The sequence below is a fragment of the Bartonella sp. HY406 genome (assembly GCF_025449315.1).
Classification (GTDB): domain Bacteria; phylum Pseudomonadota; class Alphaproteobacteria; order Rhizobiales; family Rhizobiaceae; genus HY038.
Genome location: NZ_CP104893.1, coordinates 173,015 through 230,685 on the forward strand (window position 1 = coordinate 173,015; position 57,671 = coordinate 230,685).

Here is a 57,671-nt window from a genome sequence, read left to right on the forward strand (position 1 = left end):
ATAACATGGCAATAGCCATCTTTACAAGCAGCCTCATTGTTAACAAGTATATTAAATATTAGTAATATGGCTAATATCCTTTGACATTGTAATTTTAGTAGTTTATTAGATTCTGAAATAAACCTTAAGAAGCAGTCCCGATTTTTTAAATCTGCTCTACTACAATTTTTGACCAAAAAATCAATATTTTGAGTCCAGTGGAACCAATATGACTTTTATTCGTTTGAATATAAGTAGCTTGGATGAGAAATCTTTTTGAAATACAAATTATTAAAGTCATAGTTATAAGCTTTTATTTTTTAATACTTATAATATAAATCGAATAATTATAGTTATATTTTTAATTATATTTTTGATTTACCTATTATTCTACATTTTATAATGTAAATTTTGTTTTCAATTTTAATTTATACTATTTTATAGGTTTGAGCTTCGTTATTATATTTGACTATATAATAATATTATTTGATTTGTTGGTGTTATCTCAATTTATTTCTAATTTGAGAGGCTATCGGCATGAGTGAATCATTTATGCGCGCAGAGCGTTAAGTGGGGTAAAGATAATGACTAGTAAATCCGTTTTGAATAACCATGTTGATACAAAAATCACCAGTAAGTCGGGCATTGTTAATGCGTCCAACGAAGCTGGCAATTTTTACATTGATGTAGCCAAGGGGGATATTGCAAATTACGCCCGTGAAGGTGGCGATCTGGTCATTGAGTTTAAAGATGGTGAAAAGCTTGTTATTAAGAATTTCTTTACCTATGGATTAGAATTCAATAACTTATTGCTAAGTGGCGGTGAAGTATTGTTGTTGGTGGACTTTACCAAGGCATTATCAGGTCAAGATGGTATTGAAGACCCTGACGTCATTTATCACGAATTAAATGATGGTATTGATGCAACGGCAGTATTGCTTGGATTGCTTGGCGCTGGTGCGCTTGCTGCTGGGATTTCAGGATCCTCAGGCTCCGATTCTGATCAATCGCCGCCACCAGTTGTTGATAATACTCCACCTGCTGTTCCTAGCCTTAGTAGTGTTTATGATAGCGTTGAAGCCATTATAGGTGATATTGCAAATGGCGATAGCACTAATGACGCACGTCCAACGTTTTCCGGTACCGCTGCTGCAGGTTCGACAATAAAGTTTTATGATAATGGCCAGTTTATTGGCTCTACCGTTGCTGATAGTAATGGAAATTGGAGCTGGCAGCCCGATACAGATTTGGTTGATGGTGCTCATTCTATTACCTATACTGCTTCAGATAATGCTGGCAATGAAAGCGCTCATAGCAATCCATTTGAATTTACCGTCGATACCCAAGCGCCAAATGCGCCATCAGCTCCAAATGCGACTGATAATGCAGAACCTTTTATTGGCACAATCGAAAGTGGTGGCAGCACCAATGATAATCAACCAGAATTTTCTGGAAAAGGTGAACCAGGTTCAACAATTACCGTCAAAGATGGCGATACGATCATTGGTGAAACAATTGTTGATAGCGATGGTAATTGGACATTTAAGCCAGAAACACCGCTTGGTGAGGGTAGCCACTCGATTACTGTGACCGAAACAGATAAGGCTGGTAATCAAAGCGATGCAAGTGCGCCGATTGAGTTTGAAGTTGATACAATTAAGCCATCAACTCCATCAACTCCAAATGCTGCCGACAATGCTCAACCATTTATTGGTACAATTGAAAGTGGCGGTAGCACTAATGATAATCAACCAGAATTTTCAGGGAAAGGTGAAGCTGGCGCAACGGTTACTATTAAGGATGGTGATACTATCATTGGTGAAACAACCGTTGATAGCGATGGTAATTGGACATTTAAGCCAGAAACACCGCTTGGTGATGGTAGCCACTCGATTACTGTGACCGAAACAGATAAGGCTGGCAATCAAAGCGATTCAAGCACACCGATTGAGTTTGAAGTTGATACAACGCCGCCTGCTGCCATTGATGAAACATTGATGGATCTTGTTGATGATTTTGGCCTCTATCAAGGCACTATTGCCCATGGCGGACCAACAGACGATCACATTCCAACCTATAGCGGTGGCGTAGGTTCAATTGATCCTAATGATGCATCTTCAATTAATATTTATAATAAAGACGCTGATGGCAATGTAACGCTTATTGGTTCGACGACAGTTAATGCTGATGGTTCTTGGAGCTTTGACCCTAACCCATCTTTGGATGCGGGTGATTATATTTTTACCGCTCGTCCTGTGGATAAGGTTGGCAATATTGGCCCTGAAACAAGTGGTTGGAACTTTACAGTTTTTGGTGATGCACCGCAAAACCCAGCCATTACAAACGTAACCGATAATGAAGGTGCTGTCGTTGGTGAGTTACAAAAAGATGGCGTAACAGATGATACCACGCCAGTGGTAACTGGAACAGGCGAAACTGGTTCAGTTATTACCATTTATGTGCAAAATCCTGATGGTACAAGCTTTATTGGCGGCACAACTGTTGTAGATGCCGATGGTGTTTGGAGCCTTGAAATTAGTCCAGCTTTTGCACAGGGCGATGGCACTTATACTATTTCGGCTCAAGCCCATGATGCGGCTGGACAGCTTAGTGCCATGACCGGCGGTTATCCGGTTATTCTTGATACACTTGCACCAAACGCACCGCAGCAACCGATTTTAACCGATAATGTCGGCGATGTAACAGGAGCCTTGTCGCCAAATGACACAACCGATGACAAGCAGCCGGTGCTTTCAGGTAATGTAGGCAGTGAAGAAGCTGGCGGCACAATTACCATCAAGGATGGCGATACTGTTATTGGCACAACCACGGTTGAGCCGGATGGATCTTGGAGTTTTACCCCTCCAGCTTTGTCTGAAGGTAACCATTCAATCACTGTCACTGTAACTGACATGGCAGGTAACGAAAGTAAACCAAGTCCAAGTTTTGACCTTACGGTTGACACCAGTAATGTTGAAGTAAGTTTTAGCCATTTTGTTGATAATGTTGGCTCTATTCAGGGTAATGTTGATATTAATGGGGTGAGCGATGATCGCACTCCCGTCATGGTAGGCAATGCTACAGCCAATACAACGATTACGATAAGCTATATTAATGGTGATGGTGAAAAAATTATTGTTGGCGTGACCACTGCTGATAGCAATGGCGCTTGGACTTTGACACCAACAACCGAATTTTCTGATGGCACTTATGGTTTTACAGCGGAAGCTGTTAATGCTGCTGGTACTAAAGATGATGCATATTTTAATATTGAAATTGATGCTACAGCACCAACCGCCCCAATTATTAATGAAGTTCTAGACGATGTAGGCTTCATTCAAGGTCCGATTAGTTCTGGTTCTTCAACCGATGATACAACGCCAAGCTTTAGCGGTACCGCAGAAGCTGGCACGACAATTACAATCAAGGATAGTGATGGTACTATTGTTGGTCAAACAACTGTTGATGATGATGGCAATTGGTCGCTAACTACTGATCCTTTAGCTGAAGGTTCCCATAATCTTAGCATCACCGCAACCGATACTGCTGGTAATGAAAGCACCGGCACTGGTTTTGATGTAACAATTGATACGCAAGGGCCAACGGCAACAGCTGAGCTTGGCTCGATTAGTGAAGATAGCGGTTTTGATTCAACCGATTTTGTTACAAATGATACAACGCTCATTTATACGATCCGCATAAATGGCGACGTCGAGGCAGGTGATACTGTTTGGATGCGTATTAAGCCCGATGGTGGCGCAAGTGGTGAGTGGATACAAGCGACACGCAATGATGATGGCACTTACAGTGTTAATCATAATGATGCTGCACATTCTTTAGCTGATGGCCGCTACACAATTGAGACTATTATTCGTGATGCGGCTGGTAATCCATCGGAAATTTCTTCGCAGGCTATTACAATTGACACGCAAGGCCCAACTGGAGCAATTGTTGCCATTAGCGCCTATTTTGATGATGTTGGCGCTATCACAGGCACAATTAGCCAATCAGGTACATCAAGCGACGATACAACACCCTTGTTAAAAGGTACTATTTCTGGTTTGCAAGATGGCGACCGTATCATCATCAAGGTTACTGACGCTGCTGGTGTGACCACCATTCTTGGTGAAGCAACCGTTAATAATGGTGTTTGGGAATATCAGGTAACTGATAGCCAAGCATTTGCAGAAGGTGATTATCATTTTGAAGCAGTTGTGACTGATAATGCTGGCAATGAGGGATCAACATCTAATAGTTTTGCTATAACAATTGATGTTACGCCACCAAGTGCCATCAACAATGATAGTCTTGATCTTATTGATGATTTTGGGCCGCTTCAAGGTTCAATTCAATCTGGTGATTCAACTGATGATCGCACACCCACCTATAGTGGTGCTGCGGGCTCAGTGGACGCTGATGATGTTGCAACAATCAATATCTACAATAAGGATGCCTTTGGTGATATTCATCTTATTGGCTCAACAGCAGTTAATGCGGACGGCTCATGGACTTTTGACCCAAATCCACCTTTAACACCAGGTGATTATATTTTTACCGCGCGTCCAGTTGATAAAGCGGGTAATGAAGGCCCGGCAACAACGGAGTGGAATTTTACTGTTGTTGGTGCGGCCCCTGCTGATCCTGCTATTACCAGTGTTGGCGATAATCAAGCACCCGTCACCGGTAATTTGCAGCAAAATGGCGTGACTGATGATACAACACCGGTTGTGCGCGGTACGGGTACTGCTGGTTCGACCATCACTATTTATGTCACTGGCCCTAATGGCGAAAGCTTTACTGGTGGTACAACTACCGTCGGAAGTAATGGTGTTTGGACATTGGAAATCAACCCAGCTTTCGATAAGGGGGATGGACAATATGTCATTCAAGCGCAAGCAAGTGATATAGCTGGTCAGCTTAGCAATATAACCGGCGGATATCCGATTGTTCTTGATACATCAGCTCCGGCAACGCCGTCTTTGCCAACAATCACAGATAATGTTGGAGATGTAATAGGTGCACTTGCTCCTGATGGCACAACAGACGATAGCCGTCCGGTTATTTCGGGTCAAGAAGATGCTAGCGAAGCTGGTGGTACAATCACTATTAAAGATGGTGATACTGTGCTTGGCACAACGACAATTAACCCAGATGGTTCATGGAGCTTCACACCGCCTGCGCTTAGCGAAGGCGATCATACCATCACAATTACAGTGACCGACCAAGCCGGTAATGAAAGTAAACCTAGTGATGGTTTTGATATTCATGTTGATACCAGTAATGTTGTTGTAAGTTTTGATCATTTTGTTGACAATGTTGATCCAATTACAGGTAATATTGACAATGGTGGTATCAGTAATGACCGCACACCACAAATGGTGGGTAAAGCAACTGCTAATGCCGTTGTGACGGTAAGCTATGTTGATAGTAATGGTACAAAAATTATTGTTGGCACAACAAGCGCTGACAGCACTGGTGCATGGAGCCTTACACCATCAACAGATCTTATTGATGGAAATTATGGGTTTATGGCTGAAGCGGTAAATGCTGCTGGTACTAAAGGCAACGCTTACTTCACCATTAATATTGATGGAACGGCGCCTGCAGCTCCTGTTATTAACGATGTGCTTGACGACGTTGGCTTCATTCAAGGTGCTATTACATCTGGCTCATCGACTGATGATACAACACCAACCTTTACAGGTAGCGGTGAAGTTGGCGCAACCATTACAATCAAGGATGAAGATGGCAATGTTGTTGGTCAAACAACTGTTGCCGGTGATGGGACATGGTCTATCACAACCAACCCACTTGCAGAAGGTAATCATAGCCTTACAGTTACTGCTACTGATCAAGCAGGCAATGAAAGTAGTGGTGTTGGATTTGATGTAACAATTGATACAACTGCACCAACATCGACAGCAATTTTGCAATCAATCAGCGATGATTCTGGCTTTAATAACGCCGATTTTGTAACCAATGATCCTACGCTTATCTATACCATAAGCATTAATGGCACTTTGGAAACAGGCGATACTGTTTGGATGCGAATTAGGTCTGAAGATGGTAGTGTTGGCGAATGGATAAAGGCCGTTGATAATGGTGATGGTACCTATAGCATAGACCATAATGATGCAGCACATTCTTTAGCTGATGGCAATTATGTTATTGAAACCATTGTACGTGATGCAGCAGGTAATAGTTCTGCAATTTCAAGCCAAATTATCATTATTGATACAACTGCACCTAATGATGCAACTGTAACTATTAGTGGCTATTTTGACAATGTTGGCGCAATTACCGGTAATATTACGCAATCTGGCAGCTCGTCAGATGATAAAACTCCGTTACTCAAGGGAACCATTGCTGGTCTTGAAACGGGAGATCGTGTCATTATTAAAGTGACAGGATCGGATGGTATTACCAAAATATTGGGCGAAGCGACAGTCAGCGCCGGAACATGGCAATACCAGGTAAGTAATGCACAAGCATTTTTGGATGGTGATTATACATTTGAAGCGGTTGTCACAGATAATGCTGGCAATGAAGGTTCAAAATCAAATAGTTTCGAACTTAATATTGATACAGTGGCACCATCAGCTATTGATACAACAAAACTGGATCTTGTCGATGATTATGGGCCAGTTCAGGGTACAATTAATCGCGGCGATTCAACTGATGACCACACCCCAACCTATAAGGGTGCTGCGGGTTCCGTTGATCCTGCTGATGCATCAAAAATTAATATTTATAACAAGGGCTCTGATGGTACGTTAACTCTCATTGGCTCAACAACAGTCAATGCTGATGGTTCGTGGAGTTTTGATCCTCAGACTGCCCTTACCGCCGGAGACTATATTTTTGTTGCCCGACCAGTTGATAAAGCGGGTAATGAAGGTGATGCCACACCGGATTGGAACTTTACAGTTGTTGGCGCAGCACCTTCCATTCCAGTCATTTCGCGCATTGTTGATAATGTTGGTGATGTCACCGGTGATTTGCAACGTAATGAAGTCACCGATGATACAACACCAACTCTTCATGGTACTGGTAGCGTTGGTTCAACCATTACTATCCATGTAACTGCACCTGATGGTTCAACCTTTATTGGTGGAACAACAGTTGTTGCAGCTGATGGTAGTTGGACATTAGAAATTAATCCAGCATTTGCCAAAGGCGATGGTACTTATACTATTGCTGCACAAGCAAGTGATGCAGCAGGCCAATTAAGTGGAATGACAACTGGTTATCCTATTGAGCTTGACACTACTGCACCATCAACTCCATCAATACCAACCATTACTGATAATGTTGGTGAAACAACAGGTGTGCTTGCACCAAATGATACAACTGATGATAAGCGTCCGGTTATTTCAGGTAATGCAGGTGTTGGTGAAGCAGGCGGTATTGTCACCATTAAGGATGGCGATACTGTTCTTGGTACAACCACAATAAATGCCGATGGTTCTTGGAGTTATACACCACCTGCGCTGAGCGAAGGCAGCCATTCTATATCTGTAACAATTACCGATAATGCTGGTAATACCAGTAATGCAAGTGATAGTTTCGATCTCATTGTTGACACGACCGAAGTTGTTGTAAGCTTTGATCATTTTGTTGATAGCGTTGGCTCAATCACCGGTAACGTCGCAACAGGTGGTATAACCGATGATCAAAAGCCAGTATTTAATGGTAATGCAACGCCTAATGCAACTGTAACCGTAAGCTATGTAAATAGTGATGGGCAAACAGTGATTGTTGGCACAACAACCGCTAATAGTGACGGCACATGGACACTAACACCAACTGAAAATCTTGCCGATGGGTCTTATAGTTTTACTGCTGAAGCTAAAAATGCAGCTGGTAATACTATTACAACCACCTTTACGCTTGAGGTTGATGCAACAGCACCACAAACACCAGCATTGCCAGTAGCAACTGATAATGCTGAGCCAAATATTGGTGTGATTACATCTGGTAGCGATACCAATGATAAACGTCCACAATTTTCAGGCACAGGTGAGGTTGGCTCAACTATTACCATTAAAGATGGCGATACAGTTCTTGGCACAACTACAGTTGATAGTGACGGAAATTGGTCGTTCATGCCTGATACACCGCTAAGTGAGGGCAGTCATTCGATAACAGTAACAGAAACAGACACCGCTGGTAATGCGAGTAACCCAAGCCCATCGCTTGATTTTAATGTTGATACTACGGCACCTGCAACACCAGCTGTTCCAACTGCCAACGATAATACCGAGCCTAAGACAGGTGTCATTACTGCTGGAAGTAGTACAAATGAAACAAAACCTGTATTTACTGGCACAGGTGAAGTAGGTTCAACAATTACAATTAAGGATGGCGATAGCGTTATTGGTACAACAACCGTTGATAGTGATGGTAATTGGTCTTTAACCCCTTCAACCGCGTTAAGCGAGGGTAATCATTCTATCACTGTTACTGAGACCGATAAGGCTGGTAATGCCAGTGAAGAAAGTGCAGCGCTTGACTTTACCGTTGATACGACTGCGCCTGCAACTCCTGCTGTCCCCACCGCAACCGATAATACTGAGCCTAATACAGGTGTAATAACCGCTGGTAGCAGCACCAACGAGACCCAACCAGAATTTTCTGGTACGGGCGAAATAGGCTCGATTATTACGATCAAAGATGGCGATACAATTATTGGTGAAACAACTGTTGATAGTGATGGTAACTGGTCGTTAACGCCAAATACTCCACTTAGCGAAGGCGATCACTCGATTACAGTGACAGCAACGGATGCTGCGGGTAATGCAAGTGATTCAAGTGCCTCGTTGGATTTCAATATTGATACGACGGCACCAAATGCGATTGATGAAAGCAAGTTGGATCTTGTTGATGATTTTGGCACGATCCAAGGTACAATCAATCGTGGTGATCCAACCGATGATCGCACACCAACTTATGATGGTGCGGCAGGCTCGGTTGATCCAGATGATGCTTCAACCATCAATATTTATAATAAGGACGCCGAAGGTAATGTAACGCTTATCGGTACAACAACAGTTAATGCTGATGGATCTTGGAGCTTTGACCCAAGCCCACAATTAATTCCTGGCGATTATATTTTATCTGCTCGTCCAGTTGATAAGGCTGGGAATATTGGTCCAGCAACGACTGATTGGAACTTCACCGTTGTGGGTGCAGCACCATCTGATCCAGCTATCACCAGCGTTAGCGATAATGAAGGTGCAGTTACAGGTGGCTTGCAGCAAAATGGCGTGACTGATGATACAACGCCTGTTGTTGGCGGTACCGGTACAGCTGGTTCAACCATCACCATTCATGTTACCGCTCCAGATGGAACAAGCTTTATTGGTGGTACAACTGTTGTTGATAGCAATGGTAATTGGACCTTGGAAATCAGCCCAGCTTTTGCCAAAGGCGATGGTACTTATACAATTAAAGCGCAGGCAAATGATGCGGCAGGTCAGCTCAGTAATATGACGGGCGGCTATCCAATTGTGCTTGATACTACTGCGCCATCAACACCATCAATGCCAACCATCACCGATAATGTTGGTGATGTAACAGGTGCCTTGTCACCAAATGATACAACTGATGACAAGCAACCTGTGCTTTCTGGCAATGCGGGTGTTGGTGAAGCTGGCGGTGTTGTTACCATTAAGGATGGCGATACGGTTCTTGGTACAACAACAATTAATGCTGATGGCTCTTGGAGTTATTCTCCTTCAGCCTTAGCTGATGGTGATCATTCAATCAGCATCACCGTGACCGATCCTGCGGGTAATACAAGCGCTGCAAGTCCTAGCTTTGACTTTACAGTTGATAGCAGCAACGTCATTGTTGGTTTTGACCATTTTGTTGATGATTTTGGTTCAATCCAAGGTAATGTTGGCAATAATGGTGTTTCTGATGACCGCCGTCCGCAAATGGTTGGTAGCACAAGTGCTAATGCAACTGTAACCGTAAGCTATGTAAATAGTGATGGGCAAACGGTGGTTGTTGGTGTTACCACAGCTGATAGCAATGGTGTGTGGACATTAACACCAACAACAGATCTTGCTGATGGTGTTTATAGCTTCACCGCTAATGCTGAAAATGCAGCAGGCACCAAGGGTAGTGTCATATTCGGCATTGAAATTGATGGCACAGCGCCAGCAGCGCCAGTGATTGATGAAGTGCGCGATGATGTTGGCTTTATCCAAGGGGCGATTACATCTGGTTCATCAACCGATGATACAACACCGACCTTTAGTGGTTCTGGCGAAGTTGGTGCAACCATCACGATCAAAGATAGCGATGGTAATGTGGTTGGAACAACAACAGTTGGCAGTGATGGCAAGTGGTCTGTTACCACAGATCCTTTGACTGAAGGTGATCATAGTCTTACTGTAACTGCAACCGATGCGGCAGGCAATGAAAGTACAGGTACAGGTTTTGATGTAACAATTGATACTCAAGGCCCAACTACAACTGCTGCCTTGCAATCAATTAGCGAGGATACCGGCACAAGTGCTTCAGATTTTATTACAAATGATCCAAGCTTAATTTATACCATTGCTATCAATGGCACTTTGCAAGCTGGTGACACCGTTTGGATAAGAATTAAACCAGAAGGTGGAACCGTAGGTCAATGGATTGAAGCAACACGCAATGATGATGGCACTTATAGTGTTAATCATAATGACGCTTCTCATGCGTTAAGCGATGGCAATTATATTATTGAAACCATTGTTCGTGATGCTGCTGGTAATCCATCAACCTCATCAACACAAAATATCACTATTGATACACAAGGCCCAACATCGGCCGTTGTTACCATTAGTGGCTATTATGATGATGTTGGTTCAATTACGGGTGAAATTTCTCAAACCTCAACTTCAACCGATGACACAAAACCACTTCTCAAAGGAACCATAACAGGCCTTGAAGATGGTGATAGAGTTATTATCAAGGTCACTGGTGCCGATGGTATTACTAAAGTACTTGGCGTTGCAACTTTAACTAATGGTACTTGGCAGTATCAGGTGACAGATGCGCAAGCACTTGCAGAAGGTGACTATAGCTTTGAAGCCGTTGTTACTGATAATGCAGGCAATGAAGGCTCGAAATCAGCTAGTTTTGATCTTAATATTGATACGACGGCACCAAATGCGATTGATGAAAGCAAGTTGGATCTTGTTGATGATTTTGGCACGATCCAAGGTACAATCAATCGTGGTGATCCAACCGATGATCGCACACCAACTTATGATGGTGCGGCAGGCTCGGTTGATCCAGATGATGCTTCAACCATCAATATTTATAATAAGGACGCCGAAGGTAATGTAACGCTTATCGGTACAACAACAGTTAATGCTGATGGATCTTGGAGCTTTGACCCAAGCCCACAATTAATTCCTGGCGATTATATTTTATCTGCTCGTCCAGTTGATAAGGCTGGGAATATTGGTCCAGCAACGACTGATTGGAACTTCACCGTTGTGGGTGCAGCACCATCTGATCCAGCTATCACCAGCGTTAGCGATAATGAAGGTGCAGTTACAGGTGGCTTGCAGCAAAATGGCGTGACTGATGATACAACGCCTGTTGTTGGCGGTACCGGTACAGCTGGTTCAACCATCACCATTCATGTTACCGCTCCAGATGGAACAAGCTTTATTGGTGGTACAACTGTTGTTGATAGCAATGGTAATTGGACCTTGGAAATCAGCCCAGCTTTTGCCAAAGGCGATGGTACTTATACAATTAAAGCGCAGGCAAATGATGCGGCAGGTCAGCTCAGTAATATGACGGGCGGCTATCCAATTGTGCTTGATACTACTGCGCCATCAACACCATCAATGCCAACCATCACCGATAATGTTGGTGATGTAACAGGTGCCTTGTCACCAAATGATACAACTGATGACAAGCAACCTGTGCTTTCTGGCAATGCGGGTGTTGGTGAAGCTGGCGGTGTTGTTACCATTAAGGATGGCGATACGGTTCTTGGTACAACAACAATTAATGCTGATGGCTCTTGGAGTTATTCTCCTTCAGCCTTAGCTGATGGTGATCATTCAATCAGCATCACCGTGACCGATCCTGCGGGTAATACAAGCGCTGCAAGTCCTAGCTTTGACTTTACAGTTGATAGCAGCAACGTCATTGTTGGTTTTGACCATTTTGTTGATGATTTTGGTTCAATCCAAGGTAATGTTGGCAATAATGGTGTTTCTGATGACCGCCGTCCGCAAATGGTTGGTAGCACAAGTGCTAATGCAACTGTAACCGTAAGCTATGTAAATAGTGATGGGCAAACGGTGGTTGTTGGTGTTACCACAGCTGATAGCAATGGTGTGTGGACATTAACACCAACAACAGATCTTGCTGATGGTGTTTATAGCTTCACCGCTAATGCTGAAAATGCAGCAGGCACCAAGGGTAGTGTCATATTCGGCATTGAAATTGATGGCACAGCGCCAGCAGCGCCAGTGATTGATGAAGTGCGCGATGATGTTGGCTTTATCCAAGGGGCGATTACATCTGGTTCATCAACCGATGATACAACACCGACCTTTAGTGGTTCTGGCGAAGTTGGTGCAACCATCACGATCAAAGATAGCGATGGTAATGTGGTTGGAACAACAACAGTTGGCAGTGATGGCAAGTGGTCTGTTACCACAGATCCTTTGACTGAAGGTGATCATAGTCTTACTGTAACTGCAACCGATGCGGCAGGCAATGAAAGCACAGGTACAGGTTTTGATGTAACAATTGATACTCAAGGCCCAACTACAACTGCTACCTTGCAATCAATTAGCGAGGATACTGGCACAAGTGCTTCAGATTTTATTACAAATGATCCAAGCTTAATTTATACCATTGCTATCAATGGCAGTTTGGAAGCCGGGGACACCGTTTGGTTACGGATTAAACCTGCAAGTGGCTCGGCTGGCGATTGGATACAAGCAACACGCAATGATGATGGCACTTATAGTGTTAATCATAATGACGCTTCTCATGCGCTAAGCGATGGTCGTTATATTATTGAAACTATCGTTCGTGATGCTGCTGGTAATCCATCAACTTCAACCTCCCATGATATAACGATTGATACACAAGGCCCAACATCTGCAACGATATCTATCACTGGTTTTGCTGATGATGTTGGTTTGATCCAAGGTGATATGACCACATCTGGTACATCAACCGATGATACAACACCATTGTTGAAGGGTACTTTAACAGGTCTCGAAGATGGTGATCGCATTGTTATTAAGGTAACTGGCGCTGATGGTGTAAAGACGGTGCTTGGTTATGCAACCGTGACCGATGGTACTTGGGAGTATCAGGTGACAGATGCGCAAGCACTTGCAGAAGGTGATTATAGCTTTGAAGCCGTTGTTACTGATAATGCAGGTAATGAAGGAACTATATCAGCAAGTTTTGATATTAATCTTAACTTAACTGGGCCGTCTGCTTCTTCATCTATAACCAGCATTAGTGATGATACCGGCACAAGCGCAACTGACTTCATCACCAATGATGATACGCTTATTATAAATGGAACTGTTTCTGAAACCTTGGCAACAGGTGAAAAAGTACAGATTCAGATTGATAGTGGCACATGGGTTGATGCTGTCTATGATGCTGATACCAATACATGGACATATGACAATACTGGTAGTGTTTTATCGGAAGGCACTCATACGATTACTAGCCGTGTTATTGATGCTGCCGGTAATGTGACAGTTGGTAGCACTCAGAATGTTACTATTGATAAAACGGCGCCAATTGATGGATATGAAATTGCTATTAGCGGATTTACCGATAATGTTGGTTTGATCCAAGGTGAAATGACCGTTTCTGGTACATCGAGCGATGACACAACACCGCTTCTTAAAGGGACGGTTACTGGCATGCAGGATGGAGATCGTATTGCGGTCAAAGTTACTGGGCCAGATGGACAGAAAATCTTACTTGGCTATGCAACTGTTACCGGTAACACTTGGACCTATCAGGTTAGTGATGCCCAAGCTTTTACAACCGATGGACAATATAGATTTGAAGCCGTTGTTACCGATAGTGCTGGTAATGAAGGTAAAACTTCCACCGTCTTTGATATCAATCTTGATCTTACAGCACCAACTTCTGCCGCCAGTATTACCGGTATCACAACCGATACAGGCTTTAGCGACAGTGATTTTATCACCAGTGATACGACCTTGACCATCCATGGTAGTGTCTCACAGACCTTAGCATCAGATGAAAAAGTTCAAATCTCGATCGATGGTGGTAATTGGGTAGATGCTGTTTATAATTCTGCCGATAATAGCTGGAGCTATGATAACACTGGTAGTGCTTTATCTGAAGGCAGCCACTCAATTGCGACCCGCGTCATTGATGCTGCTGGTAATGTCACCAATGGCGGATCACAAACAGTCGTTATTGATACGACAGCACCAACAAGTGCTAGTGTTTCTATTACTGGTTTTTATGATGATATCGGCTTGAATACCGGTGATGTAACGACCAGCAACAGCTATACTGATGATACTAAACCTCTTCTTAAAGGTACAATTGCTGGCGTTGGCGATGGTGAAAGGGTTGTTATCAAAGTTACCGATGAAAATGGTGTAACAACTGTTTTGGGCGTTGCTACTATTTCTGGTGGTACATGGGAATATCAGGTTACTGATGCCCAAGCCTTTAGCGATGGTAAATTTAGCTTTGAGGCAGTTGTCACTGATACGGCTGGTAATGAAGGAACAAAGTCAAGTGCATTTGATATTAATGTCGATACTGCAGCACCAACTGCAACTTCAGACATAGTTTCAATTACCGAAGACACAGGTAATGTTGGTGATGACTTTATTACCCGTGATGGAACCTTGATTATTACGGCAAAGGTTACCGGAACTCTTGCAGCTAATGAACGCGTTCAAATTTCATTGGATAACGGTCAAACTTGGCAAGATGCAACCTATGCTGCTAGCAGTGATAGCTGGAGTTTGGATAATAGCGATACAGAGCTTGCCGATGGTACATATACCTTTAAAACACGTGTTATTGATGCTGCAGGTAATTTAGGTACTGAAAGCAGTAAAGAGGTGACCATTAATAATGGTGTACCAAGCACAACTGTAAGCATTACGCATTTTAGTGATGATTACGGCACGCAGCTTTATGACAGCCTGCCATCTGGTAGCTATACCGATGATACGACACCAACTTTACATGGCACTTTAAGTGAAGAGCTTGAAGCAGGCGCAACAGTTGCTGTTTATCGTGGTAGTGTTTTTGTCGGCTATGCCACAGTTAGCGGTACAAGCTGGAGCTTCACCGAACCAACTGAACTTAAAGATGGGACTTTTTATACCTATTATGCCGCTGTACAAAGTTTGTCCGGTGTAAATGGTAGCCTTTCTTCAGGTTTTGAAATTGCTATTGACACAACTGACAGTAATATGGCGCCAAATGTTGGTACCGGCGGTGCTTATGCGACCTATTCCATGTCCTTGCGACTTGGAAATAATGGCGGCTGGACAATGATGACCGATATGGCTGAATATTCAGCTGATGGTAATGATTTCCGCAACTTTGGTTCGCCTTCATTGCTCAATTGGGCAAATGTCGGTAACGCAGCTATTTCTGCCCAATATACGTGGGAAAAACTATTTAGCTCATATACTTATGGCGATTATAACCGCGATGGTTATATGGATATGTTCTTGACTGACAGAACTTACGATGCTGGCATTGCAGGTTCAGGAACAGGAACAATGTTTGTAGGAAAGGCTGATGGTACTTACGAAGCAACGCTCGTTCAAGTAAATTCGCTCACTCACTTTGGTAGTACTGTTTCCTTGGATATGGACGGTGACGGTTGGCTTGACGTTGTTTTAGGTGACTCAGGAAACGATAGCTCAACCTTCCTTCATAATAAGGGGCAGGCAGATCTTAATCTAGGCACCCAGCAGTGGGATACTTATGGTTATCCAACAGCCAATGCTTCGTTGCCTACGGCTCTTCGTAATTTTACAACAGATCACGAATTGTCAGTTGTTGACCTTAACAATAGTGGTGCGGTTGATTTAGTCGTTCATGGCAATTATACTTGGGAAACCACCTATAACTTAGTAACGCTGAAAAATAGTGGTGTAAGTTCGGCTACGGGACAAAATTGGTCATTCGGGCAAAGCTTTACCAATATCTTCAATACCAGTGGCGCATCTGGAGCAGCCAATTCGTCGGATAGTTTTGAACGAACCATTTCTTTGACTTGGGCAGATTTAAACGGCGATGGCTATATGGATCTATTTATTGGCCAATCCAAAAATGCTGGTGTGGGTGCAGCCGCAGATACTTTAGGCACCGATAGTATGATCTTTTATAATGATGGTGCCGGTAATCTTAAGGATCCGCAACGCATTGCTGATGGTATTATGGGTAAATCTACCCTTGCAATTGACTGGGATGGTGATGGTAAAATGGACCTTGTTGAGGTTCCTGAAGCCAAATATTCTATAGGTACATCGCTTTATTACCATAATACTGGTACAACCGATGATAGCGGCCAAGTTGTCTGGGATATTAAAAATATCAAGGATATGGGTGTTGCAACGGCTGGTGGTTCCATCATGACGTCAACAGCACTTGATGCTGCGGTTAATGGTGCAAGTGCTGCTGCAATGGATTATGATTGGGATGGTGATCAAGATTTGATCATATCACGTGCGAATACCAGTGAAGCATCGATTGTTATCACTAATCCAAATACGCCAGATTATGGCACTGCCATGCATTTGCGTATCATCCGTCCCGATGGTTCCAATACGTTTTATGGTAATACGGTTGAAATCTATAATTCAGCTGGTGTGCGTGTTGCAAGCCAGATTATCAACCCGCAATATGGTACGGGTTGGAATGATAGCTCGGCAATCGTCCATTTCTATGGTCTTGATCCAAATGAAACCTATACTGCAGTCATGCGATTTAGCCAAAATGGTGTTTCACAAGACTTTGGTGGTCAAGCTTTTGCTAGCAGCACCAATCCAGTTGAAAATGTAAATTCAAGCTGGACTAACCTTAAAGCAACAGAACCCTATAATGGTTATGTTTTAACAGCTGAAGCTGATGGTGCAACCGCCAATACGAATAGTTACAGCGCTGACGTTGGTATTGTTGGTACAGGTTACAATGATACCTTTTTCATTGGTGCTGGTACCCGTTACTATAATGGCGGCGGCGGCTGGGTTGTTGGCGATGGTGAACGCACTTGGGATGCAAATAGTGGTTTGGATATTGCTGATTTTGCAGCGGTTGGTTCTACTGGCATTAACGTAAGTCTTGCCATTACCGATGCTTTCCAAAATGTTGCAACTGGCTATACCATTAAGTTAACCAATATAGAGGCCATTTATGGTACCAGTGGTAATGATACTATTACCGATGGCAATGGAAATAATATTTTAAATGGTCGTGGTGGTGATGATAATTTCATCCTAAGCGGCACTGGACATACAACCTTACTTTATGAAGCAATTGCTGACGATGCAACGGGTGGCAATGGTCATGATACGGTAGATCAGTTTACCCTTGGCAATTATGCAACCAATGCTAATGCAGACCGAATTGACTTATCTGATATTTTGATTGGTTATGTTCGCGATGCTGACGGACCTGCACATTTTGACTCAAATGGCGTTGCTAAAATCGATGTTGGTGATAAGATTGGAGATTACCTCAAAGTAGAGCAAGAAGGTGGCAATACCGTGCTTTACGTTGATCGCGACGGTAGTGGTGGTTCTTATGAATCAACACCATTATTGACCATTAATGACGTAAACGTTGACCTTGCAACTCTACTTGCTAATGGCCAAATTGTTGTTTAAATTTTAAAAACCTACAATTCAAAAATGAAATAGAAAGTCCCCTGATTTGCATCAGGGGACTTTTTTTGTGAGAGTCTTATTATGATTACCAAAAAAATGAAATTCTTCCGCTCAAATATGCAAATTCAAATAATCTAAGAGTGCATTATCTGCGTTTAAAAATAATGTTACAATGCCTATTCTGCGTAGCTTTGAACAAAGAGATGCGTATTTTTGGCATAGTTTTGAGTAAAAAAACGCCGCCAACTTGAAAAGTTGGCGGCGTTTTATGCCTAAGATATTTTATGCGTATAGGATTGGGCGTTAACTACCCTTACGTACCAAGTCTGCCATCATGCCGGCTGCAACACTAAAGCGGGAAATATTAAGATCGCCCTCAATCAGTGTATTCATCCGATTAATGATAGCTTCAATGTGGCTGCCTTCGGCTTCAAGCCAGCTTTGGGCCGGATTTTCAGCGTCTTTAAAGTCACGCAAGGCTTTCATCACCATGCGGCGCAGCGCATCAATAATGGTATCATTGGCTTGTGCCAACGCCATGCCATCATAATAGTCAACCACGGGTATGGTGCGACTGGCATTTTCAATGCGGTTGATGCGGAATATTTCAGCAAGTTTGAAATAGGTTTGGGCGGCAACAATAAGGTCAGAATCTGTTTGATAGGCTACCAAAGCAATATCGGGTACAACCGATGCTGTTTCTAGCATTGCAAGGCGTTTAGCAAGAGCGCTTGGTGCGCCTTGTGCCTCAAACTCTGCTGCCACTTGTGCCATTTGTTCACGCATATAATCAGGAATTAGCGTTTCCAATTGCGGCTCAATAGCCATGCGGGCTTCTGTCATTGACTGGATATGCTCATTTAATGGCTTATCCAATTTAACATTTTGTAACAACCAGCTGGTCACTGCAAACATCATGCGCGAAATAGCTGCGTAGAAGCTATTTTGCACAAGACCAGGTATTTTATTGTCAAGCGCATCAATTTCAGCATAAAGAGAATTCAAGTCAAAACTATCACGCACCAAAACAAAGGCGCGAATAACCGATTCGGCTGAATGACCAGTTTTGTCTTGTAAGCGATTGACGAAAGTCGGTCCACCACGGTTTACTACATCATTGGCAAGCAATGTTGCAATAATATCGCGGCGTAATTGGTGGTTGCTGATTTCTTCGGCATATTTTTCGCGCATTGCGGGTGGGAAATAGTTAAACAATGCAGTTTCAAAATATGGATCTTCTGAAAGTGGATTGGTTGCAATTTCCGCTTGCAAAGTAATTTTGGCATAAGCCATGATAACCGACAATTCGGGACGGGTTAAGCCAATTCTCTTTGCTTGGCGATCAGCTAAGGCTTCATTATCTGGTAGGACTTCAACACGGCGATCAAGCAGTTTTACCCGTTCCAAATCATGCATGAAGCGGATTTGATAAGGCAAATCAACCACTGCGCGTTTTTCCGCCAGGGAAAGGGTTAGCGGTTGCAGATAATTATTGCGCAAAACAAGGTTTGACACGTCATCGGTCATGCTTTTTAGCAAAATATTGCGATCCGGACGGCTTAGTTTACCTTGACGCATGGCGCTTGCTAATGCGATTTTGATATTCACTTCAACGTCAGAACAATTAACGCCGGCAGAATTATCAATTGCATCGGTATTGCAACGGCCACCTTTCATTGAATATTCAATGCGGCCGCGCTGGGTCATGCCAAGATTAGCACCTTCACCAACTACTTTTGCTCGTATTTGCGAGCCGGTGATACGGATAGCATCATTGGCATGATCGCCAACTTGCGCATCATTTTCACCTGATCCACGAATATAAGTACCGATACCGCCAAACCATAAAAGATCAACAGGTGCTTGCAAAATAGCATTGATGATTTCAAATGGCGTGCCGCTCGTTTTGTTAAAGCCAATAGCCTTAGCAGCCTCGGGGGATAAGGTAATAGTTTTTAGCGAGCGAGAGTAAACACCGCCGCCATTTGAGATTTTTTGCTTATCATAATCCTGCCAGCTTGTACGTGGTAGGTTAAACAACCGCTCACGCTCAGCAAAGCTTGCGTCGGTATCAGGATTTGGGTCAATAAAAATATCGCGGTGGTCGAAAGCCGCAACAAGGCGCGTTTTGGTTGATAGCAACATGCCATTGCCAAATACGTCACCCGACATATCACCAACACCAACTGCACTAAATTCTTGGGTTTGAATATCGTGATCAAATTCACGGAAGTGGCGTTTTACAGCTTCCCATGCACCTTTTGCGGTAATGCCCATGGCTTTATGGTCATAGCCAGCAGAACCGCCTGAGGCAAAGGCATCATCAAGCCAGAAATCATTGGCTTCACTAATGGCATTAGCTGTATCTGAAAATGTTGCTGTACCCTTATCAGCGGCAACAACAAAATATGGATCATCACCATCATGGCGGATAATATCTTTTGCCGCAACGACTTTGCCATCAATAATATTATCGGTTATGGAAAGCATTGCGGTAATATAGATGATATAGGCTTGGCGAGCAGCTTCACCAATGGCAGCACGGTCATTGGTTATTGGTAAGTGATGGGGATAAAAACCACCCTTTGAGCCAACTGGAACAATCACCGCATTTTTTACTTGCTGGGCTTTGACAAGACCAAGAACCTCGGTGCGGTAGTCTTGCCGGCGATCGGACCAACGTAAACCACCACGCGCTACAGGGCCAAAGCGCAAATGCACACCTTCAACCGCTGGGCCATAAACAAAAATTTCGCGATATGGACGCGGATCAGGTAAAATATCAATCAAATGCGGATCAAGCTTAAAGGCAAGGGTTTTGCGTTCGCTACCATCAGCTTCGCGTTTATAGGCATTGGTGCGCAAGCTTGCGGTTATTAAAGTGCGGAATGAACGCAAGATACGATCATCATCAAGGGTTGGCACATCTTGCAATTCGAGCTCAATACGATCGCGCACTTCAGCTTCTTTTGCCTCACTACCATGATGAGGGCAAGTAGGATCAAAGCGCAGGCGGAAAAGGCTATAAAGATCGCGGGTAATATTGGGGAAGTTATTGAGTGCGCGTGCAAGGTTATCCTGCGAATAAGGAATACCAGCTTGCTGTAAATACCGTCCATAAGCACGCATGATAACTATTTCGCGCCAATCAAGTCCAGCTGATTGAATTAAGCCATTAAACGCATCATCATCAGCATCTTCTGCCCAAATGGCTTCAAAAGCTTCAGCTAGTTTTTTGCCAATTTTTGTAAGATCAACCTTGGTCTTATGGGCGTTTTCAAGCTCCATATCGTGAAGGAATACGGTTTCGCCAGCACCATTATGCAATTCCAAGGTTTGTTCGGCAATGACGCGGAAGCCCATATTTTCCAGCAAGGGTACGCGCAGTGATAGTTCGAGCGCATCGCCAAGATGGAATAATTTTAGTGAGACAAATTGCGGCTCTTCTTCTATGTGATGATAGAAATTAACCTCAAGCGGATTGTTTTTTGAAAGCTTGTGAATTTCAGCCGCGTCAAGCAAGGCGCTATCAGCACTAAAGCTGTTGCGATAGCTTTGTGGCAAATCCATCGCAAGGCGAACAGTATCCATATTAATGCGCTTTTTGCTAGCAGCAAGTTGCACACGATCTTCCCAATTGCGGATAAGTCCACCAACATCTTCTTCAATTTTGGCTTGTGAAAATTCAGGAACAGATCCACCCTTACGGTGAATGATATAATGGACGCGAGTTAGACCATTATTTAAAAATAGCGGATAAAATTCAAAAAAGTCGCCATCAAAAACCTTGATGAGATATTGGCCCAATTTTTCGCGCGCCTTGCTGTCATAGCGGTCGCGCGGCACAAAAACAAGCACTGACACAAAATGGCCAAATGGATCGGGGTCGGCAAGAACGCGGACGCGCGGACGCTCTCCAAGCTCAAGGATTTGTTCAACATTATTTGTTAGTGTATCAACATCAATACGGAACATTTCATCGCGCGGATAGCCTTCCAAAACATTGATGAGACTGCGGCCAGAATGGTCTTCCATATTAAAACCAAGACGGTTGATAACCGCCTCAGCTTTGGGCTTCAAATAAGGAATACGCAAAACAGAGCTTGTATAAGCAGGTGCGGTGAAAAGTCCAACAAGGCGTAATTCGCCGGCAATATCGCCTTGTTCATTGAATAATTTCACGCCAATGTAATCAAGCCAAACACGGCGATGAACGCGCGAACGGATACGCGCTTTGGTTACAATCATCAAGTCAGGGCTTTCCATAAAGGACAAGGCCTCACGGGTGATTTCTTCCATTGCATGTTCACGCAGAACACGAATGGACGCATCGGTCAAAATGCCAAGTTCGGTACTTGCTTCACCTAGATTAGCTTCATTTTTATTGGTCTTCTTGGTTTTATCGCTATCAAGGCGATATTCGCGCATGCCAAGCAGGGTAAAATTATCATTTTTTAGCCAATTTAAAAAATCAGCAACACGCTCGGCATCACCACTGCGACCGCGTGGGTGGTGGGCGCGGTAATGGCGGGCAACATCGTCAAGTGTGTCAAGCATTGGTTGCCAATCGCGCACCGCAGCTGCAACCTGCTCTAAAACATCGCTTAAGCCTTGCTTTAACGTGTCGCTTTGTTCTGGTAGCAATAATGGCACATGGATTTGCATCAAGCTCTTGCGTTGCTTGCCTCTTGGGGCAGGGCCGCTCGCTGTTTCACGGCTAACGCTTAAAGATTGATCATCATTTTGCGCAACATCAATAACAGGATGTGAAACAAGATAGATTGATGGGGTGTTTTCGCTGATTTCAGCCATGACAGAATCAAGCAAAAAGGGCTTGTTATCATTAACAAGGGTGATAATGCTAACTGGCTCACCAGAACGATTACACGCATCATTGTCTATGCGAATAAGCGAAGCGCCATTTTCATGGGCAAGAAGCGCCTTTTGGGCAATGATCGCCGCATTGGCTAGCTCTCCTGATGCATAGGCTGTAATATCTTCCTCTGGAACATGTTCAAACAACAAAGCTTCAAAAGCCGCATTAGCCTTATTGTCATCTGATAGCTTGATTTCTTTGTGCATTAATGGTGCTGCACCCGATGTCATGATCAATTCAATCTCCCAATGATCCTGTTTATTCGCATCATCTAACTTGAAATATGGCAGTCTTCATCAGCCATAAATTAGATTCTGTAAATGACTATAGTGATTGCATACATATAAGGCAATCTGATTAATTTTTCGCCAATATTTTTTTGCAGTAAATTATAATGGAATGTCGCAAAGATCTTGATTTAGGGCTTATGATTGGGGCTTTATCGTGGTGGCTTTTAAAAATTTGCTTTTATTTGTTAAAAAATCACGAAAAAATGACAGGTGATATATTAGGTGATTTTGCCTAAAAAATAATCAATTTGTTTAATTTGTCAAAAAATGATCGCCTCTTTTGCTATTTATTTTTCTGTCTTGGAAAACTACATGCTTTATTGCCAAAAACATCCCCATAAATTCAGTTGATCTTTAGAAACTTAAAATAGTCTATTGGGAATTGAAATTAAATCCATCTCATAGCTTTAGCATTGAGTATTATTAACTAATATAAATTTATGCAATTTGTGGCTTGGATGGCCTTTTATTTTCTTAATATAATATGCAAGGCATTTTTAGGGCCTTGGCAAGCAGCACAATGAAATTCAATGTTGAAATAGTTTAATTTCATGTTGAAAATTGTTTACCTTTTGCACTGCATGTCTAGGTCCTGAGCCTAGGAATAAAATATTCATTGTTTTTACTTTAGTAGAGGATGAATCACAATTTTATAAAACTCAATGCCAAAAGCGAATTGGTTCGAATGTTTAAGTAGAAAATGCCAATATTTCATTATATAAGTAATTTGTTATGTTATTAATTAAATAATCATATAATTTTAATTGAAATTTTGGAATTTTTTTCTATTTAGTCGCAAATTATTTTGAAATACCCAATTTCAGTGATAGACAAAGCTATCTTAATAGTTTCTTATAAGATTTAGCTGATATCATTGCAATCACTTATAGCGGAAGGGTTGCGTAAGCCCATTTGCCGATTATTTGTATATTTCGGGGGTGATAATACAACTATAGTGATATGATATTATGGCTGGGGTACCGTCTCCGATGGGTGAATTTTATATTCGCTCGTCGGAGATATATTGGTTTTAAAGTAATTTGATACCAAAAATTTGGAACCCTTTTTTATCGCTTTCTTTCTTAATTAGTCTAATAAGCATTTAATAAAGACATAAAGAGTTATCAATGTATGCAGATTGCTATTGATGACTTTACCTAAGATCTTATTCAAAATAATATTTATTCTAATTATAAGCCTAAATTGAAATGAAAAAGGCAGCATTAAACCGCCATTTTCAACAATTACAAATTTGTATTTTTAAAACTTTAGGCACTTAAAAGCACGTCATCAGTTTCTATCTTAGTAAAATGGCCACTTTCTTTATCAAGTACCCACAATTCACCATATAAAATATCAAACCAGGCAGCATGTAGTTGCAACAGCCCTGCTTTTTGGCGCTTTGCAATCCAAGGAAATGTGGAAAGATTGGCAAGTGAATAACGCAGTGAAATGCGCTCCAATGCGGTTTGCCGCTCAGCTGGTGACATTGACTTATCACCACTAACCGCCTCAGCAGACGGCTTTAACAACCCCATCCACCGGCCAATAAAATCGTCCGACGATAATGGTTTACTCTCCATATCAAGGGCAGCTCTTATTCCACCACAACGGCCATGCCCCATGACGACAATGTGCTTTACTTCGAGTGATTGTACTGCAAATTCAAGGGCGGCCGAGGTCGCGTGATATTCACCATCAGGCTGGAATGGTGGTACTTGGTTTGCAATATTGCGCATGACAAATACTTCGCCTGGATCCGTATCAAAAATTATTTCCGGTGCCGCGCGGGAATCGCAACAAGCAATCATCATAACTTCAGGCTTTTGCCCTTCAACCGCCAATTCCCTATAACGGTTTCGCTCACTGCTAAAGCGTGTTTGTACAAAATTTTTATAGCCATTTAGCAAATGTTCTGGAAACTCGTTCATTTCTGCCTCTATTTCTATTAAACTTGTGCGATTTTCTGTACCAAATCGCAAACATCTTTTTAACGTTAACGCCCCTATTATGGTTCCAGCATTTTTATTTGGTAGATAAAGCGCGCATGGTGATATGGGAGTGAGGGCGCATAAATAATGGATAGCTTTGTTCAAGCACCAATTCATTCGATTGTTTTTGTAACGTTGCACAAAGGCAATCAAAAACCGATGCAGTGGTAAATTGTAGGGCTGCCTTGGCACTCATTCCTGTAAGGTAATGACTTAAGAATAACGCCGACGTCAGATCGCCCAATCCATTAACAGGGTCTTTCACTATGCGGTGTTCGGCAAGCCAAATTTCACTGTCATGGACTAATAAATTGCCTGTTGCGTTTTTAAGCAGGGCTGCAGCCGATGTTATCAATACCATATCGCATTGGGTTGAGCGTGCGGCTTCAATAATATCTTCATTGCTATCAAGTTTTCGTCCCACCATCCATTCAAGTTCAGAACGATTAGGCTTAAGAATATTACAGAGCGGTACTAAATGATCTTTAATGGCTGTAGCTATATCCTCGCGCACATAAAGGCCACCCTCATCAGCCATGACAGGGTCGCATAAATAAGTTAGGTCTGGTCGCTTTTGCTTTAGCTTTTTTATGAGCTGGGCAGCAATTTCTACTTGCTTGGCAGAAGCAAAATAACCCGTCATGACCGCATCAATTTCAGTTGAATGAAGCGATGCTTCAATATCATCTGCAAAAGCAGAAAAATCTTCAATCGGGATATTTAAGCGATGCGCAACCCCGTGTCTTGGTTGCCAGGTCATAGTAACAGTCAACAAAGTCCAAACATGATGCCCTAATGTTTCAAGGGCAAAACCGGAAGAGCGCACACCAACCGTACCACGAATGACATGGCTCGAAATGAGCAAAATGGTTTTGCCCTGATCAATTGTTTCCATATTTGTGCACTCCTTAATCAAGTTAATTCGCATCCCAATATCTTTATGCGATTTTCATGCTTAAATATTTCATCGCTTAATTTAAGAGTATTAGGTGGCAAATTTTTTATCATATTAGTAGTGCCAGAATATGCGATGAGATAACAGCTATTTTTCTAGAATATTTTTAAAATTGTCTATTTTTAATCATAAGCAGCGATACGATAAGGTCTAAAATAGTATTTTAGCCTTTTGAAATATGATTTGTCTAATCAAATTGATTTTTAATTCTTATAGTTAAATCTGTCATTCTTTGCGCACAATAATTATAAATCGTTAGCCAAAGTACACGATGTTTGGTTATAATGAGACGGATTTTTAGTCTATGGGATGTGCATTTGATAAAGGCTTTTGAAAATGACGAATAAAAGTAAATTTTGGATTTTTTTTGTCGCCTTGTGGTTTGTTCCGGCATTTGCCTTGATAAGCACCATTTCAGCAGCCCATGCACAAGAACGAAAAACCTTATTTGATTTGCTTTTTGGTCCAAGGCAAGCTGCACCTAAAGCTATGCCTAGAAATAACAATCCCCCAACTCGCCGCAAACCAGTTAATAGGTCTCAACCTAAACCAAAGCCAGTCGCTACGCCGATAATTGTTACGCCCCAGATTGAAAAATTGACTGATGCTAAGAAGATTTTATTTCTGGGTGACTTTGTCGCAAGTGCAATGAGTGAGGGGCTTAATGAGATTTATGCAGATAATGCTAACTATCGGATTATAAAACGTACCGATGGTTCATCGGGCTTGGTGCGCGAAGATCATTATAATTGGCATGAGAATATAGCTAAGATTGTTAACGAGGAAGGGGCTGATATCATTATTTTTGTTATTGGTGCTAATGATCGTCAATCTCTTAAAATCAATCGGCAAACGATGGAGTTTGGTAGCCAAGATTGGGATAAAATTTATCAAGAGCGCGTTGCAGCTATTGTAAAAGATTTGGAAGCAACACAAAAGCCATGGCTTTGGGTTAGTCTGCCAAGTTTCGGTAAACCGCAATTACATAAAAGTTCAGGGCGGTTCAATGCATATTATAATGCGGCTATTGGTAATACAAATGGGCAATTTATCGATTTGTGGAGTGGCTTTGTTGATGATAAGGGCGCTTTTGCCTTATCTGGTTATGATATGAATGGGCAAACGGCACGCTTGCGTACAAATGATGGTATCAGCTTTACACCTGCTGGCCGGCAAAAGTTAGCTTTTTATGTGAAAGCGCCAATTGAAGCGATTTTTGGCAATCAACCAAGTCCTATTAAAACCGATAATGTGCTTGAAAATGAAGAGATTTCTCCAGTAAAACAACCAGCGAGTGCTCAGGCTCCGGCGATTAAAGTGGTCGCCCCCCAAAAGAAAATTACCCGTATTCCGCCGATGAGTTTAACTGACTTGCCACAAGATGGATCAGAATTAATTGGAAAAAATCCAAGTGGTAATAATCATATGCCGATTGGCCGAGCTATGGAACAAAGTGACCAAAAAGGGCGAGCAGATTATTTTGTAACGCCTTAGGTTAACTTTTATAAATTGCAGCCTCTGCTTAGTATGAAAGTGAAAGACTGCTATTTGCTATATTTTATCTACAGGTTAGTTTTTTCATTGGTAAGATGAGCATTATTGTTTTTGGCACACTCAATATTTGCTAGTTCTTGTACCAATTTGATTAAATCTTTTTGCCTTGAACCTTTGATGTGGTCAATATCATATTTATTAAGTGTTTTTGCACTATAATCATCAATTGTTTTTTCATCTAGATTATATTCAATAGATACATCAATATTTTGGTTAACCCAAAGACGATAATGTTCACAGCCTTGGTCTGGTATTGTATCCAATAAATAGACGCAATAAATATCATGATGCTGTTTTAAAAAATTCATAATCACATAGACAACTTCATTGCTATCATGATGATTAGCCATGAATATTAGATTACTTGCAATCAATTTTGCTCTTAATTCATGCTCGTTAAACTTCATAAACGTTAAATTTTCTTAGAAAATAAGTAAAGATTATATTTCATATAACGGAGTAATAATTAACTCATTGGAGCGGGTGAAGGGAATCGAACCCTCGTATTCAGCTTGGGAAGCTGCTGCTCTACCATTGAGCTACACCCGCATCGCGCTAGCAACTATTTCCAGTTGCGGTCATTGAAAAAACTCTCTATCATTTTTTTTAACCCCTGACAATCAAGCGATTTCTCTTTTCGCATCAAAATTTAAATAATTGCATGGACTGAGAATTTTTACATATGGGGATAAACTGGCCCTTCTCCCCCTTGTGGGCATGTCCAATTAATATTTTGATTGGGGTCTTTAATATCACATGTTTTGCAATGAAGGCAGTTCTGCGCATTAATAATGTAGTTTTCAATGCCATCTTTCTCAATCCATTCATAAACACCCGCAGGGCAATAGCGCATTGATGGCCCAGAAAAGATCTGCAATTCTGATGTTTTCTGTGTGTCTAATGATTGTACTTTTAAATGGCAAGGTTCATTTTCTTCATGATTGGTATTGGATAAAAAAACCGAGCTAAGTCGATCGAAAGTTAAAACATTATCTGGTTTTGGATAAGATATTGGTTGGTGTTTTTGCGCAGATTCCAAACATTGATAATCGGCTTTGCCATGGCTTAAAGTGCCAAAAAATGAAAAGCCCAATAAGCTTTGGCACCACATATCAAAACCGCCTAATTTAACACCAATCTTTGTTCCATATTTTGACCAAAGCGGTTTAACATTGCGCACCTTATATAAATCTTTACCAATATTACTATCGCGCCAAGTGGTCTCGATGTCCGTTACTTCATCATGGGCGCGCTTATCTTGAATTGCCTTTGCTATGAAATTGGCAGCATAAATTCCCGACAATACGGCATTGTGTGAGCCTTTGATACGCGGCACATTAACAAAGCCGGCGGAACAGCCGAGCAATGCGCCACCTGGAAAACTTAGCTTTGGAACCGATTGCCATCCGCCTTCGGTTATTGCTCGCGCACCATAGGCTATGCGCTTGGCGTTTTTAAAAGTTGGGGCAATAAGACTATGAGTTTTAAAACGTTGAAACTCATCAAAGGGTGATAAATACGGATTTTTATAATTTAAATGTACCACATAACCAACACTTACTTGATTATTTTCTAGGTGATATAAAAATGCGCCGCCACCGGTTTGATTGTCCAATGGCCAACCAGATGCGTGTTGTACAAGCCCCGGCCGATGTTGGGATGGATCAATTTCCCATAATTCCTTTATGCCAAGACCATATTTTTGCGGGTCGCAATCCTTGTCAAGTTTGAACCTATGTATAATCTGTTTGGCCAATGAACCACGAGCGCCTTCAGCAATAAGGGTGTATTTGCCAAGCAGCTCCATACCGCGCATATAATTGGCGCTAAGGCTACCGTCTTTTTCAACTCCCATATCACCAGTAGCAACACCAATCACAGCGCCGTCAGTATTATAAAGAACCTCAGTTGCGGCAAAGCCTGGATAAATATCAACACCCAAGGCTTCGGCTTGTACACTTAGCCATCGGCAAACATTGCCCAGCGATACGATATAATTCCCATGATTAGAAAGCATTTTTGGTATGATAAAAGCAGGTAATTTTTTGTAACTTTTTTCAGTTAACTCATAAAAATGATCGTCGGTAACCGGTGTTTTGAACGGATGACTTGTGTCATTGCGCCAGTCAGGTAACAAAGTGTCAATGCCAATCGGGTCCACAACTGCACCTGAAAGAATATGTGCGCCGACTTCAGCGCCTTTTTCCAAGACAACAACCGATAAATCGGCATTTAATTGTTTTAAGCGGATTGCTGCGGCAAGCCCTGCAGGTCCTGCGCCAACAATTACCACATCAAATTCCATGCTCTCACGGTCTGGAAGCGCATTTGTCATTGTCTATCTGTCCTTATTTCAAAGATGCGCGTTGGATATTAGCGCATTTTATTGGGCGCAGCTAAGGGAGAGCCGATAGGGAGTTAACCAAAACGGCTCATTGTAGCGAAATAGGTTTAACCTTAGTTTTTGAGAAAGCAGCTTAGCATTGATATTTCATCCAAATGGTTTTGAGACCGGTGAACTTATCAAGAGCATGGAGCGATAAATCTCGACCAAAACCAGATTGGCCAAAACCGCCAAAGGGAGTTTTTGCGCTTAATGCATCAACAGTATTGACGGAAACTGTGCCAGCCTTCAAATTGGCTGAAACGCGGTGTGCTCTTGAAAAATCATCCGTCCAAACTGAAGCTGCTAATCCGTAAATACTGTCATTGGCAATGGCAACGGCTTCGTCTTCATTTTCAAAGGCAATGATTGAGAGGACTGGCCCAAATATTTCTTCCTTGGCGATGACGCTGTCAGGCTTAACTTGATCAAAAATAGTTGGGGTGATGTAGCAACCCTTGTCATTTATCAAAATGCGATTTCCCCCGCTCACCAATCGCGCCTCGTTTTTACCCTTGGCTATATAATCCATTACTGTATTGGTTTGCCGCTCATCAACCATAGCTCCCATGCCAGAAGCAGGATCTAGTGGATCTCCCGGTTGCATTGTTTTTGATAAAGCAACAAGCCGTGCCACAAAATCATCATGAATGCTTTTTTCAACCAAAAGTCTTGAATTTGCTGAGCAGATTTCGCCTTGATTGAAAAATATTCCAAAAGCCGCCATTTCGGCAGCCTTATCAAGGTTTTTACAATCGGCAAAAATAAGGTTTGGACTTTTGCCACCCGTTTCGAGCCATACTTGCTTCATATTGGATTGACCAGAATATTGCATGAAGCGTTTGCCCGTAGCGGTTGATCCCGTAAAGGTTAAACAATCAACATCCTCATGTAAACCAAGAGCTTGTCCTGCAATAGCGCCCAATCCTGGCACTACATTTAATACACCTTCAGGTAAACCCGCTTCAATGGCAAGTTCGGCTAGCCGCAAGGCTGATAGGCTTGATTGTTCGGCAGGTTTTAACACAATAGAATTACCCGCCGCTAAGGCCGGCGCACATTTCCATGTTGCCATATCAAGCGGAAAATTCCATGGTACAACAGCACCAATAACGCCAAGCGGCACACGGCGCATCATGGCGAGATCACCCGCTTCAGTTGGTGCTATTTCATCATAAATCTTGTCGATAGCTTCACCATACCATTGAAAAATAGCTGCAGATCCTGGTACATCACCCATGTAGGCATCAACAACGCGCTTACCCATATCAAGGCAATCAAGCAAAGCCAATTCAACACTATTTTTGCGGATGAGGTCGGCAAGGCGTAAAAGTACCTCTTTACGCTTTTCTGGTGCCGCCTTGGACCAAATACCGCTTTCAAATGAGCGCCGTGCTGATTTAACCGCACGATCTATATCGCTAGCGCCGCCCGCGGCAATTTCTGCAATTTTTTCACCAGTAGCTGGATTGATACAATCAAAACGTTCGCCGTTTTTGGCTGCCACAAATTGACCATCGATGAAAATATCTTTGCGAAATGTTAGCTTCTTTGCGTCATTTTGCCATTGTTGATAGGTTCTATCGCCCATAATTGTTCTCCCTTTATTATTGTACTTGCTATGATTAGAGCGATTTTGTTAGTTCTGGAATAAGGTCAAAAAGATCGCCAACCAAGGCATAATCGGCAATCTGCATGATTGGTGCGTCTTCATCCTTGTTAATGGCAACAATAATTTTTGAATCTCCCATGCCGGCAAGATGTTGAATAGCACCAGAAATACCAACGGCAATATAAAGATCTGGCGCAACTATTTTACCCGTTTGTCCTACCTGCCAATCATTGGGGGCGTAACCCGCATCAACCGCCGCACGGCTTGCCCCAAGGGCTGCGTTAAACTTGTCGGCAAGGGGTAAAAGCAGTGATTGAAAGGCTTCTTTTGAACCAAGTCCACGTCCCCCTGATATAACCACTTTAGCCGAGTTAAGCTCGGGTCTATCACTTTTTGAGCCTTCATTTTTTAGGTGCTTAGTAAGGCAAGGATCATTTGCAGGTGCTACATGTTCTATCGGGGCAGAGCCACCATTTATAGCGGCAGTAAATGCAGATGTGCGCACGGTGATGACTTTTTTACTATCGGTTGATTGGACGGTTTCAACCGCATTGCCTGCGTAAATTGGTCGTTTAAAAGTGTCTGGCGACACAACGGCGATGATGTCCGATATTTGCATAACGTCAAGCTTTGCTGCAATCCGTGGTATAATATTTTTGCCCGTTGTCGTTGCCGCAGCCATGAATATATCATAGTGATCTGCTAAAGAAAGAATGGTGGCGGCAACCGGCTCTGCCATTTGATGGTCAAGATAATCTGCTTCACTCAAAATAACTTTGCGAATACCTAGCAATTGTGCTGCTTGCTCTGCTACTGTTTGAACATTGTTCCCGCAGATTAAAATGTCGATATCACCACCTATGGCTTGGGCGGCACTTAGCGCATTTGCGGTTTGCAACGATAGGTTTTGATTGTCATGTTCGGCCAATAAAAGAATTGTCATTTTGCTATCCTCCCTTAAAGCGCTGCATTTTTGGTTTTAATCTTGGCTACAAGTTCACTTATTGTTGCAACTTTAATTCCAGCTTTGCGCTTTGCTGGCTCTTCAACATTAAGGATTTTCAATCGCGGATTCAGCTCTATGCCAAAATCGCTCGCTTGCTTTTCTTCAATAGGTTTTTTCTTAGCTTTCATAATATTGGGAAGAGATGCAAATCGTGGTTCATTTAAACGCAAATCCACGCTGACAATCGCAGGAAGCTGTGCTTCAATAATCTCTAAGCCGCTATCAACTTCGCGCGTTACTTCAATCTTGTCGGCAAATACATCAAGTTTTGATGCAAAGGTAGCCTGTCCCCAATTTAGCAGCGCTGCTAGCATTTGCGCCGTCTGGTTGCAATCATCATCAATTGCTTGCTTGCCAAGTAAAACAAGATCAGGCTTTTCTTGTTCAATGATGGCTTTTAAAAGCTTAGCAATATTGAGTGGCTCTAAACGCTCATCACTTTTTATATGAATGGCCTTGTCCGCTCCCATGGCAAGGGCTGTGCGCAAGGTTTCTTGTGCGGCTTGCGGCCCAATAGACACCGCAGTAATCTCATCGGCTTTACCAGCTTCCTTTAACCGTACGGCTTCTTCAATTGCCACTTCATCAAAAGGATTGATCGACATTTTGACATTGGCAAGATCTACGCCACTACCATCACTTTTAACGCGTGGTTTGACATTATAGTCAATAACCCGCTTTACACCCACTAATATTTTCATTTTATTCCCTCAACTTATATTTATTATTTTAGACTTTCGATTTTATCAAAAGCATATCACTGCTTGCATAATGATAAAGTGCTTTCATGCTAAAAAAAATCAAACTAATGCATAGGAAAAATATTAATCTTAAGACAGCAAGCTGCATGCAGTGCCATTGAATTTTTAATATTGCTTATTTTTGCTTTTGATAGACTAAACGTCCGCCAACATAGGTAGCTAACACTTCTATATCAGCTAAATCATCAGGCGGAATTTCTAGTGGATTATGCGAAATAATGATAAGATCAGCTAATTTACCTTCACAAATTGACCCTTCATATTTTTCGCGGTGTCCTGCATAGGCAGCCCCTAATGTATAGGCATTTATAGCGTCCATTACGCTAATGCGCTGGTCTGGAACCCAACCATTTGCAGGTTCGCCATCACGGCTTTGTCTTAGCACTGCATTTCGAATACCAATAAAAGGATTAAGATCAACAATTGGCCAATCCGTACCAAAGGCAACAGCAGCGTCATGGTCAAGCAGCGATTTTATAGGAAAAGCGAGGGGTAAATTATCGGTGCCGGCGCGTGTTTCCCAAACGCCAACCATGCCTACCCATTGATCTTTGGGGTAGATCATTGCTGGTTGCATGGATGCAATGGCGTTTATGTGCTTGAAGCGACTTAAGTCTTGCGCCGCTGGAATTTCTACATGCTCAACCCTTGGCCGTTGTTGGCGTGATTGTTCAATGTCGCTTTCATAGCCATCAAGGGCAAAACTTATCGCTCCTCGCCCTATTGCATGCGACCAAATTTGCAAACCTGCTGCTTGTGCTTGATGAATGGCGGATTGATATGCCATGCTATCCCATAATAAATCACCATGTTCATTTATTTTATCATTATAGCCATCCGGCATATAAGCGGTGTGGGATTCTAAGACGCCATCAATGAAAAATTTCATTACTCTTGCATCAAGAAAATTATCCTTAAACCGCTTATGCCTTTCTAATGCAAGATTAAGTGTTTCTTTATCCAATACTGGCGGATTGCATAGGGTTGCTAGAGTAAAGCGCAAGGTCAATTCGTGATTGTTTCGCAATTTTTCTAAATGCGGCAACATTTCATCATCAAATCCGGCGCTTTGTACCCGTGTAATACCTAGTTTATTTGCTTCAATAATAGCAGTTTTTAGCATTGCTAATGTGTCATCATCACTGGCTTTTGGTATTTTAGCTTCAACGATTTTTGCGGCTTGTTCAATCAACCAACCTGTCGCGTTGCCGTCTTTATCACGGACAATTCTTCCGTTCTCTGGATCTTTAGTGTCTTTATCAATGCCGGCAAGTTGAAGGGCCTTGCTGTTTGCCCAAGCCGCATGGGCCATGCCAGAATAAAAGAAAACCGGCCGATCATTGACAATTTTATCAAGCATTGAGCGATGAAACTCTTTGCCCACCATGTCATCATAGCCATAGCTGAACTCCAAGCCGGTGATCCATTGGCGATGGGGATTATCCTTGGCATATTTTGCCAGTTTTTCTTCAACTTCAGCAAAGCTTTTTGCCTCGCGTAGCCCAATCATATCAAGATATTGCGATCCCCAAATAAAGTGCAAATGGGCATCAATAAAGCCCGGCATTAGGGTTTTGCCTTGCAAATCTATGATCTCTGCATCACTTTTGATCATGCTTGCAAGGTCGCTAAGGTCACCAACTTTTACTATAAGTCCTGCCTCGACCAAAACCGCTTCAGCCAAAACCGGTTCAAACTTGTTGCAAGTTTTCTCCATGGTTAAAATGACACCATTTTTAAAAAGCATTTGAGTCGCCATTTATATATCCACTTTTTTAGTTGAAGTTTAAAAGCACGATAGTGAATTGCGCCGCGTGCAATAATTAAAAGGATTAGCTGCACGCGGCAAAATTGAATAGCAATTGGTTTGCCTTTAACTTGCTAATGCGGTTACCTCGCGTCTAAAGGGTAAAGCATCACCAATATCTGGCTCGTCAAGTTCACGTGCAAAGCGGTGTCCTGCATAGGTTGCCCATGCAATCGGGCCTGGTGCTTCGGCATCGCCAAACACTTTAATTGTTTGGATGCCATGATCATTCCATTGATCGGGCATGGCTTTTAATGATTGCCAAAGCCCATCATTTTGTAAGCGTGATGTTACTAAAAGCACCTTATCAGCTGGAAGGGCAGATTGCTTGCCTGAATACACACATTCGCTAACCACCCCACCATTTTGAATTTGGGAGATTGAGCGATTTAAAATGATTTCAACGCCCATATCGACCAAACGACGATGAATGGTGGCTTGTTCTAGCGTGTTGCGTGTCCAATCAGAAACATAGGCGGATGGGGTAACCAGTGTTACTTGGCAACCTTGTTTGATTAAAAGCTCTGCCATAACGCCGCCCATATAATAATGGTCATCATCAAAAATAACCACATGGCCGGAAAGCTCCGCTCCTGCCATTAAATCATCAGGCGTATAAATTGGCATTGCCGCGTCAATCGGCATTGGCACCACATGGGCGCGTGCGACACCATCACGCCGCCAAGTCGAACCTGTTGCAATGGCAACATTATCAAAGCCAAATTCTAAAACATCATCTGCGGTAAGCTTACTATCAAAGTAAACTTCAACATTAGGCATTTGGCTAATTTGATATTCGCGGTAATCGCGCACACGCCCCCAAGCGGAAAGCCCCGGTAAACGACATTCTTTAGCAACGCGGCCACCAAGTTCAGTTCCAGCTTCGGCAAGCACGACTGTGTAACCACGAAGCCCAAGGGCTCTTGCTGCCTCCATGCCGGCGGGGCCTGCGCCAACTATCAACACGCTTTCGGTTGTGCCTTTTGCCTGCATACGCTCAGGGTGCCACCCCTTACGCCATTCTTCCATAAAGGTGGGGTTTTGTGTGCAGCGTGAAATTGACATGGTCATGTCGCCGGTTACGCAAATATTGCAGCCAATACATTCGCGAATATCCTCTATCCGCCCTTCCTCGATTTTTTTTGGCAAAAACGGATCAGCAATTGATGGGCGCGCACAACCAATAAAATCCAATACGCCAGACTTAATCATGCGCACCATAACATCAGGGGAAGTAAAGCGACCAACACCAACCACAGGCTTTTTGGTTAGATTGCGAATACCACTCACCAAATCTTCTTGGGCGGCTTCTTCTTTAAAGCGTGATGGGCCAGAGCAATCTTCCCATGCGCCATGGGCAAGATCCCACAAATCTGGAATATCGCCATTCATTTCAATCATGTCACGTACTTCAGCATTGGAAAAGCCAAGATCGCTAATCATTTCGTCTAATGAAATACGCAAAGTAAGGCCGCAAGTATCACCAATGGCATCACGTCCTTCCTCGATGAGTTCACGCATGAGGCGCGATCGATTTTCAAGACTGCCGCCATATTCATCTGTGCGTTGGTTGGTGGCCTTCGATAGGAAATGTTGGATAATACCAAAACCATGGGCACCATAAAGGCAAACAAGATCAAAGCCTGCTTGCTTGGCACGCAAAAAGGCATTTTTATGCCAGCGACGTAAATCCTTAATATCTTGCTTATCCATGGCGCGCGCTTGCACCGGATCATTAGTGAATGTGCGGATCGGCAAGGCGCTTGGGCCGCGTGGTACTTCCTTGGTATAAAGATTAGGGCCATTTATGCCAGAATAAGCTAATTGTATGCCAGCTAATGCGCCATGCTCATGCATAGCGTCAGCCATACGGGCGAGTGCTGGAATATCTGCGTCATCCCAAAGGCGAAGTTCAATAAAAGGGGTGATTTCCGATGTGTGATGCATTTCTGTTTGTTCAGTAAAAATAACGCCCCAACCGCCTTCTGATTTCATCCGGCGCATGGTTGCAGCAGCCGTTGGATCACGATAGCCACCACCATTACAATGGGGTACTTGGTAAAAGCGGTTTTTAGCCGTAACTGGGCCAATTTTCATTGGTTCAAACAAAATGTCATAACGTGGGTCACGCATCGATCCCCTCCTTCTTCCGTATTTAAAACGGTATTTTTGTTAAAGTTTTCTATTCTTAGTCCTTAGAGATCTTGCTGATTTTTTCATTGAATTTGGACAAAATCCCTATAAAATTGGCAGCTTATATTGTTCGATCCTTACATATAAAACGTGATGCTTTCTCCGCTATCATCATGGTTGGCGCACTTGTATTGCCGCTGATTAAAAATGGCATGATCGATGCGTCTGCAACTCTAAGATTGTCCATGCCATGAATTTTAAGGCTTAAAGGATCAACGACTGACGAGCGATCGGTTCCCATTTTGCAGGTGCCAACAGGATGATAAACGGTAAGGGCTTTTGCGCGTAAATAGGCAAGCAATTCGTCATCACTTTGAACATTTTTTCCAGGAAGCATCTCACTGCCGGTAAAAGGCGCAAAAGCACTATTTGCCAAGATTGAACGAGCGATTTTTATGCCATCAACCAAAATGGCTGCATCTTGCTTTGCACTCAAGAAATTGGGGTTAATATCAATTTTTAGCTCGGTATTATCGCGCCTTATTGTTATTTCGCCGCGGCTTTGGGGACGCAGCACACAAGTATGGATTGCATAACCATGACCATATTCCATAAGGCGACCGCGATGGCTGCGGTAGCCTGGGACAAAATGAAATTGAATATCAGCAAGATCAGTAAAATCGCCAAGATCACTTGCATAACGGGTTTTGGCAAAGCCACCAGCTTCAACATAGTTGGTGGTTAGCATTCCTTTTCGCTGCATAAAATATTGCAAAGGTGCAGCAAGCATTTTGGGTAAATTTTGCATCGATAGGCCTAAAGTTTTAGGGCTTTTCGAGCGCACAGTTATCATGGCGTCAATATGGTCTTGTAAGTTTTTGCCAACGCCTTGAATATCGGCTTTAACTTCTATACCTTGCTGGGTAAGCTCATTTGCTGGGCCAATGCCCGATGCAAGCAAAATTGCTGGCGAGGCAATGGAACCTGCAGTCAATATAGCTTCGCGCCGCACTTCAATGCTGGTTTCAATATTATTTTTTTTGATAACAACACTTGTTACTTTCTTATTGAGAATTTCTAATTTTTTAACATTGCATCCTGTCCAGATGGTAAGGTTTTTGCGCTCTAAGCACGGTTTTACATAGGCATCATAAGCACTAAAACGTTGACCGTTTTTTTGGGTTACATTATAAATACCTACGCCATCAAAACTATTGCCATTAAAATCTAGATTGGTTGGCAAATTCAATGCATTGCCAGCTTTGACAAAAATATGGGATAGCAGATTGGCATCGCGCGGATTATCCACTAAAAGCTCGCCATCAAAGCCATGATATTTTGGGTCTTGGTGAAGTAAATTATGTTCAAGATCCTTAAATATAGGCAAAACATCTTCATAAGACCAGCCAAGGCAATCATGGCGTGCCCAATGATCGTAATCAGCAGCGCAACCCCTAATATAAATCATCGAGTTGATGATGGTTGAACCGCCAAGCCCTTTACCACGATTCATGGGTATGCGGCGATTATTAAGGTGCTTTTGCGGGGTGGAGGCAAAGCGATAATCAAATTGTTCTCGGCCATACATGGCAAGGATGCCAGCAGGAATTGTGGTTCTCCAGCTCTTTTGCTCTTGCCCCATTTCAAGCAGTAAAACCTGATATTTAGGATCAGCGCTCAAACGGTTAGCAACAACGCAGCCCGCTGCGCCTGCACCTATGATGATATAATCAAATGCGTTGCCATTCATTTATAATCTCCGCCAATTATTAACGTAATTGGACATTTGATTGAAACAAAAGCGCATATTTTAATTTAAAAAAATGCGCTTTCACATTCATGAATTACTGCAATAATTGCGTCCAAACCTTGGTAACCAAGTCTTGTGCAGCAGGTGAGCAGGCTTGTTGCATTTTGATTTCAACCGTTGGAAATAGTTCTGGTGCAACATCCTTATTATTGACAGCTTTGCTTTCATCAATTTTGAGCGGTGATGAATGGCCATAATAATTAGTTTGGATGGTGGCATTTTCTTGCGTTGCCATAAATTCTATAAATTTGATGGCATTGTCTTTATGGGGGGCATTTTTAGGTATAACGAAAGAATCCATCCAACCAACAAGACCTTCTTTGGGCATGGCATATTCAATATTGACCTTGTCATTTCGGCGAACGCGCATTGAATTGCCATCCCACCAAAAATGCATGGCAACCTCACCACCACCAATGCGGTTTTCAATATTATCACTGGAATAAACAGCGACATAATCTTTCTGTGCCTTTAAAAGATCGAGAATTTTTTTCATTTCAGCGGGGTTTTCACTGCAATAGGGAATACCAAGATAATTTTGTGCGGCTGAAATAACTTCGTCAGGTTGGGCAAGGCTTGCAATTCTGCCGCGCAAATCTGCGCTTGGTTCAAAATAAACCTTCCAACTGTCAATTGGCCCTCTATATTGATCGCGGTTTACCGTAAAGCCAGCCGTTCCATAGGAAAATGGAAAGGAATATTCATTGGTTGGATCCCACCACTGATTAAACCATTTTTTATCCACTTGCTGAAATGCCGGCAGTGATTTCATGTCAACATTTTCAAGCAGATTGCTATCAATCATAATTTTTACAAAATGCTGTGATGGGGTGATCAAATCATAACCTGATGAACCCGCCTGCAATTTGGTTAAAACATCTTCATTAGATGTGAAGCCATCAACTGAGACTTTAATTCCAGTTTCCTTTTCAAATTTTTTGATGAGTTCTGGCGAAACGGAATCTGCCCAAACAAAAAGATTTAAATTCTTTGATTGGGCAAAGACGGCTTCACTCAAAGAAAAAACGCTGATTCCCGCTAGTATCAATGATGCGGTAAATTGCTTAAACTGTCTATGTTTCATATTGTTCCCCTTTTTGTGGCTTTATGCGTCTATTTACTCTTGCGTTGCAGGATGAAAGAAAAACTGGCAATAATCACCGATATGATCATAATCAAAGTGGATATGGCATTAAGTTCAGGTGTAACACCTTGTTTAATCAGCGAATAAATATAAATCGGTAAAGTTGTGCCACCGCCAGAATTTAATAGATTACTGGTGATGAAATCATCAAGTGAGATAACAAAGGCCAGCATTGCACCGGCAAAAACACCCGGTAATATTAAAGGCAGCGTCACACGGCGAAAGGTTGTCCATGAATTGGCATATAGATCATTTGATGCTTCACTTAGCTCTTTATCCATGCCTTGCATGCGCGCCCTTATCGGCAAAAAGGCAAAGGGGATACAAAAGGTGGTATGGGCGATAATTAATTTAAGTTTGCCATTCACAATGCCAAGTTCAGAAAACAAAATGAGTACTGCTACGGCGACGACAATTTCAGGCAAGAGCAAGGGTAAATTGACGATGGTTTCCGATATTCTGCGAAACCGCATTTGCTGACCGCGTGAAAGAACTAAAGCTGCCATTAGCGCAATAATAGTTGAAAACAATGTTGCACAAAAGGCAACCTCTAATGAGGTTTTAACCGCTTTTAGTAGATTGGTATTTTGTAAAGCCGATGCATACCAATCCAATGAGAACCCACCCCAATTGCTGGCAATACGGCTTTTATTAAATGAGAAAAACACCACCACAGCGATTGGCAAATAAAGATATAGAAAAAAGATTAAGGTAAAAACGCCAAAGCCCGGATAACGGCGAACATCTGTATTTTTCATGACAGTGCCCTTTTCTCGTGGTTTATCGAGCGCATGCCCTGAATAATCAGAACGATGACAACGCTCACCATCAACACAATGGCAAATGCCGAGCCAAGTGGCCAGTTGCGCCCTGCGCCAAATTGTAATTGAATAAGACTACCCATAGTCATATTCTTACCGCCGCCAAGGATCATTGGTTCTAATACTGCGCCAAGGCTTGGAACAAAAACGAGGATAGAGCCAGCAACAATGCCCGGTCTGCATAGCGGCAGAATAATTTTGCGAAGGCAGATTAACCTGCTGCCATAAAGATCATGCGAGGCTTCAATTAACGAGCGATCAAGCTTTTCAACACTGGTGAAAATCGGCAAGATCATGAGTGGAATGTAAGAATAAACCATGCCCACTAGCATTGCGCCATCATTGAATAAAAGCGTGCCATTTTCGTCAATAAGACCAAGCATATAAAAGGCTTTTTGGATAAAGCCGCCATTGCCCAAAAGAATTGTCCAAGCATAAACCCGAATAATCATCGAAACCCAAAAGGGTAGGGTTACCAACCATATGAGCAACATTTTACGTTTGGCATTTTGCAACGCAATGAAATAAGCCGCCGGAAAAGCTAGCAGCAAACAAATAAGCGTTGTTGCCATGGATAGTAGGATTGTGCGCCCTACAATGATAAGATATTGCGGATTAAACTCTAATTCATCTGTCCAGCCTATATTAAACAGCAAGGAACGATACGCTTCTGTGGTAAAAATATAATCAAAACCACCATAGGGGCCGCGCGTTGAAAATGACACCACGACCACAATAGCAATTGGAATAATCAGCGTTACTATCATCACAAGATAGGCAGGGGCTAAGCCAAAATAGGATTTATTGATAGGTTTCTTGATCATGAGCGTAATATCCTAACCGAGTTAGGACTAAAGCCGATACGCGTCGTTGAGCCAATTTGAAAAAGAGGATCACCGCTGACATTATTGCGTTTAGAAACACACAAAATGCTATCGCCAACACTAATTGAATATTGGGTATATGCACCCAAATAGTTAACGTCAATTATTGTGCCATCAACAGTAATATCCCCCTCATTGAGGATAAAATTGATTTTTTCAGGCCGCAGGGATGCACTGGTTTTTGAGCCTTGGCTTAAATTTTGCTGATTGACAAAAATAGGCGCACAAAAAGGTAGCTTAATTTCAGCCTTATCGTCTTTTACCGACGAAATAGTAACATCAAAAAAATTGGTAGCACCAATAAAATCAGCTACAAATTTATTTTCAGGAAACTCATAAATTTCACTTGGGGCGCCGATTTGCTGAATACGACCATTGCCAAGAACGCAAATGCGATCAGACATATCAAGCGCTTCTTCTTGATCATGGGTAACAAAAATAAATGTAATACCAGTCTTGCGTTGTAATTGCCGAAGTTCGTTGCGCATGGCTTGGCGCAATTTAAGATCAAGCGCAGATAAAGGCTCATCCAATAACAGCACTTCAGGCTCTGGTGCTAAAGCGCGTGCCAAGGCTATTCTTTGACGTTGACCGCCAGATAATTCTGCGGGATAACGCGCGGCATAATCGCCCATATGGACAAGATTTAGCATTTCTTCAACACGGGTCGCGGCCTTCTTTTGCTCCCATTTTAGATTTTGCAAACTATAGGCAATATTATCATAAAGGGTCATATGCGGAAAAAGTGCATAATTTTGGAAAACCGTATTAACCCGCCTCTTATGGGGAGGCTGATTAGCAATATCTTGACCGCGTAATAAAATACTGCCTTGGGTTGGCTGCTCAAATCCAGCAATCATCCGCAATAAAGTTGTTTTGCCGCAACCTGATGGACCAAGCAGCGTAAAAAATTCATTATCATTAATATGGAAATTAACCGGCGTTAACGCATGATATTTTCCATAAATCTTCGAAACATTTTTAATTTCGATAGCTTTTCCATTGCTCATTAGCTATTCCCCACATAGGTGAAATATTCTATCGTGTGAAAGAAGTGCATTTAGGCAAACTTCGTTTCACATCATGATGGACAGGCTCTGGCCTTTCACAAGACAAGAGAAATATTAAATAGAAGCAATGGGATAGTTTTGCTAAGCTGCAAAATATTTCATTGTTCCGCCTCATTTTTATTGTTCGCTTATAATTGCGATTGGTTTTAATATATTTCAGTTGGAAAATAAGGAAATTAGAAAAAAACTAAAGCATGTATAGTTTTTATCGTTTCTAAACTGCAGATGATTTGCAATAGATCTAATAGATAGAATAAGACACGGCAAAGTGTGCCTTCTTTTAGCTTTATAAAACCACTTTAAATTTTTGTTGGTTACAAGCTTTCAACCATATTGCGCATTTGCGTTTCATTCATTTCAAAAACAACAGGGCCATTGGTATAGATCAGCAAGCCCTTAAACTGCTTATTGGGATAAATTTCACCGAGTAATTTACGATAAAGCGCCATTTGTAAAATATATCCATCTGGCACTTCATTCATGCTTTCTGGTACTTGGCCAGTTTTAAAGTCAGCAAAAAGAACATGAGCGTCATCAACCACTAAACGGTCAATCTGGCCCGATACAGGACGTTGTTTACCGCGCACATCAACAACCCCCATTAAGGCAACTTCTGCTTGGCTTTGCTGTGAAAAAAGCTGCCTGAACTGGGGATTATCCAACACATCGAAAATCATTTTTTGCATTTGTTGCCGTGACTTTTCGTCAAAATGGCCTGCTTGTTTAGCAAGATAATTTTGCGTGAGTGCGCGCCTTTTATCCTCTGCAACATCAGGTAAATATTGCAATAATGTATGGATAAGTGTTCCACGCTCTAAGCTCGTTGGTACTTGGCTTTGCTCAGTTTTTTGAAAGATTGGTGAAATGCTCATGCCATGAGGGTCGATATTGGGAGCATCTTCAATCAAAATACTGGCTTTTGATGGTGACAATGGGCGCGGCAAGCCTTGTTCTGCTGGTGCGCGTTGCAAAAGATAATTGGGCATATCAAAATGCTGCATAACTTCCTCCACCACTTTTTCTTTATTATACATGCCAAGCTGCGGCGGCGTTATTTGATAGCGATAGGCGGTTATCCCGTCAACGGGCGAGGATATTTCTACCATTTCATTTTGCAAAGCATCTTTTACAAGATCAAGCCATGTGCCTGTGGTTGGGCGGTTACTTTTATAGCCACAAACAATCAGGCGGTCTTCAGCTCTTGTCATGCCAACATAAAGCAAACGGCGATATTCTTCCGCCGCCCGTTGTTTAAGTCCGTCAATTGCTTCGCCAATTAAAGCGGTTTTATAATCACTTGATGGCTGCCATAATAAAACCGTCTCGATTGTTTGCCCTTTGGCTGTGCTATCCACCTCGATCAATTTTGGCTCGTGCTGGCTGTTCCAAATACGGCTGCCAGAATCAACAAGGAAAACCACAGCCGCTTCTAAACCCTTGGCCGCATGTACCGTCATAATACGTACTTCATTGCGGCTTTGGTCCATCTCACGCTTAATTTCGGGCTGTGCCTCAGCTAAGGTTTCCAAAAATGCTTGTAAGCCGGGAAGTCCGGTTTTTTGCACCGCAAGCGTATAATCCATAAATGCATCCAGCACATCACTGGCTTCATTGCCAAGACGGGCTAAAATATCACGCCGCCCATGATGCTCACTTAAAATGCGGCTATAAAATTCATAAACTGGAGTAATGTCAGCAAGGCCGCGCAATTCTTCCAATAAATCATAGGCACGTTGATATTTGGGGTCATTACCCGCTTGCTGTTCTAATGCGCGATAGAGTAGGTCACTGCGTTCTGCTGCAATTTTTAAAAGATCATTTTCATTCAATCCAAAAATTGGACTTTTTAACACTGCCGCCAATGATAAATCATCATAGGGTTGTAAAACGAACCGCCCCAAGGCAACAAGATCACGAACGGCAATATGATCAGCAAGGCGCAAACGATCAGCCCCTGCAACGGCGATATGCAGGTTTTTAAGTTCACGTGAAAGGGCATGAACAAATTGGTCGCGTTTACGCACTAAGACCATAATATCACGCGGTGTAATCAAGCGATTTTTGCCAGCAATCACCTCGCCATTATCAAGCCAATGCTTGATGGTTAAAGCCATTTGCCGCGCTAATTTAATAGCGGGAGCCGCCAATTGATCGACCGGCTCGCGCCAATCTTCCGGCTCACTTACCTCATCAGGCGTTAAGGCTTCCCAAACATCAACCTCGCCCGGTTCATCTTTTCGCACTGGCTCATGAATGGTCTTTTCATTTTCAGCACTTAAGCCTTGATAATTTTGTGGATGCTCAAAAACATGATCAACCGCGTTTAAAACATCCGCAGTGGAGCGGAAAGAAAAATCGAGCCGCAATTTTTTAAAACCAAGCTTGGCAGCAAGGGCGCGCTTTTCAACTGCACGGCCATTTTGGGCAAAGTCCTCAGGTATTGCCCCTTGGAATGAATAGATGGATTGCTTCTCATCACCCACCGCAAACAAGGTGCGCCGTTCATTGCGGGCAGTTGTCCCAGAAAAAAACTCTTCTGATAATAGCCGAATAATTTGCCATTGTGCGGGACTCGTATCTTGCGCTTCATCAACCAGAATATGGTCAATACCACGGTCAAGCTTATATTGTACCCATTCGCCTGCGCCTTTGCGTTTAAGCATTGCTACGGTTTTATGGATAAGGTCATCAAAATCCAAAAAGCCACGGCGTTTTTTAAGGCGGTTATATAGGCTGTTTAATGCGTCCACTAGCACATAGGCCGCTTGATTAAGCCCCACCAGATCAACCGCGCAAATGGCATCGATCAGTTGCAAAACATGATCATGCTTTTCGCCAAATTCATCTATCGCGTCAGGTGCGACGGCTTGGACGGCTTTAGTAAAAATGGTTTTTGGGCTGCGAGCCTTACCTTGGCCAGTAAAATAAATATCATGAGCGAGATCTTTGAAATTTCGCCAATTGGCCTCTGTGGCCAAAGCCTCGATGCGATCACAAAATTTTTCCATATTGCTACCGCCAGCACTTAAAAACAAAGCAATGCGGTCGGGCGAATAAAGAGCTGCTTGTTTTAAAGCATAGCTTAAATTTTCAAGATTATCGCTGGCTTTAACTCCAAAAATTTGACGAAAAAACTCAATTCCTTGTTCGCGCCAGCGTAAAAGTGGTTCGCTTAAGGATTGGCGTTTATATATAGCTTCATTTAATAAACGATCTAGCCCAAACTCACCTACCGTTGATAGAATAAGATCAAAAGCTTGGCTTAATGCTTCATCATCACGCTTATAGGCAGTTTCAAGGATAAGGCGCTTTGCTTCGCCAATAAGGGCGATTTGGCGCATATCATCAATCATTTCAAAATGACCAGCAATATTGGCTTCAACGGGAAATTGATGCAAAAGTGCTTCACAAAAAGCGTGAATGGTTTGTATTTTTAAGCCGCCTGGTGTTTCAAGCGCATGGGCAAATAATTTGCGTGCGGCAGTGATGCGCAATGTATCTGGCTTTTTATGCTCTAATTTTTGTAGTGCTTCGCCAAGTTCCTCGTCGCTAATGCGCGTCCACTGCGATAGGCGCGAAAATATACGCGTTTGCATTACCGCCGCCGCCGCCTTAGTATAAGTAAGACATAATATGCGCGATGGCGGTGTTCCAGTAAGCAAGATACGAATGACACGCTCGGTCAAAACATGGGTTTTACCCGACCCAGCATTGGCCGACACCCAAACACTGGTATTGGGATCAGATGATTGCGCTTGGGCTTCCAAGGCTTTGGTGGGGATTTTGCCGGAAATTTTACTTGTTGCTTTCATGGCTTAACTCCCCAAATCATCGGTGTCTACGCTGCTATCGCCGCTTGCAGACCATTCCCAAATGCGGGCAAGATGATCATAGTCACCAACATAATTAACCAATGGTGGCATAGCCCGCGATAAATAGCCTTGGTTTTCATCCAAATAGAGCGAGACCAATTGATGCAATCGCTGCCATGCAAGCTCAGATAGTTCCATGGCTGTTTTATCACCATCTTTTAAAATAGTTTGCGCTTCCACTTCGCCTTTGCCGGTTAAGCGCACATAAATAAGATCAGTTGGTGCGCTGTCTTTTTCACATTCACTAAAAGCACCGCGCCGCAATAAAGCCCCTTCAAGGGCTAATTGCGGTGCCATAAGGGTTGCGGCTTGTTTGATTGACGGAGTGGAGCCTGTTTTAAAATCTAAGATTTCTGCGCCGCCATCATCTAGCATATCAATACGGTCGGCGCGTCCTGAAAGGCTAATGCCGCTTCCATTAATCTCAACCGCACGCGCTTTAATTTCCGGTAAGCGCTTGCGCGGTGATAAATTTTGTTCAAACGCAATAAGCTGCGGCATTAACATACGAAAACGCGGCCACCAAATCGCTTCAACATCAAGCGGTAATTGCATTTTATCAAATTCTTCGCGGGCAATATCACTCAGCATATTGATCATTAATTCACTATCAAGCACTGGTACATGTTCGCTAAAACTTGCAACAATGGCGTGATAAAGCGTACCGCGTTCTGCGACCGATGGGTCGCGAATAAGCGGATCAAGGGGTTTTAGCCGTAAAATTTTCTTGGCATAAATCGCATAAGGATCGCGGCGCAGCGTTTCCACTTCAGTCACTGAAAAATGCTTGGGCCGTAATTTTAATAAAGGTTTTGGATTAGGACGCTCAATAAACGGCACGTCATCGGCTTCATCAAGCTTTCTTGCCCAATAAAGATATTTGGCACCGCGCTCGCGCAGTTTAATCATATCGGCTTGGCCTATCACCGTTTCAAGCCGCTGCAACCAGCGTGATGGCACAGATGGTGCATTATCCAATTTGACTGAACGGGTCATAATTACCCGCTCGCTACCAAGGATCATTTGAAAATCATGGGCGGCAATACCAGTGCTGCGCTCTGGCGGATCAAGTGCAATAGTGGCTTTCATCGGCCGCGACATGAAAGGGTCATTACGGGTAGAACCCGGCCACACACCTTCATTAAGGCCACCAATCACCATTGTATCGACATTTTGCAAGCGCGATTCTAACGCACCCCAAATATAAAGCCGTGGGTGGCCACCTTGTAACATACGCACACTGATTGTTGCACCAATTGCCGCAAAAACTTCTGGCCACTCTGCTGCTTGAAATGTAAGACCCGAGCGGTCAGCCACCAATTCTTGCATAAAACTGATAAGACCCTGCCCAGGTTCGCGATCATATAGTTTTTCAATCGTACCATCTTCGTCACGGCCGAAATTTTCAAAACTGGCAATGGTTGCTTCCACTGCTTGTAAGATGGTGACTTCACCTTCCATCTTGGCAAAATCAGCAAGTGGTTTTGCAGCTTCCATCAAAAGACCAGCAAAGCTTTGCGCTTCTTCAATTAATAAGGGATCAATCCGATCAAAATTATGGCTATCAAGCTCGGTCATTTTAAGCAAGCGTTCGGCAATAAAAGCAGGGCAATTGGCTAAAGATATGCGTCCGGTGCCGCCACGCAGGGCAAAAAGCTCAAAACGCTCAACTAAGCGGCGTAATTGATGGCGTGGTTTACCTAGCCGCGTTAATGGATGCTTCAACAATGACAAAAATGCCACCGGATCACCGGGAGAAAAAACACAATCCAACAATAAACGAATGAGCGCGGCAGGTTCCGTTTCACTTAATGGCTTGCCGCCAGAATCATCAGCATAAATGCCAAAGCGTTTTAATTCTGCCGCAACACGGCGGGCAAGATTTCTGTCGCCAGTTACAAAGGCCGCAGTTTTATCGGGCTCATGGATGGCATCACGCAAAGCAACGGCAATGGTAACCGCTTCTTCACGCTCGCTTGCGGTTTCAACAAGTGAGAAATTAGCAAAAGCTTCTTCAACCAATTTTAAGTTGAGTTTTGACCACTGGTCGGTGGTCGCAGCAGGGCGAAAGGCTTGCGCAACAATAAATTCCCTTGCGCGTTTGTCGGGGCTTATATCACCAATATGCTCAACGCTGTCACGCAATGCGCCAATTTTTTGCAAAAGTAAATGCAAACCATATTGTGGATTACCAAAGATTGATGGATCGGAAATGGTATCACTTAAAGAATTCCAACTTTTGTCATCAAGGTCGCGATCAAGCCCCGGTAAAACCACCGCACCATTAGGCAAATGGGCAATGACTTTTAAAAGCTCTGCCGCGGCTGGAATAGAGCCCGTTGACCCTGCCGCTATAACCGGGCCTTTTGGTGGATTATTTTTAAGGCTTGAAGCATGTTCGCGGATCATTTGATTACGCCACCAAGCAGGATTGGACTGACCGCGTTCTTTCAAAATTTCAGGCCAGCTTGCGGTGACAATGCGTAAAAAATCAAGCGTTACTTGCCACCATTCGGCAACAAGGTCGGGACAAATATCTTTAAGGCCTGCCCAATCTGCTTCATCAGTTTCCACTTGATCCATCAATTTAGCAAGATCCCCAGCAAACCAGATGGCATCAGCAGTATTGGCTGGAATGGTAATATCTTCACGGCCGAATAATTGGCGTAAATGCTGGGGTAGATTTTCACGCCATGGACGAATAAGCCGCGCTAATAATAATTGCCGTTCAATGGTAGAAATAGGCGGCGCTTTTTCCAATATTTCTTCGCCTGATAAAAGCGATAAAGGTCCATCATCATCAACATCACCCAATGGGCGGATGATGGGCAAAAAACTGGCTGTAGTTTTATTTTTTTCGACAAAAGCTGCACGAAGCGCACGACCAGCACGGCGCGTTGGCACATAAATGGTAACATTGGCAAGGCTTAGCGGATCATCAATTTTATGGCCGTCAAGCAAAGTACCATTGGTCAAGGCATCAACCAAGGTTGGAAGAAATGGCACACCAGACGCAATCGAAAAAAGCCTCGGCTTTCGCATATCTTCACCTTTAAACTTTATAAAATAATGCATTTTTTTTGCATGAATATCCATGCAAAACAAGCAAACTATTGCCTATGGTATAATGGTGACATTTAATCTTGATGCCGGCTCTTCATCAAATTTTCAACCACATCAATCATATCCATCGTCCCAGCCGTATACCAATCGCCAAGAAGTGCTAGTCCATAAAGCCGATGATTGGCAATTGCCTTATCAAAATAATGATTTAATGAATGGGGTTCAAGATTACCTCTATCCAATATTTGCGGATTAAGAATAAAGCAACCGGGATAAATAACCGAATTATCAACAAAAGCAGGCGCGCGGCTAAGTCTACCATCATCATCGATTAAAAAATCGCCTCGCTCATTCCCTGGCGCGGTAAGGCGTGGCACAACCAACATCGCCATATCCATTTTGTCACTATCAAAAAAATCGGCTAGCCGCAAAAGATTTGATTGGTTATAATCAACCCAAAATGAATCCGAGTTCAGCACAAAAAATGGTTCATCGCCTAGTAATGGCAATGCTTTGATAATGCCCCCAGCTGAATCTAGCAATTGTTCGCGTTCATCGGAAATAATGATGTCCATATCATCAAATTTTTGCTGTGCGATATAATCAGCAATTTTCTCGCCAAGATAATGAATATTGACAACGACTTTTTTAATGCCAGCATTTTGCAATATCTGCAAATTTCGCAATAGCATCGGTTTGCCGTATATTTCCACCAAGGGTTTTGGTGTAGTAAGCGTCAATGGCCGCATACGTGTGCCAAGCCCCGCTGCCAATATCATTGCTGTTTCAATTTTCATGACACGTTCCGGTAAATTTTTAAGCGCATATATCTAATGAAAATTTTTGGTGTGAATTTTCAATTTTATTAAAGTGCTATTTCATTTTATTTTTTTGCATAGATTATTTTAAACCCTTGTTGCTCAAGGCGCTTTTCAACAACGCTAAATTTTTCACTGAGCAATTTTTCATAAGGTAATTGTTTATTGGCAACCAGCATTAACTGCCCTTTAGGCTTTAACGCATCAAAGGCGCGTGCAATAAAATTCTGCCCAATGCTACTATCGCTAGCCCGTCCTTCATGAAATGGCGGATTACTAATAATCCAATCATAAGAAATTTCAGGCTTTTCAGTTAATAAGTCATACCAATAATAATTGACATTGCGTGATTCAGCTTGTGCAACAATATTGCCTTTGGCAGCCTCCAAAGCATCCAAATCAGCTTCAAATAAATCAAGCTGTGAAATCTTTGGAAATTTTTCCAATAATTTAGCAGCAATGAAACCCCAACCTGCGCCAAAATCAGCCACATCACCTTTGACATCATTTTCTATGGTGTTTATTAGCAATTGTGAGCCAGGGTCAATGCGCCCATGGGAAAACATACCAGGCATTGTCATAAATTGGTCGTTAAAAGTAATGGATTGTATATGGGTTGTTTCGATCTTGTCCAATGATAGCGTATCGGGACGGGTAAACCAAAAACATTGACCATGATATTTGGCTAGATTTCCCTCAATATCATATAATTGGCTAACCCATTTGCGCATTGATTGCACGCCAAGATTTTTGTCGCCGCAAATGATGATTTTACCTTGCGGCTTAACGACTTGAAGCAATTGTAAAAAATACTGTTGGTTGCGCCCCTTATGCTTGGACAGCATTAAAAAGCCGCCATCATAAATTTTGCCATCTAGCAGCTCGCTTTGGCAGTTAAAACCGCTATGCTTTAATCTTAAATAGCTTGGACGCCATGTTTGAATATTATCTAAATGGCTCTGCCATTCTGTTGGTGGGCACTGGTCAAAACCAAAACTAATATAGGATGTGTTTGGTTCTAAGTGAAGGGCGTCATTTTCAAATGGTAAAAAGGGTAATAGATTGCTGCTTTGTACCATTGTAAATTAACCTTTTTGATGTGTTAATGACGCTTTACCAATGACTTGGTCGATTATTAGCTTTTTGTGTTGCATCTATAAGGCTAAAACAACGATAAAGAAAGCTTAAAGCGCTAAATAGAGCGTAACGTCTTGCTTTATTGCAATTAATTGCTTGTTGAAAGGATAAGCTCCCTTAAACGACCTTTGTTTAAAGGAGCTTTTCACATAATTGCTTATTCATTTTTTGGCAAAGCTGGTTTGACGTAATCTGGCATAGGATTAACAAATTCGTGGCCATTAAGACGCTTTTTAAGGTCGGCTTTCATATCAGCAATTTGCTCAGGATTACGGAAAATTTCTAAAGCTGTCGCCGCCATTGCTTTTGCGGCATGGGCCATGCCTTTATGGGCAACGGGTAATTTTCCTTGTGCGGTCATTTGCCATGAGTGCAATTGTGTACCAATAGCGCAAGTTGCACCGCGCATTTGAACCGTTGGTACAACCCAACTAACGCTGCCAACATCGGTTGAGCCAATAAAGCCTCTTTCACCTGCATAAGGCTTGAAAATTTCTTCACAAAGACTTTGGTCGGCTTTATAGGGCACGCCATAGCGTTGGAATGATTCTTCAATATCTTGCGCGCTAAATGTTTTTTGAAATTCTTTGGCTGTTGCACGATCTTGCTCGTCAAAAATAGGTGGTCCAAGACGCTCCAATTCTCGTTGCATAATAGCTTCAAGCGGTGTATTGCCAATAAGATTGGCTTCACCACTGGCAATTTCTTGCGACATTTCAGTTTCGGTCATAAGGGCGGCACCTTGTGCAATTTTAATTACCCGCTCAACCAATTCATAAACTTCTGGCAAGGTTAAGGCGCGAATTAAATAGCGCACGCTAGCATAGGCCTGCACCACATTAGGTGCAACGCCGCCGGTATTGGTAACTGCATAATGAATACGTGCAGATGATGGCATATGCTCGCGCATATAATTAACGCCAACATTCATCAATTCAACTGCGTCAAGCGCTGAACGGCCAAGGTGAGGGGAGGCCGCCGCATGAGCCGAGCGGCCTTTGAAAGAAAAGATAATTTCCATACAAGCAAGCGAGATGGGATCGGTTAAACCGGCAAATGGCCCTGGGTGCCAGCAAATAGCAACGTCAACATCGTCAAAAAGACCCTCACGCACCATGAAACCTTTGCCCGAGCCACCTTCTTCAGCGGGGCAACCATAATAGCGAATACGCCCTTTTACGCCATTTTTTTGTAACCAGTCCTTGACTGCTGCTGCCGCTAATATCGAGCCAGAGCCAAGAAGATTATGGCCACAGCCATGGCCGTTGGTACCATTATCTGCCCGCTTTTCTTCAGCAAGGCCAGCAACCTGCCCAAGATCCGGCAAAGCATCATATTCGCCAAGGATTGCGATAACAGGTCCATCTTCGCCAGCTTCACCTGTAACGGCGGTTGGTAATCCTGCAACGCCGCGCTTAACTTTAAAGCCCTCAGCGTGGAGCATTGCTTCATGAGCGTCACAGGCAACAAACTCATTAAAATTCAATTCTGGATGATCCCAGACCGTGTCACTAAGCCCAAAAAAAGCTTCTTCTTTAGATTCAACAATATCCCATACATCAAGAGAATTCTTGCTCATTCTATACTCCTAAATTCCTTGCCCTAAAGCCTTTTTATAAAAGCCGTATAGTGGGCTTAGAACACTATAATTTAAGTTGAGGTAGTTGTTTCAAGGTTGATCTTAAGGGGTTACATCAACACCAAACCATTTAATGCCTAATTCTTTCACAACGCCTTCTTTAATGGCTTGTGCAATGGCTTGATTAAACATTGCCTGAAGCTCTGGCGAGTTCTTCCGAAGTCCGATGCCTGCGCCTTCACCCAAAATCCCACCCTTATAAAAAGGTCCAACCATGATTAAATCTTCAAAACCAGGCTTTTTTTGTAAAACACGAAAATAGCTTTGTGCCGCAATAAGGGCATCAACCCGGCCTGAGCGTAAATCAAGATCATGTTGCTCGGTCAATTTATATTCGCGGATGGTTGCAACATCTTTGAAATAAGCAGCGGCTAAAGACTGGGCTAGTGATGCTGTCTGCACACCAATAACATGCCCTTTTAGCGCAGCTTTTACATCATTCATGGTTTGATCAATAGTAGCTTTATCACCATCTAGGGATAGGTTTTCGCCATCATGGGGTAGCTTTGCAAGTGGGCTATTCTTCATGGTTGCAAATACTTGTGGACCAGCCATGTAAGAAGCGGTAAAATCAACAACTTCCGCTCTTTTCGGTGTGTTGGTGAGGCCAGACATGATGACATCAAATTTTCCAGCATTAAGAGCGGGAATGATGCTATCAAATGGTTGCACAACATAAGAGCATTTAACTTGCATTTTTTCACAAAGATAACGCGCAAGTTCAATTTCAAAGCCATCTAATGTGCCGTCAGGCTTAGTAAAATTATAGGGATAGAAGGATGCTTCTGTGCCGATTTTTACTTCGGTAATGGGTTTGTTTTGAGCATGGGCAATTATGCTCACCATGCTCAAAAATAAACTCGAAATTATTATAATTATTTGTTTCATTGTGTTCCCCTATTTGTAACTTATGGCGTTACATCAAAACCAAACCATTTTTCTGATAAGCGTTTGATTGTGCCATCAGCTTTAGCTTCATCAATTGCTTTATTAAACATTGCTTGTAGTTGTGGCGAATTTTTGCGCATGCCAACACCAGCACCTTGCCCAAGAAGTCCACCTTTATAATATGGTCCAACAAGTACTAAATCTTCATAACCAGGCTTGGTCTTAAGGTCGTTAAAATAGCCTAATGAAGCAACGATGATATCAACGCGGCCAGCTTTAAGGTCAAGATCATGCTGTTGTGTCGTTTTATATTCACGAATTTCGCTGCTATCCTTGTAATAGGCATCAAGTAAGGAAAGGCCTAACGACGCGGTTTGTACGCCGATAACACGGCCTTTAACGGCGACCTTGATGTCTTCTATGGCTTTTTCGGCATTTTCTTTATCGCTTGCCAATTGCAAAGTTTCGCCTTGATGGGGCAAAGGATCTAAAGGACTGCCCTTAAGGGTTGCAAAAACCTGTGGAGTTAAGCTATAAGATTGTGAAAAATCAATGGTTTCACGCCGTTTTGCTGTATTGGTAAGACCGGACATGATGACATCAAATTTTCCTGCATTAAGCGCGGGTATCATACTGTCAAAGGGTTGAATGACAAAGGTGCACTCCACCTTCATTTTTTCACATAAGGCATTGCCAAGGTCAATTTCATAGCCATCTAGGCTGCCATCTGGCTTGGTAAAATTGAAAGGACGAAATGCGCCTTCAGTGCCAATACGGATAGATGTAATTGGCTTTTCTTGTGCCTGTGCAAGTGACCCATTAAAAGAAATGGCTGCAACAATTGCGAGTAATGCGGTTTTTATTTTCATAAAATATGCCTTTCTAAAACATTTTTGAGTAAAAGCTCAATTAGCTTTTAGATTGAAAAATGCGATAAAACAAAGAATTTAGAGCGCCTCACTGCTTGAAGTGAAAGTGATTTAGTCATAGTTACGCTGATGCTCATGGTTAATAAATTGGCGAAAACGTTCCGATTTCGAATTTTTAAAAACGTCTGCTGGATGTCCGTCTTCTTCGATATGACCTTTTTCTAAAAATAAAACACGATTTGAAACATCACGGGCAAAACCCATTTCGTGGGTAACCACCAACATGGTGCGGCCTTCTTCGGCAAGGCTACGCATCACGCGCAACACTTCACCAACAAGTTCTGGGTCAAGGGCGGATGTTGGCTCATCAAACAACATGACTTTGGGGCGCATAGCAAGTGCACGGGCAATAGCTGCGCGCTGTTGTTGCCCGCCCGATAAGTGCGAAGGGTAATTATTGCGCTTGTCGGCAATGCCAACTTTTTCAAGCAGGGCTTCTGCTTCGGCTATACAGTCCTTGCGATCACGCTTTTGAACATAAATTGGTGCCTCAATCACATTTTCTAAAATAGTGCGGTGGCTCCATAGGTTGAAACTTTGAAATACCATGCCAAGCTCAGAGCGAATATGCTCGACCTGTTTACGGCTTGCAGGCCCATAATTTTTCTTGCCCGGATGCTTCATTTTAATTGGTTCACCAGCAACAATTATTTCACCGGCAGAAGGGGTTTCAAGAAAATTAATGCAGCGCAACAGCGTTGATTTGCCTGAACCTGATGAGCCTAAAATAGAAATGACATCGCCTTCCATCGCTTTAAATGAAATGCCTTTTAATACTTCATGATTGCCAAATGTTTTGCGAAGTTCACGCACTTCCAATGCCGGCATTGTATTGGCGTCATTTGTATTCATATTATCGGCAATGGTCATGAATTTAATACTTTCAATTCTATTTCGACCGGTGGTCGTTGATGAGCATTTAGACGGTATTCGATCATTGCGATACACCGTGTTAGAATAAAGTTTATTGCAAGATATATTGCGCCAGCAATGATGAAAACATCAACCGCGCGATAAGTTTCTGCAATGATTTTACCTGCAATACCAGTAATTTCAAGCAAGGTAATTGCAGATGCTAGTGAGGTTGTTTTGACCATGAGAATAATTTCATTGCCATAAGCAGGAAGTGCCTGCCTTATTGCTAAGGGTAAAACCACCCGTCTAAAGCAGGTAAATCGTGACATGCCACAGGCATAAGCTGCTTCAACTTGGTTTTCTGACACAGAGCGTAGACCTCCGCGAATAATTTCAGAGCCGTAAGCTGCATGGTTGAGCATAAGAGCTATAATTGCGCACCAATAAGGTTCACGTAAAATTGGCCATAAAAACGAATATCGGATTGTGGGAAATTGACTTAATCCATAATAAATAATGAAAATTTGTACAAGAAAAGGTGTCCCGCGGAAAATGAAAATATAAAACCGTGCGGTCCAGTCAAGAAACCATAGGCCTGATAGACGCATACCTGCTAGCAATAAAGCAAAAAACATGCCTAAAAATACTGACCATGCCGCCAGTTGCAAGGTGAGTGGTGCGCCCGATAGGATTTGAAAAAAAGAATCGATGTAAAAATTATCGCTCATCGTGAACGCCTCATGCCACGGGAAAAAATGCGTTCAGATATTTGCAATGCACTGCCCGAAACTGTCGAAATTAAAAGATAAATGGCAGCAGCTATTATATAAAACTGGAAGTGTAAGCCCGTATTGCCCGCACCAAATTTAGCTTGTTGCATCAAATCGATAATACCAACAATAGAGACCAAGGCTGATTCTTTAAGGGCAACCTGCCAAACATTGCCAAAACCTGGTAGCGCATAGCGAAAAGCCAAAGGGGCAATAATTCGGCGAAATTTAATCCAAAGGCTCATTCCACTTGCGGTTGCGGCTTCAATTTCACCTGATGGAATTGCTTTATACGCGCCTCGAAAGACTTCAGTATGAAGTGCGCCTGAACAAATGGCAATAGCAAGGACGCCGGCTAAAAATCCCGGAAAACCTATAAAACCCTCCGATCCAAAATAACGCCCAATAGCGGTGACAGCACTGCTGCCGCCAAAATAAAATAGGTAGATCACTAGAAGATCGGGGATACCACGAATAACGGTTGTATAGGTTTCGGCGATGATACGCAAAATGCGACCACCTGACAATTTTGCCCAAGCTGCCAAAATTCCGATCACTGCACCAAGAAAAAAACCACAAATGGCAAGAGCAATAGTTAACAAAGCACCTAATAATAGCACTTTGCCCCAGCCTTCAGGGCCAAAGCCGATAATATTTATAAAACTGGCAGCGTCCATATACTAATCCGAAATTTGACAACAATATGAAATTTTAGTTACGCACTTTGTCATTAACA

Annotated in this window: 27 protein-coding genes and 1 tRNA gene; 2 read left to right on the top strand and 26 right to left on the bottom strand. The window is 42.6% G+C overall.

Annotation, left to right across the window (positions count from 1 at the left end; genetic code table 11):
• Positions 1-563: 563 nt before the first annotated feature.
• Positions 564-17,867 (top strand): Ig-like domain-containing protein, encoded by a 17,304-nt coding sequence (locus tag N6B01_RS00715; RefSeq protein WP_262079447.1) that lies wholly within the window; start codon positions 564-566, stop codon positions 17,865-17,867.
• Between the two features lie 303 nt (positions 17,868-18,170).
• Here the strand turns inward: N6B01_RS00715 and N6B01_RS00720 are convergent, their stop codons facing one another.
• The 3 genes from N6B01_RS00720 to pdxY form a co-directional block, all read right to left on the bottom strand.
• Positions 18,171-22,949: an NAD-glutamate dehydrogenase gene (locus tag N6B01_RS00720; protein WP_262080691.1), complete on the bottom strand. Its 4,779-nt coding sequence runs from the start codon at positions 22,947-22,949 to the stop codon at positions 18,171-18,173.
• Between the two features lie 1,352 nt (positions 22,950-24,301).
• Positions 24,302-24,964: a carbonic anhydrase gene (locus N6B01_RS00725; RefSeq protein WP_262079448.1), complete on the bottom strand. Its 663-nt coding sequence runs from the start codon at positions 24,962-24,964 to the stop codon at positions 24,302-24,304.
• A 94-nt stretch (positions 24,965-25,058) separates the two neighbouring features.
• Positions 25,059-25,919, bottom strand: a complete 861-nt coding sequence (gene pdxY / locus N6B01_RS00730) for a pyridoxal kinase (protein WP_262079450.1) — start codon at positions 25,917-25,919, stop codon at positions 25,059-25,061.
• A 396-nt stretch (positions 25,920-26,315) separates the two neighbouring features.
• Here pdxY and N6B01_RS00735 point away from each other — a divergent pair, with 396 nt between their 5' ends.
• Positions 26,316-27,473 (top strand): SGNH/GDSL hydrolase family protein, encoded by a 1,158-nt coding sequence (locus tag N6B01_RS00735; protein ID WP_262079452.1) that lies wholly within the window; start codon positions 26,316-26,318, stop codon positions 27,471-27,473.
• A gap of 68 nt (positions 27,474-27,541) precedes the next feature.
• Here N6B01_RS00735 and N6B01_RS00740 read toward each other — a convergent pair whose 3' ends face one another.
• The 23 genes from N6B01_RS00740 to N6B01_RS00850 all read right to left on the bottom strand — a co-directional run bounded on the left by N6B01_RS00740 (position 27,542) and on the right by N6B01_RS00850 (position 57,612).
• The gene (locus tag N6B01_RS00740; protein ID WP_262079453.1) at positions 27,542-27,883 is read right to left on the bottom strand and encodes a hypothetical protein; all 342 of its coding nucleotides are present in this window, start codon (positions 27,881-27,883) and stop codon (positions 27,542-27,544) included.
• A gap of 125 nt (positions 27,884-28,008) precedes the next feature.
• Positions 28,009-28,082: transfer RNA gene (locus N6B01_RS00745), tRNA-Gly, on the bottom strand.
• A 127-nt stretch (positions 28,083-28,209) separates the two neighbouring features.
• Complete coding sequence (locus tag N6B01_RS00750) at positions 28,210-29,868, bottom strand: electron transfer flavoprotein-ubiquinone oxidoreductase (protein WP_262079454.1); 1,659 nt, start codon at positions 29,866-29,868, stop codon at positions 28,210-28,212.
• Positions 29,869-30,010: 142 nt separating this feature from the next.
• Complete coding sequence (locus N6B01_RS00755) at positions 30,011-31,507, bottom strand: aldehyde dehydrogenase (RefSeq protein WP_262079455.1); 1,497 nt, start codon at positions 31,505-31,507, stop codon at positions 30,011-30,013.
• A gap of 34 nt (positions 31,508-31,541) precedes the next feature.
• Positions 31,542-32,471: an electron transfer flavoprotein subunit alpha/FixB family protein gene (locus N6B01_RS00760; protein ID WP_262079456.1), complete on the bottom strand. Its 930-nt coding sequence runs from the start codon at positions 32,469-32,471 to the stop codon at positions 31,542-31,544.
• A 14-nt stretch (positions 32,472-32,485) separates the two neighbouring features.
• A complete protein-coding gene (locus N6B01_RS00765; protein ID WP_262079457.1) occupies positions 32,486-33,235 on the bottom strand; it encodes an electron transfer flavoprotein subunit beta/FixA family protein in 750 nt (249 codons plus the stop codon).
• A 175-nt stretch (positions 33,236-33,410) separates the two neighbouring features.
• Positions 33,411-35,042 carry an amidohydrolase gene (locus tag N6B01_RS00770; RefSeq protein ID WP_262079458.1) on the bottom strand — a complete coding sequence of 544 codons (1,632 nt, stop codon included), beginning with the start codon at positions 35,040-35,042 and terminating at the stop codon, positions 33,411-33,413.
• Between the two features lie 126 nt (positions 35,043-35,168).
• On the bottom strand, positions 35,169-37,235 hold the full coding sequence (locus tag N6B01_RS00775) for an oxidoreductase (protein ID WP_262079459.1): 2,067 nt from the start codon (positions 37,233-37,235) through the stop codon (positions 35,169-35,171).
• A gap of 121 nt (positions 37,236-37,356) precedes the next feature.
• Positions 37,357-38,985, bottom strand: coding sequence for a GMC family oxidoreductase (locus N6B01_RS00780; protein ID WP_262079460.1), 1,629 nt, complete (start codon positions 38,983-38,985; stop codon positions 37,357-37,359).
• A 94-nt stretch (positions 38,986-39,079) separates the two neighbouring features.
• On the bottom strand, positions 39,080-40,129 hold the full coding sequence (locus N6B01_RS00785; RefSeq protein WP_262079461.1) for an extracellular solute-binding protein: 1,050 nt from the start codon (positions 40,127-40,129) through the stop codon (positions 39,080-39,082).
• A gap of 29 nt (positions 40,130-40,158) precedes the next feature.
• A complete protein-coding gene (locus tag N6B01_RS00790) occupies positions 40,159-40,947 on the bottom strand; it encodes an ABC transporter permease (RefSeq protein ID WP_262079463.1) in 789 nt (262 codons plus the stop codon).
• The gene (locus tag N6B01_RS00795; RefSeq protein ID WP_262079464.1) at positions 40,944-41,834 is read right to left on the bottom strand and encodes an ABC transporter permease; all 891 of its coding nucleotides are present in this window, start codon (positions 41,832-41,834) and stop codon (positions 40,944-40,946) included. Before N6B01_RS00795 ends, N6B01_RS00790 begins: the two co-directional genes overlap by 4 nt.
• The gene (locus N6B01_RS00800; protein ID WP_262079465.1) at positions 41,831-42,904 is read right to left on the bottom strand and encodes an ABC transporter ATP-binding protein; all 1,074 of its coding nucleotides are present in this window, start codon (positions 42,902-42,904) and stop codon (positions 41,831-41,833) included. Before N6B01_RS00800 ends, N6B01_RS00795 begins: the two co-directional genes overlap by 4 nt.
• A gap of 374 nt (positions 42,905-43,278) precedes the next feature.
• The gene (addA, locus tag N6B01_RS00805; protein WP_262079466.1) at positions 43,279-46,776 is read right to left on the bottom strand and encodes a double-strand break repair helicase AddA; all 3,498 of its coding nucleotides are present in this window, start codon (positions 46,774-46,776) and stop codon (positions 43,279-43,281) included.
• Positions 46,777-46,779: 3 nt separating this feature from the next.
• A complete protein-coding gene (gene addB, locus N6B01_RS00810; RefSeq protein ID WP_262079467.1) occupies positions 46,780-49,878 on the bottom strand; it encodes a double-strand break repair protein AddB in 3,099 nt (1,032 codons plus the stop codon).
• Positions 49,879-49,973: 95 nt separating this feature from the next.
• Positions 49,974-50,696: a nucleotidyltransferase family protein gene (locus tag N6B01_RS00815; RefSeq protein ID WP_315973317.1), complete on the bottom strand. Its 723-nt coding sequence runs from the start codon at positions 50,694-50,696 to the stop codon at positions 49,974-49,976.
• An 86-nt stretch (positions 50,697-50,782) separates the two neighbouring features.
• Positions 50,783-51,796 (bottom strand): class I SAM-dependent methyltransferase, encoded by a 1,014-nt coding sequence (locus tag N6B01_RS00820; protein WP_262079468.1) that lies wholly within the window; start codon positions 51,794-51,796, stop codon positions 50,783-50,785.
• A gap of 215 nt (positions 51,797-52,011) precedes the next feature.
• Entirely contained in the window at positions 52,012-53,433 is a 1,422-nt protein-coding gene (locus tag N6B01_RS00825; protein ID WP_262079469.1) for a M20 family metallopeptidase, read from the bottom strand.
• A gap of 102 nt (positions 53,434-53,535) precedes the next feature.
• Positions 53,536-54,381 carry a transporter substrate-binding domain-containing protein gene (locus N6B01_RS00830; RefSeq protein WP_262079470.1) on the bottom strand — a complete coding sequence of 282 codons (846 nt, stop codon included), beginning with the start codon at positions 54,379-54,381 and terminating at the stop codon, positions 53,536-53,538.
• A gap of 20 nt (positions 54,382-54,401) precedes the next feature.
• Entirely contained in the window at positions 54,402-55,250 is an 849-nt protein-coding gene (locus N6B01_RS00835; protein WP_262079471.1) for a transporter substrate-binding domain-containing protein, read from the bottom strand.
• A 111-nt stretch (positions 55,251-55,361) separates the two neighbouring features.
• A complete protein-coding gene (locus tag N6B01_RS00840) occupies positions 55,362-56,180 on the bottom strand; it encodes an ABC transporter ATP-binding protein (protein WP_315973318.1) in 819 nt (272 codons plus the stop codon).
• Entirely contained in the window at positions 56,177-56,893 is a 717-nt protein-coding gene (locus N6B01_RS00845; protein ID WP_262079472.1) for an ABC transporter permease, read from the bottom strand. Before N6B01_RS00845 ends, N6B01_RS00840 begins: the two co-directional genes overlap by 4 nt.
• Complete coding sequence (locus N6B01_RS00850) at positions 56,890-57,612, bottom strand: ABC transporter permease (protein ID WP_182418466.1); 723 nt, start codon at positions 57,610-57,612, stop codon at positions 56,890-56,892. The genes N6B01_RS00845 and N6B01_RS00850 overlap by 4 nt, the downstream gene beginning before the upstream one ends.
• Between the last annotated feature and the right edge of the window lie 59 nt (positions 57,613-57,671).

Coding starts and splice junctions, on each gene's coding strand:
- N6B01_RS00715 (WP_262079447.1), top strand. CDS start 564: ATGACTAGTAAATCCGTTTTGAATAACCATGTTGATACAAAAATCACC.
- N6B01_RS00720 (WP_262080691.1), bottom strand. CDS start 22,949: ATGCACAAAGAAATCAAGCTATCAGATGACAATAAGGCTAATGCGGCT.
- N6B01_RS00725 (WP_262079448.1), bottom strand. CDS start 24,964: ATGAACGAGTTTCCAGAACATTTGCTAAATGGCTATAAAAATTTTGTA.
- pdxY (WP_262079450.1), bottom strand. CDS start 25,919: ATGGAAACAATTGATCAGGGCAAAACCATTTTGCTCATTTCGAGCCAT.
- N6B01_RS00735 (WP_262079452.1), top strand. CDS start 26,316: ATGACGAATAAAAGTAAATTTTGGATTTTTTTTGTCGCCTTGTGGTTT.
- N6B01_RS00740 (WP_262079453.1), bottom strand. CDS start 27,883: ATGGCTAATCATCATGATAGCAATGAAGTTGTCTATGTGATTATGAAT.
- N6B01_RS00750 (WP_262079454.1), bottom strand. CDS start 29,868: ATGACAAATGCGCTTCCAGACCGTGAGAGCATGGAATTTGATGTGGTA.
- N6B01_RS00755 (WP_262079455.1), bottom strand. CDS start 31,507: ATGGGCGATAGAACCTATCAACAATGGCAAAATGACGCAAAGAAGCTA.
- N6B01_RS00760 (WP_262079456.1), bottom strand. CDS start 32,471: ATGACAATTCTTTTATTGGCCGAACATGACAATCAAAACCTATCGTTG.
- N6B01_RS00765 (WP_262079457.1), bottom strand. CDS start 33,235: ATGAAAATATTAGTGGGTGTAAAGCGGGTTATTGACTATAATGTCAAA.
- N6B01_RS00770 (WP_262079458.1), bottom strand. CDS start 35,042: ATGCTTTTTAAAAATGGTGTCATTTTAACCATGGAGAAAACTTGCAAC.
- N6B01_RS00775 (WP_262079459.1), bottom strand. CDS start 37,235: ATGCGTGACCCACGTTATGACATTTTGTTTGAACCAATGAAAATTGGC.
- N6B01_RS00780 (WP_262079460.1), bottom strand. CDS start 38,985: ATGAATGGCAACGCATTTGATTATATCATCATAGGTGCAGGCGCAGCG.
- N6B01_RS00785 (WP_262079461.1), bottom strand. CDS start 40,129: ATGAAACATAGACAGTTTAAGCAATTTACCGCATCATTGATACTAGCG.
- N6B01_RS00790 (WP_262079463.1), bottom strand. CDS start 40,947: ATGAAAAATACAGATGTTCGCCGTTATCCGGGCTTTGGCGTTTTTACC.
- N6B01_RS00795 (WP_262079464.1), bottom strand. CDS start 41,834: ATGATCAAGAAACCTATCAATAAATCCTATTTTGGCTTAGCCCCTGCC.
- N6B01_RS00800 (WP_262079465.1), bottom strand. CDS start 42,904: ATGAGCAATGGAAAAGCTATCGAAATTAAAAATGTTTCGAAGATTTAT.
- addA (WP_262079466.1), bottom strand. CDS start 46,776: ATGAAAGCAACAAGTAAAATTTCCGGCAAAATCCCCACCAAAGCCTTG.
- addB (WP_262079467.1), bottom strand. CDS start 49,878: ATGCGAAAGCCGAGGCTTTTTTCGATTGCGTCTGGTGTGCCATTTCTT.
- N6B01_RS00815 (WP_315973317.1), bottom strand. CDS start 50,696: ATGAAAATTGAAACAGCAATGATATTGGCAGCGGGGCTTGGCACACGT.
- N6B01_RS00820 (WP_262079468.1), bottom strand. CDS start 51,796: ATGGTACAAAGCAGCAATCTATTACCCTTTTTACCATTTGAAAATGAC.
- N6B01_RS00825 (WP_262079469.1), bottom strand. CDS start 53,433: ATGAGCAAGAATTCTCTTGATGTATGGGATATTGTTGAATCTAAAGAA.
- N6B01_RS00830 (WP_262079470.1), bottom strand. CDS start 54,381: ATGAAACAAATAATTATAATAATTTCGAGTTTATTTTTGAGCATGGTG.
- N6B01_RS00835 (WP_262079471.1), bottom strand. CDS start 55,250: ATGAAAATAAAAACCGCATTACTCGCAATTGTTGCAGCCATTTCTTTT.
- N6B01_RS00840 (WP_315973318.1), bottom strand. CDS start 56,180: ATGACCATTGCCGATAATATGAATACAAATGACGCCAATACAATGCCG.
- N6B01_RS00845 (WP_262079472.1), bottom strand. CDS start 56,893: ATGAGCGATAATTTTTACATCGATTCTTTTTTTCAAATCCTATCGGGC.
- N6B01_RS00850 (WP_182418466.1), bottom strand. CDS start 57,612: ATGGACGCTGCCAGTTTTATAAATATTATCGGCTTTGGCCCTGAAGGC.